This is a genomic window from Mesorhizobium sp. M0518, from assembly GCF_040321125.1.
Classification (GTDB): Bacteria; Pseudomonadota; Alphaproteobacteria; order Rhizobiales; family Rhizobiaceae; genus Mesorhizobium.
The window spans coordinates 280,606-338,276 of record NZ_JAMYQY010000006.1 but is presented as its reverse complement, the minus strand read 5'-3'; the positions used below and the strand labels follow the sequence as shown (position 1 = coordinate 338,276).

The following is a 57,671-nucleotide window of genomic DNA, read 5'->3' as shown; positions in this document are numbered from 1 at the left end:
AATCGTCGACGCCGGCCGCCTTTGCAGCTTCGATGATCTGTTCGTCTGTAGCCTCGGGGCATGCCATCAGGAGGTTTTCCTTGATGGTGCCCGAGAACAGGTCGCCGGCCTGCGCAACGATGCCGACCGCGGCGCGAACCTCGGACGGGTGATACTGGCGAATGTCGATCCCATCCAGCAGCAACTCACCGGAAGTCGGCAGGAAGAGCCGGCCGATCAGCCGCCCCATCGTCGTCTTTCCCGATCCTATGCGGCCGATGATGCCGATCCGCTCCCCTGGCTTCACCGAGAAATTCAGGCCGGTCAGAACCTCGTTCTCCGAGCCGGGATAGACGAACCCGACGTTCCTGAACACCATCGCCCCCTTGCGAATGGGGCGGTTGACGAAACCCACCGTGTCAGGTCGGTCTTCCGGTTGAGCCATGATCGAATTCACCATTCTCAGCGAGAGCATGGCCTGGCGAAACCGGGACAACGTTATGGCGATCTGGCCGAGCGGCGCCACGGCCCTGCTCGCCAGCATCACCGTTCCTATGATTGCTCCTGTCGAAACATGCCCTTCCGAGAAGGCATAGGCGCCGGCCACGACCAGGGCGACGGTCACCAGCTGTTGTATGGACTGGGTGATGTTGCCCGCCGCCGCCGAAAGCTGCTTGATCTTCTCGGACGTGTTGGCGGCGTTCTTGGAGTGCTCCCCCCATTTTCGCAGCAGATACGCCTCGGCGCGCAGCGACTTGATCGTCTCCAGCGTCGAGATGGATTCGACCAGCAGTGCCTGGCGCTGCGATGCTTCGTTCATCGAGGCGGCGACGCGCTTGCCGATGCGGCGCTGGGTGACCAGGCCGACGATGACGGACATCACGAAGGCCAGCGCCGGTATGATCACCAGCCAGCCGCCAATTGCATAGATCACAAGGAGAAAGACGAAGACGAATGCCGTGTCGATGAACACGCTTATGGTGTTGGAGGTGAAGAACTCCCTGACGAATTCATATTGCGTGACCCTGTTTGCGTATTCACCGGTCGAACCGGGGCGCGCCGACAGCGACGAGTTCAGCACTTTCTCGAACAGCAGATAGGATATTCGGAGATCCGCCTTGCGCCCGGCATAGTCGATGAGGGAAGCCCTGGCCGTCTTCAAAAGCAGGTCGAACAGGATGACCGCACCGATGCCGAGAGCCAGCACCCACAGTGTCGATATTGCCTTGTTCGGCAGGATCCTGTCGTAGACGTTCATGGTGAAGATCGGCGAGGCTATGGCCAGCAGATTGATGAACACCGCCGCCAGGACGACTTTCGAATAGGTGCGCCAGAAAGCGCCCATCGTCCCCGTGAGCCAATGTCTCCGCTCGATCCTGGCCGCCGAGCCGACCGACATGGTCTCGGCGGCATTGGCGTAGGTGATCGAGAAGGAAGCGCCGCCGCTGATGTAGCTGGCGGCCAGTTCCGATCGGCCGATCGCGGTGCGGCCGTCTTCCTGGGGCGCGGTGATATACGCATCGTCTTCGCCTAGAGCGAGCAGGGCAACGGGCAATTGGCTGACGCGAAAGACGATTGCGGGCAGATCGATACGCCCCCTGAGAAAATCCCGGTGGTTGAACTCGGTGACTTCCAGGCCGATGCGTTCGGCAAGGTGCCTGATGTCGTCGACCGCAATTCGCGTGTCCGAGAGCGGCACGCCGGCAAACAGCACGGTCTCCGCGCTCGGCCTGCCGAGATATCCGGCAACGGCTGAGAAACAGGCCTTGAACGCCTCCTTGGGGGAGAGGATGTTGGGTTGCTGGTTCACGATCTGCCCGTCAGGACGCTCGCTGGACCTTGCGTCGTCTTATTTCTTCCTCACCGGAGCGAGGATGTCGAAAGGCAGGTCGCTCTTCTGCTCCGACGGCGTCCGCGCATAGGTCTCGGTGTCCGCGGTTTCCGGTGCTGCGAACTCGGTGCGTGCATAGGCTGTCGCCTGCTTTGCCGGCTGAAGGTTCATCGTTTTCAGCAACTGTCCGGTCGCGGCCAGAAGCCGGTACTGGGCAAACAGCGATGCGTAGGACGCGGTATCCGCCAGCGTTGCCGTGTTGAACCGCGTATTCTGCGCGTCGAGCACGTCGAGCAGCGAGCGCTGTCCAACCTTGAACTGCTCGCGATAGGAAGCGACCAGCTTCTCATTGGCGGCGGCTTGCTGCCTCAGGGTCTTCGCCAGATCGGCTTGTCGGAAACGACGATCCCACGACGTGCGAACGGCTTCCTCGATTTCGCGCTGCACCTGATGCAGCGCCAGACGCTGTTCGCTGGTGCGGCGGATCTGCTCCTGCTCGTTGGCCTTGTCGATACCACCGCGGTAGAGATTCCACCGCAGGACCACGCGTGCCTGCAGGTCGCTGGTGTCGCCATCGTCGCCGTCAATGTCAGTTCCCGCCCGGGCGCGACCTTCAGCGATGATGGAGGGGCCGAATTTAGCCCGTGCGGCATCCACGAGGGAAGCCGCCGCGTCGATGTCGCTGTTGGCCATGTGCACGCGCGGATTGCTTTCGCGCGCCAACCCTATTGCCTCGTCAAGCGATCGCGGGAGCGCAGCCGAGACATCGCCCGGCCTCGATGGGCTGGTCAGTGGCTTTCCGACGGTCTTGAAGAAGCGGATCTTGGCCGCTTCCAGTTCCTCGGTCGCCTCCTGCATGCGCGCCTTGGCGGCAAACAGCCGTTCCTCGGCCTGCTGCCGGTCGGCCTCGTTCAGCGCGCCGCCCGAAATGCCTTGCCGGATGTCGCCGAGAATTCCCTGGTGGAAGCCGAGATTTTTCTTCGCTTCGACAACGATCGAAGCCTGCAGCATGTATTCCAGATAGTCCTGGACAACGGACAGCCCGATGAATTCGGACCGTTCCAGCACCCGGAACGAAGCGCCATCGACGCGCGATGCCTGACGGTTCAATTCGGCCCGCCTTGCGCCGCTGTCATAAAGCGTCTGCGAAACGGTAAGATCCGTTTCAGCCGGATAGAGCGCGTCGTCTTCGATGGAAAGGGAGCGCCGGGATGAATTGTCGAGCCGGCGAACGCCGGCCGATGCCTCGACATCGACACTGGGAAGATAAAGGCCCTTGGCCTGCCGCAACTCGAACTCGATTGCTTCGCGATTTTCGATCGCCTGTCCAATCTCGGGATTGGATTCCACCGCGACAGCCATCGCCTCCTTGAGCGTAAGCGCATGAGCACTCCCGCAGGTCAGCATGGTGGCCGCCATCAAAAGACCAAGGCGCCTGCCTATGGTCGACATGTTTGTCGTATTCATCAATCCCACCCTAACGTTTCCCCAGCGTCCTTTTCAGAGCGCTAACCAAGCCAAGGCCTGCCCGTCGGTGGATTATTCACAAATTCACGAAATATGTGAGCGATTATTGATTTAGAGGTCGCTAAATAGCCTTTTTGGGCAACAAGGCTGCGAGATGTAGCAAAAATAGCACATAACGTCGGCTCGCTCCGGTTGTATCCGGACGCCGCACTCTGCGGGATAGCCCGAAAAACGGCAGGTCAGTGGGCCGATATGGCCAGAATCATGCCATGTGGGTATGGCGGCTGTTGATGACCCAACCTGAAGTTGAGCCATTTTCAGGTACGCCCTCTCGGCAGCCGCCCCAAAATACTCCGTCGCGGCGGCCGGCGTGCGCGTCATGTCGCTGATTGCGGCCAAAAGCTGGGTCAGCGCGCACCCTAATTTGCGCTCAACGCCACCATGCGGTCGAGCGCCGCGGTCAGGCCGCGAAGCGAGACCGGGAAGCTCAGCGGGGTCTCGGCGTCCGTCGTCACATTGAGCTTCAGCACCGAGCCTCCCCTCAGCTTTCCAAGCGTCGGCCGATCGACGGTAAAGACCGAGACGCAACCCGTCGGCAGGCAGGTCCTGAAGCGCTGCGGGGACAGTGGCGGCTGATCGTCGATCTGCAGCGTCACGCCCGGGTCGAGCAGGATGCCGAAGGGCAGAAGCAGGGTAGCCGTCGTCGAGCCGTCCGGGCGTGCCGCGATCTCCACGGCAAGAAGCCTCTGCCCGTTCTGCTGGACCTGATCTTGCGCGAGCGAGCACACTCTCGCCTTCTCTCGAACCGAGCAGGTCACACTCCAATCCTGATAGACTTCACGCAGCGATGAGGGTCCATCCGGGACAGCCGCCACCTGTTGCTGGGCAGACACCGGCGACATCAACGAGAATAGAATTGCCCCACATGCGGAGACGGCCTTCGGGCCAGGCTTCATGTGCAGACCCACTCGCGGATCTTGCATTTCTCTCCCGCCGCCTCGCAGGCCTGCAAAGCGAGATCCTCCGCTTCGCGACGGGTCTCGGCCGAGTTCACGCCCCAGGGCGTGAAACGGTTCTCCACCTTGTCTGCCACGGCGAGTGCACCGCAGTGCTTGTAGGGAAAGCCGGTCTCGTCGTCATCATTCCAATGGCGGTGGTTGCGGAAGACGGTGACGACGTTGCAGGCCTTTCCGCCCGCGTTCTCGCAATATTTCTGTGCGATGTCCTTCGCTTCCTGCCGCTTGTCGGCGCCCCAGAAGAAGCCGTATTTGCTATCGGCCTGCGAATAGGCAATGGCCGCCCAGATGCCTTTTTCCTCCTGTTGCGGTTCCGATGGGGCCACAAGGTCGGCCGAGACGACTTGTCCGCTCCACAACAGGGTCAAGCCCAAAACTGCCAAAGCCTGCAATCTCATGGTCGGCATCCTTTCCTTAACCTCAATCGCTTCGCGTCCTACTTCGCCGCCGAAGCGAGGGAGATCACCACACAGCTTTTGCCCGTCGGCAGGAGAAGCGCTTCACCGGCATTGCCGCCGAGCTCGTAGACCTCGACCTGCCCGAGATGGTCGGTAATCTTGCTGCCCTGCGGCAGGATGGATGCGATGTCGGCGCACGGGCTGGCGAATGGCGCCACCCGCACCATCGCCCCTTCGCAACCCGTGGCGGTGGGCGATGCGAAGACGATGCCGGCGGCCGGTCCGCTATAGCGTTCCGACGCATAATCCATGCCGACAAAGGCCTGGATGGCGTGCTTGTCGGCGGCCTGGTCGTTCCACAGGGATTTGACGCTGTATTTCGTGCCGTTCGTCAGAATCTGTCCGAGCGCCGGATAGACGGTCGAGCAGGCCTGCACTCCGGCCTGCTTGACATGCTCGAGGAAGGGCGTGTCCGGAAGCACGGGGGCCGCCGCAGTTTCTGCGGGTGCGGCCGTCGCGCCGCCGACCAGATTGGCGATGGCGGCATAGTTCCCTGCGGCGAAGCCAAGGCCCGCCACGACCAATCCCAGAAGTGAATATCCGGCCACGCGTGGCCAGCGCCGCCTTGGGGACTCGGCCCGCCTCTGCCGATCCGCCTCGACGGTCGCAGTGCGTTTCGCGGACGTGAACTGGTCCTGCTGGCTCATGGTGATGCCCCGGTTATTTGAGTGGTGAAAGGGCCTCTGACAGCCCCTTGAGCGTTGCGGTCACGGTGATCGTCTGACCGTCGACCGTCGAATAGGAGATCGCCGGTGTCGCATTCTGCGAGATCTGTCGGCGCATGACGGGGCCTACCGGCAACATGCCGACGCAGACCATTTCGTTGCAGCCGTTCAGGTGCACGTCGATCGGCTGCTTCTGTCCATCGAACTTCAGTGACACCAGGCCATCGCTCCTGGCGTTCGGAGCGGTGCGCAGGATCATATACGGCTTGCCGTCCTGGGTGGCGGCGAGCGACCAGCTGAAAGCCATCTTGCCTGATGCGTCCTCGATGATCTGCGAGACGTTGCAGACCTTCTTGCGAGCCTTGAGGTTCTCGTCGCAGATCAGCGTCCAGTTATCGAATGGGCGGATGGTGCGCTGATAGTCTCCGAGCTTGACCTCGGGCGGCACCACTACGTCCGATGGCTTGATCCTGTAGGTCGACGCGACCTGCCCGGCGGACGGCACGAGGCCGCCGCAGAGCGCCAGGCAGGTCAGGGCAACAAGTCCTTTCATTCCTGCCTCAGTTCAAGGTGAAGCTGATGCCGGCGCCGACACCGACATGCCCACCCGCGGCCGTGCCCGACAGATTGCCCCGGATGCGGCCGTCTTCACTGGTGTAACCAGCGCCGAAGGCGAACGCGCCTGCGTCCCGCCACAAGCCGCCACCCGCCGCGACGCTCAGCTTTCCGGGCCGGTCGTCATAGCGCAGCGAGGCGGCCGCAAGGCCTATCGCGGCCGCCTGCCGCGCCTCGTCGCGGATGCCGCTGATGTCCGAATTGAGCTGGCTGAGCTTCTGGTCGGTATAGTCGTTGGCCTGCTGCAAGGTCGTGACCGCCACCTTGTCGGTGTAGTCGTTGGACGTATCGATAGCGTAGGCCACGCGGTTGTCCGTATAGCTCTTGCCCGCGGTCAGGCCCTGGTTCATCTGGTCGACGTTGACCGCATCGGTCCCTTTGACGCCGGGGCCGACATTGGAGATGACGACCGGCGCGTTGACGTCGCCACCTTGCAGCGTGATGGTGTTCGTCTTGTTGCCGCCCTGGGTGTCATAGGTCACCGCGTTCTGGGTAAGGTTTCCGACGCCGGCTTTCAGATCCTCGATCGCCGTGTTGGTGGCGTAGAGCTGCGAGCCGTTGATCGCATCGGTGCTGCCGGCATCGACGCGGCCGGCGGCGACATTGGTGATCGTCCGCTCGGCGCCGGCGTCGCCGACGCTGACGGTTCCGGTCGGCGTCGTCCCGGCATAAGTGTAGGTCTTGCCGTTGATGACGGTGCTGGAGGTCCCGACGGCGGTCTGTGTCACCGAACCGGAACCGAGCGCCACATCGTTGGCGTTGTTGGCCTTGGCGCCTTGGCCGAGCGCGACGGCGCCCTGCCCGGTGGCCGTCGAGCCATGTCCCGCAGCCAGGCTGTCGGTGCCGCTCGCCACACTCTCCGGCCCGATCGCCACGGCGTTGGTGCCGCCGGCGATGCTGTCGGCCAGCGTCGAGTTGGCGTGGAAATATTTGATGCCGCCGCCATTGCTGATGCTGGTCAGCGCATTGTCGACGGCCGTGAAGCCGTCATAGACGGTGGAATAATTGTTGCCCTGGATGGTGTAGGTCGGGCCGGTGATGGAGCCGTCGGGATTGACGGTCGTGCCGCCGCCGAACAGGTTGCTGACGTTTTGCGTCACGCCGCGCAATTGCGAGACGTTGACGCCGTCGGTATCGGCCGAGCCCGCCGCGACGTTGGTGAGCTTGCGTTCGGCCCCGGCGGCGCCGATCGACACCTCGCCGACCGAGGTCTGCGAACCGGCGAGCGCAAAGGCCGTGTAGCCGGCCTGCGCGCCGACGCTGGTGATGGACTGCGCGCCGAGCGCAACGCTGTTGATGAAGGTGCTCTGGGCGCCGGCGCCGAGCGCCACCGACTGGATGCCGGACGCCAGCGAATTGGTGCCGAGCGCCAGGCCGTCGGCCAGCATCACGTGGGCGCCTTGGCCGATCGCTGTGCCGCCGGGTGCATCCTGCTCGACAGTGGCGCCATTGCCGATGCCGATGCCGTTGTCGCCGTTGACGACCGTCGTCGGGCCGACCGCGACCGATTCCGCGCCGACCGCCAGCGAGTCGCCCGCCGCCGAATTGGCATGGAAGTATTTCGTCGACGTCACCGAGACGGAGGCGATGGCGCCCTGCAGCTGCCGAAGCGTTACCGCATCCTGAGATTGCGTGCCGTCGGCCACATTGGTGATCTGCCGATACGAGGTAGCGTCGCCGACCGAAACGGCGCCGAGCAGCGTCTTGTCGGTCGTGTTGTACTGGATGAAGTTGGCTGGGCCGGCGGGCAGTTGCCCGGTAAGCGGAGCGATCGCGCGATCGGAGACCGAACCCGAGCCAAGCGCCACGCCGCCGTCGATGCTGACATTGCTGTCGCGGCCGAGCGCCAGTGCGCTGACGCCGGTGGCGGTCGCCTGGTAGCCGACGGCGGTGGAGCCGACGCCTTGTGCGAAGGAATCGGTTTGCGCCAAGCCTGCCTCGTTGGTGCGGGCGTAGCGGATGCCCACACCATTGGCGTCGGTATAGGCGGTCGACGTGTCGCCGGCGATGTTGTTGATCGTGTTGCCGAGATCGGTCACGCCACTGCCGATATTGGCGATATCGGTCGTATTCTGCGTGACCTGCTGGTTGGTGGCGAAGAGCTGCGAACCATTGACCGCATCGGTCGAACCGCCGTTCAACTGCCCGGCCGCGACATTCTGGATCTGGCGTTCGGCGCCCGCCGAGCCGACCGAGAAGGCACCGGCCGGTGTGGCGCCGGCAAAGGTGTAGTTGACGCCGCCGATCGTTGTGCCACCGACGGCGGTCGTTGCGCCCGATGTCGAATTCAGGCCGATCGCCACGTCGCCGTCATTGTTGGCCACGGCGTTCGGGCCGACCGCGACGGAATCCGTTCCGAGAGCCTGTGAATCCGCCAGGGTCGAGTTGGCGTGGAAATACTTGATGCCGCCGCCGACATTGATGTTGCTGAGCGTGACGCCAATGGCGTCGACGGCCTGGTTGGTGGCGAAGAGCTGAGAGCCGTTGATCGCATCGGTCGAGAGCGCGCTGACGCGCCCCGCCGCCAGGTTGGTGAGCGTGCGTTCCGCACCGACCGCGCCGATGCTGACGGTCGAGAGCGGGTTGGTGCCCTGGAAGGCGTAGGTCGTGCCGTTGACCACGCCGCTCGCCGTGCCGACGGCCGTGGTGGTCACCGAGCCGGAGCCGAGCGCCACGTCGCCGGAGCTCGCCGCCGCTGTCGCGCCATTACCCAGCGCGACATTGCCGGCGAGGCCGGCCGCACCCGCGGTCGAGCCGTTGCCCAGTGCCACCGAGCCCTGCCCGATGGCCTTGTTGTTGTTGCCGATGGCGACGGCGCCGTTGGCCGTATTGGCCGCGGTGGCGCTCGCCGTGCCGTCACTGTTGGCGATGTTGTTGGCGCCACCGGTGAAGGCGCCGGTGCCGCTGGCATAGCTCGGATCGCCTATGGCGACCGCGCCGTCGCCATAGGCAACGTTGCCGTAGCCGATCGCGACCGCCTTGCCGCCATCGGCGGTCGCGCCCGTGCCGATGGCGACGGAGTCGGCGGAGATAGCGCCGGCGGCGGTACCGATGGCAATCGCATTGACGTCTTGTGCCACAGCGCCCGCTCCAACTGCTGTCGAGCTCGCCGCTGTCGCGATGGATGTCGTGCCTATGGCAATGGAGTCGTCGCCTCCCGCAGTGGACGAACGGCCACCGGCGAACGCACGGGCACCGGTGGCCTTGGATGTGGAACCGAGCGAAGTGGCGTACACTCCGCTGGCCGTGGCGCCCAATCCCAGCGCACTGGCATTTGCGGCGGTCGCCGCGGCGTTGTTACCCAAAGCCGTGGTGGAGACGTCCGTGGCCTGGGCTCCAGAGCCCGCCGCGACCGAGCCTACTCCGCTCGATACGGCCGAATTGCCCAGGGCCAGCGCGAATTGGCCCGAAGCCGTGGCGACGTTGCCGAACGCTGCCGAGTTTATCGCCGATGCATTTGCCTGGGGACCAACGGCTGCGGCATTGGTGCCGGCGGCCTGGGCCTGGAAGCCCACGGCTGCCGAACTGGCGCCGCCGGCCGACGTACCTATGCCGAGCGCGGTGCTGCCGACTCCGCCGGCGTTGGCACTGACGCCGGCTGCGAGAGAATTGTCTCCTATCGCATTTGCACCCGTCCCGAATGAGGAGGCGTTTATGCCGCTGGCAGCGGACGCGTTGCCGACCGCGGTGCTGGCAGAGCCGCTCGCAATCGAGGTCGCGCCCATCGCTATGGCGGACGTTCCCGTTGCCTTGCTCGCGCGCCCGATCGCGGTGGAGTCAACCTGGGACGCCGTCACATCCGTACCGATGGCGATGGCACTCTGGGCCAGCGCGCCCCCTCCCGCAACAGTTCGGTTGCCAAGATTGACGGCGTTGATCGCGGTCGCGGTCGCCTGGAATCCGATGGCGATGGCATTCTGGTTGGTTGCGGTGGCGCTGTTACCTTGGGCAAGCGAATCCAGCCCGGATGCAGTTGCCCCGAACCCGAGAGCGGTGGCGCGCAGCCCGGTCGCCCGGGTAACATAGCCGATCGCCGTCGAGTTCAATCCGTCGGCACGCGCGTTCAGGCCAAAGGCGGCCGCGCCTGTGGTTGCAACTGAGTTGACGCCAATGGAGCTTGCTCCGTCCCCGTTGGCCTTGGCGTTACCGCCTACAGCGAGCGCGTTGACGCCGGTTGCGCCCGCGAAGACACCTATGCCTATGGCGTTGAGGCCATTGGCACTCATCGTGTAGCCGATAGCGATCGAAGCGTTGCCCGTTGCCGTGGCACCGGTGCCCAGTGCCACGCCGTCGTCGCCATTCACTTTGGCACCATCGCCGACGGCGGTTGAGGCGGACCCGGTGGCGGTGCTGGCACAACCGATGGCAGTGCTTTGTATCCCTGCGGAGGGAGTCGTGCAGTTCGCGACGTTGGTCACAGTCCCGTTGCCAATGGCGAGCTGCGCGAAAGCCGTTTGCGGGATCATGATCCCCATCACGGCAAGCGCCGCCGCCGACATCCCGCCGACGCCCAGCGTTCCCAGCCCCAGGCGCTTGCGCCCCATGCCCAGCACGCAATGAGCCATGCGCAGCACCGCCATTAGGCGGCGGCGCGTCGAGCGTGAGCCATGATCGGCCCCCGCGATCCAGTGCCCGGCGAAATGCGCCGCGCGACGCTGAACAAGAAGCGAGCCGTTCGAAATCTGATTGTCGGTCATGGTTCCCTCTCCGCTGGCCGGCACGAAATGTCTGACAATTCCGCTCCACCGCAGGAAGACATGATTCCTGCCCGCGGTATTTCACGAAATTGCTGCCTTGTGAGAAAAGAGCGCAGCAAACCTACAGAGGTTAACGGCTTGTTACCTTAGCCAATGCTTTAAAACCAAGAAACAAAGCAATGAAATAAGCGTCGCCTCACCTAACCTTGGCGTTAAGCTTTCCCACCCGTGCCTGCAACGGGGTCCGCTGCCGGTATTTCTTCATCACGGTGGTAAAATGGCTCTGACTTGAAAACCCGCTCGAGTGGGCGATGTCGGTGATCGTCATGCGGCTGTCTGCAAGCAGTCTTTCAGCGAAATCCAGCCGCAGGTCGAGGACGTACTGGTGCGGCGGCATTCCGAACGTCCTCGAGAAAGCCCGCACAAAATGATAGGGGGAAAGCCCGCAAACCGCGGCCATATCAGCCAGCGCCAGCTTGCGCGTAAAGTTCTCGTCCAGGAATTGCTGCACGCGGCGCGCGGCGCGGACGGAAAGCCCGCCTTTCGCGTTGAGCGTCGGCTGTCGCGAGTTGGTTCCGGAAACCGGTCCGGGGAAACCATCATCGCCCGGCATTTTTCGGCCTCCCGATACGTCCCAGATGAGGTTCAACCCAAGGCTTCCTTCCATGTTCCCCTGAAAAACAATTCGTGATTGATCGAAGCTGACCGGCATCGCCACTCATCGGATCGTTCCGGCCGGACGGCGAACAATGCGCGGACTGCATGACATTCCAGAGGACTCCTGCGGAGCTTGGGGCAGATTTGCAGCGGGATGTATTTTGAGAAACTCAGCAAGCCTTGTAGAAAATTCCGGTCTTGCGTCGCGGGTGAGCAGGCGTTGCCATTTTGCCATGGCCGGGCCCTCAGTTCTTGAGGGAAGCAGGCGCGGCCCCGGTCGGCGTTCTCGCAGGCAGATGGCTCCGATCCGAAGAACCGGCGAGACAGGCGACTTCGGCAATCGGCAACTCACCGCAATGCGGCGGCACGCCGAACGTTGCTATGATATGGTTGGATGAAACCCCTGCGAAGGATGCCAATTCGGCGATGACTTTTCGCACGACGTTTTCGTCGAGATATTCCCGCACGCGTGGCGCGCCGTATTCCGTGATCCTGTCGCTGCCGAGCGAGGCTCTCATTCCGCGTGCGGGCCTCAGCACAATTCCGGTGGAATGCTTCTTGGCCAGGAATTTCTGCGGGACGGGATCGCGGACGGAGTATATGACACTCCTCCGCGTGGTGGCCCTCCTGGGACCTGCGCTTTCAGGAATTATGTCCAGGACATACCGAGCTGTCCGTTCTCGATTGACGCCCCGGGAATCGCCGCTGTCCCGAGCATCGTCCGTATTTTTCATGCCTGGCCTCTGCCGCTTTGTCCGCTGCCTGAAATCCCCCTTAGCCCGACCCGGACCCAGCGTAACGCACATGCCGCGGATAGTGAATAACATCCGTACGCAAAGAAAAAATTTTGTTCGGGATAAGAGGAACCAGTCACAAGGGAGGGACTGGAACATTTTTCGGCACCTTCGCCGGCGCATTGGCTGACGGAGCATCAACGAAAAACCCGCCTGCGCGGCGGGTCACTGGCGCAAATCAGCACCATGGGCGAATATGTACTATAGCTGAGGTCACCGGGTCAAGAAAAAATTCCTATCGTGAAAAGCTGCGTGCGCAAAAGTTGCCAACTGCCGCGAGGCCTCTGGTTGACCTGAATTCGGAGCCCTGCTTCAGGGGACAATTTGGCCATTTCGGCGGCCATTCAACAATGCAGAGCTACCGGATTTGCCGCCGGTCATTGCAGATCGTCGCGACGATTCTCATACAAATCCCATGTAAGTTCCACAAAACCCAGAAGAACGTCTTCCTCGCTCCACCCGGCAGCGACGGCTGCCTGAACGATCTCACGGACGAGAGGCAGCAATTGGCGTTGGCATTCTGCCGACGTGTCGGCAGCTGCGTCATCGCCGGGAGGTCCATCGAAGTTGAATTTCATCATTCGGCGCCCCCCTCGCCGTCAATCAAAGTGTTTATATCACTAAAATCATTCCTCCTGATATACAATAGAGGTGGTACCAAAGCATAAGAGGCTTCGGAGGGCCCGGGCAGAACAGGACGATGCCAGGCTCTATGCTTCCCTTGGGTCAGGTTTGTCCTTCTGAACAGGATCTATCGGGGTGCTTCAACCCATCGATCTCTGCGGCTGGTCGAACTCTTCAGCCAGGGCCGCATGCCACCATCCGGCGAATGCGCGGCACGAGCGGCTGCATTGCCTTCTGCAACCGCTCGCTGGATAGTCTCGGCATGTTGGAGACCCTGGCGACTCACTGGCCGCAAATTCTGGCGATCATCTCCGTGGTGATGGCGACGGTCGGCATCGTCCATGCCGTCATGACCAAGGAAGATGTCCGCGCCGCCACCGGCTGGGTCGGCGTGATGGTGCTGTCCCCCATCCTTGGCGTGCTGATCTATGCCATCGCCGGCATCAACCGCATCCGCCGCGCCACGATCACCGCCCAGCGCCCGTTTGCCGACGGCGCGGTGTCCGCCAAGCACGAGCGCAACGTCGCTGTCGAAGAGGCCCTGATCGTCGAGCGCTACGGGCAACGGTTCACGGGCTTGCGGACACTGGGCGACAGGGTGGCGCGGCGCACGCTCAATCCTGGAAATGCAATCGATGTGCTGGAGACCGGCGACGAGGCCTATGCCGCCATGTGCGCGGCGATCGATGGCGCCGAGCGCAGCGTCCTGCTCGAGACCTATATTTTCGACAATGACGCCGTCGGCCTGCTCTTCGTCGAGGCGCTGGCCGGCGCCGTCCGGCGCGGCGTCACCGTCCGCGTGCTGATCGATGCCGTCGGCGCCCGCTACTCGGTGCCGAGCATCCTGGGGCATTTGCGCGAGGCCAACATCCCCGCCGATGTCTTCAACGGCAACATCGTCATGGGCCTGCGCCTGCCCTACGCCAATCTGAGGACCCACCGGAAGATCCTGGTGGTCGACGGCATCGCCGCCTTCACCGGGGGCATGAACATCCGAAAAGGCTTCTCAGCCGAATTCGCCGGTTCCAACAGCGCCAGGGATACACATTTCCGGGTGACCGGTCCGATCGTCGCCGACCTCTTTTCGGTCGCCGCCGAGGACTGGCGCTTCGCCACCAACGAGGCGCTGAAGGGCGACGCCTGGCGCATCGCCCCGCTGTCGCCACCGCCAGGCGCACCGATGATGGTGCGGGCAGTCGCGTCCGGCCCCGATGCCAGCAACGAGACCAACCACAAGCTGCTGATCGGTGCATTCTCGGTCGCCCGCAAGTCCATACGCGTGATGTCGCCCTATTTCCTGCCGGATCGGGAACTGATCAGCGCGCTGATCACCGCCGGCAGGCGCGGGGTCGAAATCGACATCGTGGTGCCGGCGGTGAACAATCTTTTCCTCGTCGACCGCGCGATGATGGCGCAGTTCGATCAGGTGCTCAAACACTATTGCCGTGTCTGGCGAACCGAGGGACCGTTCGACCATTCGAAGCTGCTTTCGATCGACGGCGTGTGGGCCTATGTCGGATCTTCCAATCTTGATGCCCGATCGCTGCGGCTGAATTTCGAGATCGACCTGGAGGTGCTCGATGCCGGCTTTGCCAGCGAGATCGAGGCGCGGATCGGATCGGCGATTGCCTCCGCCGTGCCGGTGACGCTGGAAGCCTTGCGAGCCCGGCCGCTTCTTATCCGGCTGTTCGACCGGGTATTGTGGCTCGGTTCACCCTATCTCTAAGGCGGAGGGCCGCTTGAGGAACTCGTCTGTCATGGAACATACGCCGAAATCGCCTATTTTGACTGTATCCGGCTTCTGAATTGAAACCAGCGAGGACGAGCAGCACAGAGATGCACAGAATTGGACGCAGCCTCCCGGCAAGCATGCTTCTGTCCCTTCGTGACCGCCGGATGCAGAAGGCTAACGCCGCCGCACTCAAGACGACAGCCACCACCGGCACGCTGGTTGCCTCCTACAATGTCCACAAATGCATCGGCGTCGACAGGAAATTCGACCCGGAGCGGATCATCCGCGTCATCCGCGAAATCGATCCGGATGTCATTGCGCTGCAGGAAGCCGACAATCGCTTCGGCGACCGTGATGGTCTTCTCGACCTGCCCCGGCTCGAACGGGAAACCGGCCTGGTTCCGGTGCCGATTTCGGCCACCGGCAAGGGCCATGGCTGGCATGGCAACGTCCTGCTGTTCAAGAAGGGCGTCGTTCGCGACGTGCACCAGATCAAGCTTCCGGGACTGGAGCCGCGCGGCGCGGTGGTGGCGGAGATCGATCTCGATGGAAGCCAGACGCTGCGCATCATCGCCGCCCATCTTGGCCTACTGCGCCGCTCGCGCTCCCAGCAGGCGCGCGTCGTGCTCGACCTGATGAACAGCCCGGACGAAAGACCGACCTTGCTGCTCGGCGACCTCAACGAATGGCGGCTCGGCAACCGCTCCGCTCTCAACACGCTGCATGCGACGTTCGGCCCGCAGCCGCCGGCGGTCCCCACCTTCCCGTCGAACCTGCCGCTGCTGGCGCTCGACCGGATCATGGCCAACAGGCACGGCATGATTGCCGCCATCAACGCGCATGACACGCCGCTTTCGCGCGTTGCCTCCGACCACCTGCCGCTGACGGCCTTCGTTCGCCTGGAGCGGGTGGACGATAACGCCTTGATGTCTTCCGCGTCGCAAAGCGTGTAAAATTAAGCGGAACGCCCGGTTCTTCCGCGAGTTAACATGTCTTGAACACGCAGGAGGACGAGATGAAAAAGCTGATTCTGGCTTCCCTGTTGGCATTGGCCGCGACAGCGGCGATCACTGCGCCGACGCAAGCGGCAAGCGTGACCATCCAGTCCGACGACGGCGACCGATATTTGCCGGATGACGATTCCGATAGTGGGATCGTTATTCGCCGTCATCACCGCGATCGCTATTATGACGATCAGTATGATGGCGACCAGAACGTTCAGTATGACAATGGCGAATACCGGTACGGCGAATATCGCCGCCATCACAGGCATCATCGCTGCCATATCGAACTGGTCAAGCATTGGCGCCACCACCACAGGGTGATCGAAGAGGTCCGCGTCTGCGGCTGATCCCGATCGGAGCAACCGGCCGGCTTTCGCCGGCCGGTTTCATCGTGCATGATCGGCTGACGAAGTAGCGCTGATGTGAGAGGTGATAATTGACCGCGTCAAATCGTGGTCGCCCGCACGCTCACCGGACCGTGGCAAAGGCGGCAAGGACGGCCGGGTCCCAGGCGGCCATGGCATTAGGTCATAGGTGATATCGCCGTTCGGATTGGCGGCGTTGGTGATGCCGCCCTGGGCGATGGGATAGCTGCCCGACAGTCTCGCCGGCAACGCGGTCAAGGCGTCCCCATTTTCTACCGGACCGAGGCAACGCTGCAGACGGAAGCTGCGTCCGTCACGCCCTGGCAGAAGGCGGGACCGTCAAGCCGCGGGTCTTCGACCAGCGTTTGCGCATCGCCATCCACCGGCTGCCCGGTGAAGAAAACCCGAGCCGGCCCGCCGGCAGCATGGGCATCGGCGTTGTACGCGACCGTGCTGGCCGCATCCGGTGCCGGCATGGTGTTGGGCGGCGAGACCACCAGATCGGCACCGACATAGGTCAGCTCATAGTTGGCCGAGAGGGTCAGGCTCCCCTGTTCGATGGCATAGTTGCCAGCAGGGCTAGCGGGTGTCGCCTCAGTCGAGAGCGCGCCAAGGAATGTATCCCCGTTGACCAACCCCAGACCGCCGATCGAATAGGTGAGTGGCGGATTGGGCATGCCTTGCGGCCGGCTCTGCGCATCCGCCACCACAGTGATCGCCCGCTTGCCGATGCTGAAGTCGGCACCGGCATAGCTGATCTCGTAGTTCGCATTGGCGTTGTCGGTGAGCGTGCCCTGGCCGATCGCGTAGGCTCCGGCGTTCTCTCCCAAGGCGCGATCGAGAGCGCCGACCAACGCCACACCACTGCCGAGATCGGTGCTGGTGTAGCCATAGGAGGAGGGGTCGGCATCGCCGTAAATCTTGCCCTGGCCCGAATTGGCCGTGACTGTCACGGCACGCCTGCCAATGCTGAAATCGGCGCCGACATAGCTGATGTCGTAGTTCGAGTTGGCCGCGTTGGCGAGTGTGCCCTGCCCGATCTGATAGGCGCCGACATCTTCGCCGGTCGTGCGGTCGAGAGCGCCAACCAGCGCCGCGCCATTGCCGAGATCGGTGAAGGTGTAGCCATAGGACGACGGATCGGCATTGCCGTAGGTCTTGCCCTGACCCGAGCTGGCAGTGACGGTCACGGATCGCTTGCCGATGCTGAAACCGGCACCGACATAGGTGATGTCGTAATTGCCGTTGGCAGCATCGCTGAGGGTGCCGCGGCCAATGTCATAGGTCCCGACATTCTCGCCCTCGGCGCGATCAAGCGTGCCGACCAGCGCCGTCCCGCCGCCAAGACCGGAAACCGCATAGCCGTAGGACAGCGGATCACTGTCCCCATAGATCTTGCTCTGGCCCGCATCGGCCGTGACCGTGATGGCGCGCTGTGTCACCGAAAGGTCCGCGCCGATATAGCTGATGGCGTAATTGCCGTTGGCAAGCGTGCCTTGCGTGATGCTGTAGCCGCCGACATCGGATGATGCCGTGGCGGTCGTTGCCAGCGCACCGCTCAGACTGTCGCCATTGGCGAAATCGCCCGAGGTCAGCTGATAGGTCAGCGTTGGATTGTCATCGCCATAGACACGGCTCTTGGCATCGGCCGTCACCGTAATCGCGCGCTGTGCCACTGACAGGTTTCCGCCGACATAGCTGATCGCGTAGTTGCTGTTGGCGAGTGTGCCCTGCGTGATGCCGTAGCTGCCGACACCGGATGCTGTCGTTGCCGAAGTCGCCAGCGCACCGTTCAGGCTGTCGCCATTGACGAAATTGCCTGATGTCAGCTGATAGGTCAGCGCCGGGTTGGCATCGCCATAAATGCGGCTCTTGGCATCGGCCGTCACCGTGATCGCGCGCGGGGTCAACGCGAGATTGCCGCCGACATAGCTGATCGCATAATTGCTGTTGGCGAGTGTGCCTTGCGTGATGCCGTAGCTGCCGACACCGGATGCTGTCGTGGCCGTTGTAGCGAGCGCACCGGCGAGACTGTCGCCATTGACGAAATTGCCCGAGGTCAGCTGATAGGTCAGCGCCGGATTGGCGTCGCCATAGATGCGGCTCTTGGCATCGGCCGTCACCGTGATCGCCCGTTTCGTCACCGACAGATTGGCGCCGGCATAGCTGATCGCATAGTTGCTGTTGGCGAGTGTGCCTTGCGTGATGCCGTAACTGCCGACACCGGATGCTGTCGTGGCCGACGTCGCCAGCGCGCCGCTCAGGCTGTCGCCATTGACGAAATTGCCCGTGGTCAGCTGATAGGTCAGCGTTGGAATGGCATCGCCATAGATGCGGCTCTTGGCATCGGCTGTCACCGTGATGGCGCGCTTCGCCACCGACAGATTGGCGCCGACATAGCTGATCGTATAGTTGCCGTTGGCGAGTGTGCCCTGCGTGATGCCGTAGCTGCCGACACCGGATGCCGTCGTCGCCGTTGTTGCCAGTGCGCCGCTCAGGCTGTCGCCATTGACGAAATTGCCTGATGTCAGCTGATAGGTCAGCGCCGGATTGGCGTCGCCATAGGCACGGCTCTTGGCATTCGCCGTCACCGTGATCGCGCGCGACGTAACCGACAGATTGGCGCCGACATAGCTGATCGCATAGTTGTTGTTGTTGAGCGTCCCCTGCGTGATGCCATAGCTGCCGACACCGGATGCCGTCGTCGCCGATGTCGTCAGCGAACCGCCCAAGCTGTCGCCACTGACGAGGCTGCCTGTTGTGAGTTGACAGGTCAGCGTCGGATTGGAGTTGCCATAGGTACGGCTCTTGGCATCGGCCGTTACCGTGATCGCGCGCTTGGCGATGGTGAAATTGGCGTCGACATAGGTGATGTCGTAGTTCGAATTGCTGGTGTTGGTGATGCTGCCCTGGTTGATGGCATAAGTCCCGGCGCTGTTCCCTGCCGTGCGGCTAAGGCTACCGACCAGAGCCGTGCCGGCGCCGAGATCCGAAACGGTGTATGCATAGGATGATGGATTGGCATCGCCATAGATCTTGCCCTGGCCCGGCGTCACCGTCACCGTCACCGCGCGCTTGCCGATGGTAAGCAGGCCCGCGCTGTTGTAGGCGAAGCCATAGCCGCTCAACGCCGCGAGATTGCCGGCGCCGACGGTGATTGCATAGGATCCTGCTCCGACCTGTGTATTGCCCGGCGGGTTGACGGACGTGACGCTTGGGCCACCGCTGAAGGTCGTGGCGGCGGTGTCGCCGAGATAGGCGCCGATCACGCCCGCCTGGTAGCCCGCCACTGAATAGGTCAGTGCCGGCAGGGCGGTATCGCCATAGATTTTGGTCGCATTGCTAGACTTGAAGGTCAGTGTCGGCTGATAGGCAAAGACATAGCGGTTGCCTGTCGCACTCACCGGACCACCCGCCGACGTGTTCCAGACGGCCGTGTTGCCACTGTCCAGATTGCCGAATGTATTGCCGGTGGGATTTGCCGCATAGATCAGCCAGCGTCCGCTAGTGGCGGCGACGGCGTCACTGCCCCGGTTGTTGACGAACAGGCCAGCGGCCGAGAGCACTGGATCCGTTCCGCTGATTGTCGCATTTGCCGCAATGGTCAAATCGCCCGTCGTCTGAAGCTTCACCGAACCGGTGGTGTTCACCCCGGTCGCCATAACCCCACGGGCGCTGGAAGCACTGGCGATCGTCAGGCTTGCACCATCGCGCAGATCGACGGAACCGGCGCTGCCGGCGACGTTGCCGACCTGGTTGCCGGCGTTGGTCAGGGTGAAGCTACCCGTGCCACCGAGAACCAGCGACGCCGCCGTCAGGCCACTAGTCTGCGTCACCACGCCGTTCGACGACAGCGCCAGCGTGCCGGTGCCGACCGACAGCGCCTGGTTGAGGGCGAAGGTGGCTGCTGCGGTTTCAATCTGGCGATTGGCGAAGGACAGGCTGCCGACAGAGGTTGACCCAATCGCCGCGCTATAGGCGCTGCTCAGCGCCGACAGCGAGGCGATCGAGCCATCCGCCTCGTCGAGCCGCCAGTCGCCATAGACGTTGAGGTTCGAGACATTGCTGCCGGACAGGCCGGTCCGGAAGGTCACGCCATTCTTGGCGCCCGAGTCCGCTTCGGCAACGGTGTAAGCGAGCACCGAGTTCGAGACCGCGCCGGCCGGCAGAGCGAGATAATAGTAGCCGTTGACGCCGGTCGAGACTGTGCCGAGGTTCACGCCGCCGGAGACGACGGACACCAGCCCGGGATTCTTTGTGTAATAGGGTTGGCCGGTACCGGAAATCAGCGGCGTGTTGCCGGCATCCTTGTAAGCAATTCCGGAGATCGCCTGGACGCCATTGGGGTAGAAGCTCTTCAGATAGGGATAGAGGCCGCCAGTCCCGCCGCCAAAGGCGGCACTCAGTCCATTGGCGCCGCCATTCTGGAAGCTGGAGGTCGACAGGCCGACGACATTGACATTGGGGCCGGTGGTGCCACCGCCGATCGCAGGCTTGGCGCTGGATGTGGTGTTGTAGGGGCCGGATGTCGACGTGTCGTACGCGCCCGTGATCACGCCATCGTAAAGGTTGTTGCCGATGAACGCGCCGACATTCCATCCGCCGCTGACCGCGCCGGTCGAATAGCTGTCGGTTATCCTGCCGCCCTCGCCGACAAACGAATAGCCATAATTCGATCCGACGAGGCCGCCGACGGCCGCGCCGCCGCTGCCGATATCGACAGCGCCCATGGCATAGACGCGATCGATGGTGCCGAAATTGTTGAAGCCCACCGCGCCGCCCGCGGCATTTGTGTCGCGTGCGTTGATGACCACTGTCGAGAAGCTGTCGGAGAGTGCGCCATCGTTCTCGCCGATCAGACCGCCTGAGGTGGACCCGTATTGCGTGGTGAACAGCTGACCAGTCGAATAACTCTGGGCCACCGTGCCGGCATTGAACCCGGCGATCCCGCCAAGGGTCCTAAACCCCCGGACCGTCACATTGGTGACGCCGACATTCTGGACCAGGCCGCCCGCGCCGATATAGCCGAATAGGCCGACATACTGGGCAGCGGACTGCGTCACCGACAGGCTGTCGACGGTGTGGCCGAGCCCGTCGAACGAGCCGGTGAAGCCGTTGCCGCCATTCTGGATGTTGCTGTTGCCGTCGGTGCCCAGCGATATGAAGCCGAGACCGCTATTCCAGCTGGACGTGGAGCTGGCATCGATATTCTTGGCCAGCGCGTAGCTGCCGGTGAGCCCGCTGTTGATCGCCTGCAGGCCGTTGACATCATAGATCAGCGTGTAGCTCTGGCCGTTGACCGACAGCGCCTGCGCACCGGGCGTGCCGGTGAAGGTTGCCGATGCGCCCAAGGCATAGGAGATCGTGCCGCCGGTGCCGCCATTGTTGGTGATGAGCGCCAGTCCGCCGACGCCGCCGATCGTGGCGTTCGCATTGAAGACGATCGAATGAGAGGCGCTGAGCGTCAGCGTGTTGGTGTTCCAGGCGATCGGTGCTGCAATGGTGATGTCGCCAGCCTGCGAACCGCCACTGCCGGTCGAGATGGTGACGTTTGCCGTTGCAAGAAGGTTCTGCAGCGTGGTGACGTTGATGACGCTGTCATTGGTGTTGGCGGACATACTGCCGCCGGTGTTGCCGGCAGCGTTCGATATAGTGACGTTGTAGGGATCGAGCAAAAGGTCACCGGTGTCGCCGAAGCGGGCGCGCAGATCGACCTCACCGGTGAAGTCGAGGCGCTGCTTGCCGGACACTTCCGCAAAGCCGCCATTGCCGCCGTCATCACCGCCGCGTGCGGAAATCTTGCCGGCGAACTTTGTTTGCTCGTCCGACCAGACGATGACCGTGCCGCCGGTGCCGTTGCCGGTCGCATCGGCACTGATTGTCGTCTTCGCATCGATCTCGGTTGTGACCGCGCGTTGCAAGGTGCCCTTGCCCTGCTTGTCACCGCCGATCCTGACGCTGCCGCCGCCATCCTTGCCCGAGGCATCGACCTTGGCGGCTTTGAGCTTCAGTTTGCGGCCGGTGACCGTGACCTTGCCGCCCTTGCCGCCGGCCTTGGCCGAAGCGTCGAGCATGCCGGTGATTTCGACCGAGCCTTCATCGCCGCCGAGTACGATGGCGCCGGATTGACCTGACACCGTGCGTGCCTCGATGACACCGGACATGTTGACGGCCTGGCGTGCTGCATTACGCACGGCTGCCGCCTTGAGTTCGACCAGCCCGCCATCGGCACTGATACGTCCGGAATTGCTGACCAGCGCATTGCTGCCGTCAGCCTTGGTCGGCACGGAGACCTGCAGGAAGCCGTCGCCGGACAAATCAAGCGCCGCCTTCTCACCCGATCCGAGCCCGACCTTTCCAAGCGGCACGGTGATCGAGCCGGCATTGTCGACGCTGCCACCGATCAATGCGGCATAGCCGCCACGCCCGATGCTGATCGCACCCTGGTTGGAGACGGCAGCGGAAGCTCCATTGCCTTCGAACTCCAGCTTTCCGGCCTCAAAATCCTCGTCGCTGATGCCCAGCGAGGACGCGACGAAGCCGGCGGCACTAACCTTGCCGGTCTTGGAGATGGCAATGCCGTTGGGATTGACCAGGAACACCTGGCCATTGGCATTGAGCTGGCCTGCAATGGTCGATTTGGTACCGCCGGTGACGCGGTTCAGCATCGTTGCCGAGGATGATGGCTGGTCGATAGTGACTGTCGCGCCGGCACCGATCGAAAAACTCTGCCAGTTGACGATCGCCGAACTGGTCGACTGCCTGATGTTCAGTTGCGACGACGATGGGTTGGCGATGGTGACGCCGCCGGATGCTACGCTGCCGCCGGTCGGCAGTTCCTGTGCCCGCGCCGACGTGAAGCCGACAAGCGCCGTCGACGTCAAAAGCAGCGCCATCAACGGCGCGCCGGTGCGGTTCAGGTGCCGCCGTGGGAGGTGGGCTTTGCGCTGCATGGTCATCTCTCTAGAATTGGACGGCGCCGCTGAGCGAAAAGCGATCGCTTGTCGGCAGATGGTTGTCACGATGCTGGCGGCCCCATTCCAGCGTCAGGCTGGCGTTGGTCGCGTCGCCCGCCAGCGCGGTGCCGACCTTCAGGCCAAGCCCGTATGACGCGCCGACGATGTTGGCCGTCTCGAGCGCGGTCGGCATTTCGAGATGGACCTGGCCGACAGCGCCGAACACGTAGGGCGACAACAAAACGATGCCGCCAGTGAACGGCACGTACCAGGGTGAGGACAGCTCGCCGCGCAGCACATAGCCGGCATCGCCCTGCAGCGCGCCCGCGTCGAAGCTCGACAGACCGTTCGCGCCGACCAGCCCGATCTGTTCGGACTGCAGCAGCGGCTTGCCAAACGAGGTCTGCGCGCGGGCGTAGAGATCGAGGCCGAGATGGGTGGCCAGCGGCTGGCTGTAGCTGGCCGAGACCTCCAGCTTCTGGAAATCGGCGTCGGCGCCTTGACGCGACAGTGGCAGCAGCGGCGTCGCATCGGCGGCTGAACGCGCGCCGAGCCCATCGATACCGAAGGACGCAACGACGTTGCCGATGAAGACGCCGCCAAGCGGTGTGAACCAGATGCCGTCGAGACCGAGCCGGGCAATGCGCAGCCGGTCCTCGGCGATCGGCAGCGAAATCGGCGTCACCGCGTCGAGCGTGTCGTTCTGCACGTCGAAGGACAGTTCGGTGCTGATCGTAAGCGCACGGCTGCGGATCCAGGGATATCGAAGCCGCGCCGAATAACGCTCGAAGGCGCTGCCGAAGCCGAGCGTGCCGGGCTCGGCTGTCGGATTGGCCTGCGTGCGGCTGGCTTCCAGGTTGAGCGTCAGCCCGTCATAGCCGATCGGCACGACGATGCCCGCGGCATAGTTGCGATTGCGTGGGCCATCCGTGAACAGGCCACTCTCGCCGCCATCGGGGTAGCCGCCTGCCCTGACATAGACGAGTTCGCCGAGGCCGAGCAATGAGTTGAAATCGACGCCGACGCCCGTAGACCAGCGCTGCAACGACGGCGATAGCGAGTTGTCCCCGGTCGCCTGGCCGCCGATCGGGCGATATTTGCCATCGATGACCAGCACGCTGGCGCCTTTGGCTGTTCCGGCCTGCAAGGTTGAGCGCAGCCGGGCCCCGGGCGTATCGCCAGCCAGCAGCAGCTTGCGTTTGATCGCCGACAGCTTGATGCTCTTTTGTCCAACGAGCGGCGCCAGCGTTGCCTCGACCCGCCCGCGTATGCGCTCGGGCAGATTGCTGGTGTCGATCCGTTCGAGAAAGCCGTCGACGACGACCAGCCGGAGCCCTGCGCCGTCGTTGAGCTTCTGCGCCGGCAGCACCACCCGCGCCAGCGCATAGCCGGCCCGTCCATATTCGGTTTCGAGTTTTCGCGCCGCGGCAAAGATTTCCGCCGCCGTCACCGTGCGGTGCGCAAGGCCGGCAACGATCTTGCGTGTTGCGTCAGCCATGTCGGGCAAGCCGCCTTCGACCCTGACATCCCCGAGCTTGACCCTGAGCTTCCCGGCGCCCGCCGGCGCCTCGAGGCCCTCACCTTCGGGAATGGAAACACCTGCCGTGTTGGCTGCCGGCGGCGGCCGAAAGCTGGGCGGCGTGATCTGGCTGGCTGTCTGCGCAAACGCGCCGGCTTGAAGCCACAGGCACGCCGAGACGGCAAACAGGATCAACCATCCCTTACGGGCTGCCAGCTCACCGAAAACTGGGTGACAGTCGTTATCCCTGCCAACCGCGATCTTGCTTGTATACTTCACTCAATCACTCGTCCTTCGAGGTAGAGTTCGGCAAAACTTCGCCACCGCGCGAGATTTCATCGCTCGTTAATTGGCTTCTGCTTTCGAACTCACTTCCGGGAAGGCGTGCCCCCGCCGCTCGGATGTCGCGGAAACTATGCCGGGCTCTGGTGAACGTCAATTCAACGGGCGGCCCTCCGGCTGACTATTATTGGGAGGGGTTTTCCAAGCCATAGCAATCGGTTAGCGGATCCCATGAACCGATCGTGGCCGGCCCCATGTTCGGGTTGGGCTTGCTCTTCGCATTTGGTGCCTCTGGACACAGCTATCGAAGGCTGGAAAATGTAGACGCGACTCCGCTGTTGGAGTTAACTCGGAACATGAGGAGGATGGCGCTGAATCTGGAAGACATTGCCGGCCATCCGGCCCTGCATCGCTGTGTCCAGGCACAGTCGTTGGCGCTGATCAACATCTATGAAACGAGCCCGCGACTGGCTTCCATTTTCGCCACGCAGCAGCGTTGGCTGATGGGTCATGTCGGCCTTGCCATGCATTTCAGGCGCGATCCGCACGACCGCCGCAAGGAGCTGACGGTATCGCGTTTCATCGAGTTCGTACACCAGCACGCGGTGGCCAGCCGCAACACGGCGGACGCTTTCATCAAGGAGATGCTGCACTATCATGTCGCCGAGTATGTTTCGGGTGGCGACGGGCGCACGCACCCTTTGCAGCCAACGGCGGCAACCGTGCAGACTTTCACCGGCTGGGTTCTTGCCCATCTGCAGACGCTGGATCATCTCGACGGTGGCAACCGGCTGGCCAGGTTCCTGGAGCGGCCCGACATGGTTGTCAGGCTGCAGCCTCTGGTGGCGGACGGCCTGCTTGCCTCCAAGCCGGTGCGCGAGCCCAACCAGACTTTTTCCCTGTTCATCTGGCTCAACAATGGCGGCATCGTCATGGACTGGCTGATGTCGGGCATCGACCCCGATCATGCCGGCCTGGACCGGATTCCGACCAGCGTGGTTTCGATCGGAGATTTCGCCAGATGGCTCAAGCTGTCGCGGACCCACCTCGCCCGCAAGCTGCGCGCTGCCGAGGAACTCGGCAGCATCGGCTGGCTCGGCCAGCGCGGCCATTCGGTGATGTGGTTATCGAACACTTTCTACCAGGAGTACATGACCGTCCAGGCCGCCAAGCTGGCCATTGTCGATGCGGCCTTCGACGCCTGTTTTCCAGCTCCGGAAGACCGCTGAAGGATCGGCGCGATCGATATCTGCCCGGGCCGTGAACATTGTCTACTGGCGATCATAACCTGTTATAGAGCGGGCGCGTCTGGACACGGGCCTTGAAGGCTGAAATGTGATCTGCGTCTTCGCGTTGGGGGGCTTGACGCACGGGGGGAGAATGGCGCTGACCTTGGACCATATTGCCGGTCACCCGGCATTGCATCGCTGTGTCCGTGCCCAGGCGCAGGCGCTTATCCAGACCTACGAGACGAACCCGAGGCTTGCCTCGATATTTGCCACCCAGCAGCGTTGGCTGATGGCGCATATCGGCCTTGCCCTGCATTTCAGACGGGAGCCCGATGACTACCGCAAGCAGTTGACGGCGGCGCGTTTCATCGACGTCATCCGGGAGAATTCCGTCGCCAGCCGCAACACCGCCGACGCCTTCCTCAAGGAGATGCTGCACTACAATTTCATCGAGCACCTCTCGGCAGCTCAGGATGGCCGCATCCGCCCCATACAGCCTACAGTGAACACGCTGGACACGCTCGCCGGCTGGATGATGGCTCATCTGCACACACTGGACAGTCTCGACGGCGCGAACCGTCTGGCAACGTTTCTGGAGCGGCCCTATGCGCTCGCCAGGGTGCAACCGCTGGTGGCTGACGGGCTGATCTCCTCCAGTCCCGTGCGCGAGCCCAAGCAGACCTTTTCGCTGTTCACCTGGCTTAACAATGGCGGCGTCGTCATGGACTGGCTGATATCGGGCGTCGATCCCGACCATGCCGGCCTCGCTGCAATACCGACTGGCGTCGTCTCGATCGGCGATTTCGCCAAATGGCTCAAGCTGTCGCGAACCCACCTGGCACGCAAACTGCGGGATGCCGAAGACCTCGGCAGCGTTGGCTGGCTTGGCCAGCGCGGCAATTCGGTGATGTGGGTGTCGGGCGATTTCTACCGGGAGTACATGACCGCCCAGGCCGTCAAGCTGGCTATCATCGATGCCGCGTTCGTCAAGGCCTTTGACTCGCCAGCAGGCAGCTGACCGGTGGGCATCCCCCGTGCGGGATGCCCAAGCCGGCGAGCCCTTCAGTCGATGTCGAACGACACGCCCTGGGCGAGCGGCAGCGCCTTGGAATAGTTCACCGTGTTGGTGGCGCGCCGCATATAGGCCTTCCATGCGTCGGAGCCGCTCTCGCGGCCGCCCCCGGTTTCCTTTTCGCCGCCAAAGGCACCGCCGATCTCGGCGCCCGAGGTGCCGATGTTGACATTGGCAATGCCGCAATCCGATCCGTCGACACCCAGGAAACGCTCGGATTCCTGCAGGTCTCGGGTGAAGATGGACGACGACAGGCCGGCGCCCACCGCATTGTGCTCGTGGAGCACGGCGTCGAAATCCGAATATTTCATCACATAGAGGATCGGCGCGAAGGTCTCTTCCGTCACCGGGGATACCTGGCTTGGCATTTCGACCAGCGCCGGGTGCACGTAGTAGGCATCGGGGTGGCCGTTCTCGACCCGCGTGCCGCCGGTCACCTTGCCGTCATGGGCGGCGGCTTCCTTCAGCGCCTTCTGCATGGCATCGAAGGCCGCCTTGTCGATCAGCGGCCCGACCAGCGAGGAGGTCTCCAGCGGATTGCCGACAGACACACTCTCGTAGGCCTTTTTGAGGCGCGGAACCAAGGCGTCGTAGACGCTGTCATGCACGAACAGGCGCCGCAGCGTCGTGCAGCGCTGGCCGGCCGTGCCCATCGCTCCAAACGCAATCGCGCGCAGCGCCATGTCGAGATCGGCGGTCGGGCAGACGATGCCTGCATTGTTCCCGCCGAGTTCCAGCACAGCGCGCGCAAAGCGCTTGGCCAGCCGCGGGCCGACGTCGCGGCCCATGCGGGTCGAGCCGGTCGCCGAAACCAGCGGCACTTTAGGGTGATCGACCAGTATCTCGCCGACGGCGCGATCGCCGATCAGCACCGGCGCCAGGCCATCAGGTGCGTCCGCGCCGAAGCGCTTGACCGCACGTTTGAAGATGGCTTCGCAAGCAAGTGCGGTCAGCGGCGTCTTTTCCGACGGCTTCCACACCACTGCGTCGCCGCAGACCAGTGCCAGGGCGGCATTCCACGACCACACAGCCACCGGGAAGTTGAAGGCGGAAATGACGCCGACGACGCCGAGCGGATGCCAGGTTTCCATCATTCGATGGCCTGGGCGCTCGGTGGCGATGGTCAGGCCGTACAATTGCCGGGAGAGGCCTACGGCGAAATCACAGATGTCGATCATCTCCTGCACTTCGCCGAGCCCCTCGGACGGGATCTTGCCGACCTCGATCGAGACCAGCCGGCCAAGCTCGGCCTTGTGCGTACGCAGCTCCTCGCCGAGCAGCCGCACCAGTTCGCCACGCCGCGGGCCTGGCACCATGCGCCAGGCCTGGAAGGCCTTGTGCGCGGCATCGATCACCTTGGCCGCGTCAGCCGGTGAGATCGTCTTCAGCGCCGCGATCTGCTCGCCCGTCACCGGGCTGCGCACGATCAGGTCGCCGCCGACCAGCGTCTCCTTGGCCACACCCAGTTTCGCCAGCAGTTCGGTCGTTTCCTTGCCTATCGTCATTCTTGTCCCTTTCAGATCCAGTCGCTCATAATGCATGTCGCCCAAAAGTGCCCAGCGGTTTTGGGACAACGACATGCACAAAAGGCACGCCGGTCAAAGCCTGGCGCCATGCTGCCCGCGTGCACAAAGGCACCTCAGGCACGATCATCGCGTGGCATTACTCGGTTCAAGGGAAAATCACCACCCCGGCATGGTCTAAGCCCAAACTGCACGATTGAGCCAGATGGCGCTCAGTTTGCCTTCTTGGCCGCTGGGCGTACCGCACCGTCCTTGACCAGCCGGTCGATATGCATGCGGATATGGGCAGCTTCCGCCGCCGTGTTCGCAAGCGCTATGGCGCGGTCGAAGGCGACGCGCGCCTCGTCGCCCCGGTCGAGTTGCATCAAAAGGCCGCCCTTGAGACCGAAAAAATGGAAATAGCCGGAAAGCCGTTCTTCCAGCGGCTCGATCATGGCGAGCGCCTCTGCCGGTCCACGCACCTTCGAGACCGCGACGGCCCGGTTGAGCGTGACCACCGGCGACGGCTGCATCTGCTCGAGCAAGCGATAGAGCAGATCGATCTCGTTCCAGTCGGTGTCCTCGGCCTTTTCGGCCCGCGCATGCAGCGCGGCAATCGCCGCTTGCACCTGGTAGGGGCCGGGCTTGCGATGGCGCAGCGCCTTGTCGACCAGCGCCAGCCCCTCATCGATCATCTTGCGGCTCCACAGGCTGCGATCCTGGTCTTCGAGCAGCACGATCTCGCCGCTCTCGTCGAAACGGGCCGGTGCGCGCGCATGCTGCAGAAGCAACAGCGCCGTCAGCCCCATGATCTCCGGCTCGGTCTGAAACAGCCGCAGCAACAGCCGTGCCAGCCGGATTGCCTCCTCGCACAGCGGTGCGCGGGCCGGCGCCTCGCCGCTGTTGGTCGAATAGCCCTCGTTGAAGACCAAGTAGACCATGGCGGCGACGGCGGCGAGCCGTTCCGACCGCTCGACCGCGCCCGGCGTCTCGAACGGCACGCCGGCGTCCGCAATGCGCGCCTTGGCGCGAGTGATGCGCTGCTCCATGGCACTTTCGCCAACCAGGAAGGCGCGCGCGATCTGCTTGACCGTAAGACCGGAGACGATGCGCAGCGCCACCGCGATCTGCTGCGTTGCCGGCAGATCAGGATGGCAGCAGATGAACAGCAGCCGCAATATGTCGTCGCGGTAGTGCGCCCCGTCCAGCCGCTCGGCGATATCGCTCTCGGCGTCTTCCAGATCGGAAACCTGGTCTTCCTCCGGCATCGGCGCCTGCTTGGCGCGCTTGCGCACCGCATCGATGCCGCTGTTGCGACCGACGAAGATCAACCAGGCCGCCGGGTCGCGCGGCGGCCCGTTCTGCGGCCAGTTCTTCAGCGCCCTGAGGCACGCGTCCTGGAAAGCTTCCTCCGCCGTATCGAGATCGCGGAAATAACGCAGCAGCGCACCCATGGCCTGCGGGCGGGCGGCGCTGATCGCGGAGCTTATCCAGGCCATTTCGGTCATGCGGAAACCCTTGTTGGGTTAAAGACCGAAACCGGCCGGATTTCATACGACCCACCGCTCGGGTTGATCTCGGAAAGCTCGCGGGCGAACTCCACCGCCTCGTCGAGATCAGCGCATTCGAGCGTGTAGAAGCCGAGAAACTGTTCCTTGGTCTCGGCGAACGGCCCATCGATGACGACCGATTCACCCTTGACCTTTCTCAGGGTCGTCGCGGCGGTCGTCGGCAGAAGCCGTGCCACCGGGCCAAGCCGGCCGGCCTTGGCATATTTTTCCTGAACGCCGAGGATATTGGCCATGACCTCGTCGTCCTGTGCCTTGCTCCAGGAGCAGACGACATCTTCGGAAGCATAGCAGAGGATTGCGTAGAGCATGGCTGGTCCTTTTCTCTGTCAAAGGACGAAACAGTAAGACCGATCCCGACACCACGTCGATAAAAAAATCCAGATGTGGCGGATTTGGCCACGGCCGGCCGCGCTGGTCAGCTTTCTCGCGGTTTCAGCCATCGCAGCACGAGAGCTTCCTCGTCATCGAGACCATCGATTGAGCGTTTGCGTTTGTTGGCTTGCGCCATTTCATTCAGCAACCGCCCCTGCGACCACGCTTCGAAGACCCGCGGGTGGATATAGCATTTGCGGCAGACGGCACGCGTATTGCCCAGCCGCTCGGCAACCTTGTCGATAACGCTGTTCATCGCCCTGTTTCGCTGCGCCTGGCTTTGCGGCAGTTCCGTTTGGGCAAACAGCGACGCGGCGTGAATGGTGCCGCCCCAGGTGCGGAAATGCTTCGAACTGAAGGCGTCACCGACCGCCTCACGGATATAGCGGTTGACGTCCTCGGAGCGGACCGGCCGCCTGTTGCCGTCCTCATCGAGATACTGGAACAGCTTCTGGCCTGGCAGGTCCTGCGCGCCGCGCACAATCCTGGCGATGCGGCGGTCGACCAGCTTCAGCTTCCACTCCTTGCCCGACTTGCCCTTGAAGGCAAAGCGCAGGCTTGAACCGACAATATCCACATGCCGGTCGCGCAACGTGGTCAACCCGAAACTCTTGTTGTCACGGGCGTAGGCGGCATTGCCGACGCGGATCATCGTGTTGTCGAGCAGCCAGACGACCGCGGCGACGACACGCTCGAACGGCAGGCCACGACGGCGCAGATCGCTGTCGATCCTGTGCCGCAGGTCCGGCAGGCTCTCGGCGAAAGCAACCAGGCTCGAATATTTGGCACCATCGCGCTCTTCGGCCCATTGCGGATGATAGCGGTATTGCTTGCGCCCGCGCTGGTCCCTGCCGGTTGCCTGGATATGGCCGTCCGCGTCCGGCGAAATCCACACATCCGTCCAGGCCGGCGGAATGACGATCGCCTCGATGCGGGCCCTGGTAGTGTCCGAAACTGTCCCTCCGTCCGGTCCCTGGTAGGAAAACCCCTTGCCTGTTTTCAGCCGCCGGATACCGGGCTCAGCATCACTGACATAGCTAAGCGACGCATGGTCGGCCGAGCTTTGTGCCCCGTTTTTGGGCGCGCCATCTGGCGACACAGCATCCTGGCCAGCCGGTCGGCTGGGCGACAATCCGGATTTTTGCAACATGTCGGCTCCACGCGAATTCCGTAGATAAGCCACTGGCCGACCGCTGGTTCCACGCGCCGTCCGAAAAGCGTCTCGCGCCGATATCGTGTTGGCTGGCGCCTACAGAGCGCCTTCCAGCTTGATCGGCGGCGCGGACAAACGCCGCCGCGCCGCGAGCTTGAACCTGTAGCGCAGGCAGCGCCAAGCTTCTGAGCGCCGCTTTGGCGCGGCCGCGGCTACCGCCAGGAAGCGCGCCGCGGTGCCCAGATCGCCGCGCGCATAGTGGACCCGGGCGATCTTGAGGGCGACAAGGCCTTCCCTGGCCTTGAGGGCCGACAACGGGATGTTGCAGTCGGTGAGTGTGCGCAGTTCCCGGCGCCAGTCCAGGAAGCGCCGCACCGGATTGAGGGCAAAGCGGTCATCGGAACGTACCGGCGAAACCTCGTAGACCATGACAGGTTGCGAAACCATGGCGAGCGATGCCTTGCTCATCAGCCGTGCCCAGAACAGCGTGTCCTCGTCATAGGCCATTCCGATCGGGAACCGCGTCTCGCCGATCAGCGTCCGGGATGCCAGAACGCTGCCCACGGCGACCGAACGTATGTCGCCTTTGACATAGGCCGAAGCATTTGCCAGGCACGCAGCCTGGTAGCCGTTCGGCATCTTGATCTGCCGGTCCTGGCCGTTCACCCGTCGCCGGTAGGCACCGACGATCATGTCGGCCTCCGGCTGCTCCCGGGCCTTGCGGAGCAGTGCGCGCAACCCGCCCCGCAGATGCAGGTCGTCGGCATCGATCAGGTAGACCCAGGAATAGACCGCTTCGGCCAGCGCCAAATTGCGGGCACCGCCTGCATCGCGGCATTTGGCCGACAGCACGCGCAGCGGCAACGACAGTTGTGCCGCGGCCTCCCGCGCGATAGTTGCCGTCCCATCGGTCGACGCGTCGTCGACCAGCAAGATCTCGCCGATGATCTCGGCCTCGCTGCGTAGCGACGCCAGCGTTGCAGCGATGGTCGCCGCCGCGTTACAGGCAGGAATGACGACGCTGATTGCTCTCAATTACAAACCCTCGCGCCATGCGCTTGAGGATACAACTACCGTCACCCCGAAACGAATACAGACTAGCGGCCGCATCGGTATTTGAGAAGCAGTCTTGTCCATCCCGAATTGCGGCGCAAATACCGCTGCGTGTACGACCTGCTTCAGGCTCTTTCGAGCACGACGGGAATGACGTCGACAGCTTGCTCGCCAACCTGTCCCCCCGTGGTCTTGAGCACGCCGACGATCGGCGCCACGTCCGAATAGTCGCGGCCGTGGCCGACGGTGATATGGTCGTTGCTGGCCCGCATGCCGTTGGTCGGGTCGAATTCCTGCCAGCCTGCATCGCGCCCGCACCAGACCTTGACCCAGGCATGCATGGCATCGGCGCCTTCCAGCCGGGGCTTGCCCTTCGGCGGGATGGTGCGCAAGAATCCGCTGACATAGCCGGCCGGAATACCGAGCCCGCGCAGGCCGGCGATCATGATGTGCGAAAAGTCCTGGCAAACGCCGCGCTTCAACTTGAAGGCATCACTGGCCCGGGTCCGCACCGTTGTCGCTTCGCCGTCATAGGTGAAATCGCGATGGATGCGATTGCACAGGCTCATGACCGTGCCGGCGGCAGAGCCGGCGATGCTGTCGCGTGCGTAAGCGGTGATCGCATCGTCGATGCCGGCATGGGTGCTGGCCGTCAGGAAATGGTGCGGTGCATCAGGTGCCAGAGACCGCACCGCGGCGAGCTCCTGCCTCAGCCGGGCGATATCGGGCGACACGTCGAGCCCGGGCTCGGGCCGAGACACCGACACGCGGGCGCTCATCCTGATGTCGAGCGCGTCATGCGCGTCGCGAAAGGCGATCGAGGTGACGTTGTTGCCGAAGAAATCGGAAAAGTCGGAACGCTCGTTGGGTGCCGGCGCAAAGGACAGGGATGCGGCGATGACACGCTGCACGCCTGATATCGTCGACGGCAGTACGCGCACCTGATGACGACCGCCGCCGGCCGCCGCAGCGTAATCGTAATGCAGATGAAGCCTGATGTCGTAGAGCATGCTTTATCCGAAATAGGCTTTGGCGAGGCTGTTGTAGAGGCCGCCGATTTCATAGGCGAGGTCGTCCAGCGCCTTTGCGGTCATGTCCGAAGGCTCCTTGATGGCGATCTGGGTGTTGAGCTGCAGGATTTCCTTCGCCGCCGGCGACATTTGCCCCTCCCCGCCGAGCGACGGCAACAGGCCGATTTCGGCCTTCAGCCTTTCAAGTTGGAACAGGATGGAGCGCGGGTTAAGCGGATCGAGCGCCAGCAGGTCGATCACCGTGCGCCGACCGGCCTGCACCGGATATTGGCGGCGATGGGTCATCACGCTGTCGCCGATTTCCAGCATCATGTCGAGCGCGCCGTCCGGCGCCTTGGCGCTGGTCAGCCGCGACAGCGTGCGGGAGATCTGGATACCGCGCTCCAGCCGGCGGCCAATCTCGAGGAAGCGCCAACCGGCGAAGCGGTACATGTTCTCGTGCAGCAGGCCGGAAAAGCCGGCGAGCTTACGCAGGATGACTGTCATCGCCCGGGTCGCGTCGTCGCCGGGCGCGACCGTCGTTGCGAACTGATGGATGGTTTTCGACAGGTCCTTCAGCGCCAGCCAGCCATCGGGCGAGAAGCGGTCGCGGATCTGCCCGGCACTGTAGACCGCGCTATCCAGCGTGCCGATCAGCCCTGACGGGATCGCTGTCTCCACATCGATGCCGAAAGGTTCGAGATAATCCCTGATGTCGGCGAGCAGCGGCATATCCGGGTCGGAGGTTTCGGCCAGCCGCACATGGTAGGCGCGCAGGATGCGCACCGTGTCTTCCGAGCGCTCGATATAGCGGCCGAGCCAGGTCAGGTTCTCCGCCGCGCGACTGGGCAGGCTGCCGGGCCTGGTGCGGCTGAAACTGTCGCCTTCTTGCGGCAGCAGCGTCTCGCGCTCCACCGGTTTGTCGCTGACAACCCAGACATCCGCCGCCTGGCCGCCACGCTGCATGGCGATCGCCGTCGGGTCGAGCGACAGGCCGATACGGGCAAAACCGCCCGGCATCACCGTCCAGCCCTCCGGCGTTCGCGCCAGGTAGACGCGCAGGCTCGCTGGCCGCGGCTCCAGCCAGCCGCCGACATAGACGGGCGTCGTCGAAAGCGTCACCGCTTCCTGGCCGACGAAATCGCCGCCATCACGTTCAATGCGCGCCACCAGTTCCGCCCGCTCCCCGGCCGACAGAGCCGAGCCTAGCTTCGTTGAATCGTCGTCCTCGAAGGCAAGCCTCGTCGACAGCGCCGGCCCGATCACCATGCGATCGATATTGGCCAGCACATGCGCGCGCTCGGTAGCTTGCCCGCACCACCATGTCGCGACACTTGGCAGCAGCAATTCCTCGCCACGCAAGGCCCGTGAAATCTTGGGCAGGAAGGCAAGCAGCGCGCGCGTCTCCATCAGGCCGGAGCCCAGCGCATTGACGGTAGCAACCGCGCCCTGGCGGATCGCCTCGACCAGGCCCGGCGTTCCGATCTGCGAATCCGGGCGCAGTTCGAGCGGGTCGGCGAAAGCGGCGTCGAGCCGCCGCCACAACACGCTGATCGGCATCAGGCCGGAAACCGTGCGCACCATCAGCCGGCTGCCGGAGACGGTCAAATCCTCGCCTTCGAGCAGCATGATGCCGAGGTAGCGGGCGATGTAGGCGTGTTCGTAATAGGTTTCGTTGAGCGGCCCCGGCGTCAGGATGGCGACGCGGCCGTCGGTCTCCTTGGCCATGCCGATCAACGCATCGCGAAAACGGCGGAAAAAGCCGGCAAGGCGGTGCACATGCATCTCGCCATAGATGTCGGACAGCGCGCGTGTGGTGGCGACGCGGTTTTCCAGTGCGAAACCGGCGCCGGACGGCGCCTGCGTGCGATCGCCCAGCACCCACCACTGGCCGTCAGGTCCACGGCCGAGCTCGAAGGCGCAGAAATGCAGGAAGTGGCCGCCGGCCGGCCTGGTGCCGACGACAGGCCGCAAATATTCGGGGCTGGCGGCGATCAATCCCGCCGGCAGGATACCTTTCTCGACCAGCCGGTTCGGCCCGTAGATATCGGCGATGGTTTCCTCGAACAGTTCGGCGCGCTGCACGAGGCCGGCGCTGATCGCCGCCCACTCGCTCTCCTCGATGAGAACCGGGACATGCGCCAGCGGCCATTCGCGCTCATTGGCACCGGCCTTGTCATAGACGCGGTAATAAACGCCGGCATCGCGCAGATACTGGTCGGCGCGGGCAAAGCGCTGGCCGAGCTTTTCAGCGCCAAGTTCCTCGAGCGCCTCGACAAAATGCTTCCAGGCCGGGCGAGGATTGCCTGACGCATCGACCATCTCGTCGACGACGCCGTCGATCGGCTGGTAGTGCTCCAGCAGGCTGTGGGTCCGCGGCTTGCCGTGTCCTCTCTTGTGATTCCCCTTTGCCATCGCTGATCAGAGTCTTGCCGGCCGCCGAAGGTCAAGGGTCATCGGGAAATCTTCCGCCGGTTGTTCTTCACGGATCACATAGGCGGATGGCGTATGGCCGCGCGGTTCGAAGCGGGCGAGCCGCCGAGCTTCCGCCTCGTTGCCATTGACCGGAAAGGTGTCGTAATTGCGCCCGCCGGGATGGGCGACATGGTAGACGCAGCCGCCGACCGCACGCCCCGACCAGCGGTCATAGATGTCGAAGACCAGTGGCGTGTTGACCGGCAGCGCCGGATGCAGGCCCGATGCCGGCTGCCAGGCCTTGAAGCGGACACCCGCCACCGCCACTTCGCGATTATCAGTGACCTTCATCGGCACGATGCGGCCGTTGCAGACGACTGCGTGGCGCTCCGGGTTCAGCCCTTCGGTCTTGACCTGCAGCCGTTCGACCGAGGAATCGACGAAGCGCACGGTGCCGCCGATCGCGCCTTGCTCGCCCATCACATGCCACGGCTCCAGCGCCTGGCGCAGCTCCAGCTTGATGCCGGCATGCTGAACCTCGCCGCAGAACGGGAAGCGGAATTCGAGCTGGGCGTCGAACCATTCGGGCCTGAATTCGAAGCCGTTGAGCTTGAGGTCGTCGAGCACGTCGAGGAAATCGGCCCAGACATGATGCGGCAGCATGAAGCGGTCATGCAGCGATGTGCCCCAGCGCACGAAACGGCCGTCGAGCGGGCTTTTCCACGCGCGGGCAATGATCGCCCTGACAAGCAGTTGCTGCGCGAGGCTCATGCGTGCATTGGGCGGCATCTCGAAGCCGCGGAATTCGACCAGCCCCAGCCGACCGGTCGGTCCGTCCGGCGAAAACAGCTTGTCGATGCAGATTTCCGAACGATGCGTATTGCCGGTGACGTCGGTCAACAAATTGCGGAACAGCCGGTCGACCAGCCATGGCAAGGGTGCGTTGCCCTGGTCCGGATGCGGCACCTGCGCCATCGCGATCTCAAGCTCGTAGAGCGAGTCGTGACGGGCTTCGTCGAAGCGTGGCGCCTGGCTGGTCGGCCCGATGAACAGGCCGGAGAACAGATAGGACAGCGACGGATGGCGCTGCCATTGCAGCACCAGGCTCTTCAACAGGTCCGGCCTTCGCAGGAACGGGCTGTCATTGGGTGTCGCACCGCCGACCACGACATGGTTGCCGCCGCCGGTGCCGGTGTGGCGCCCATCGATCATGAACTTGTCGGCGCCAAGCCGTGTCTGCCGCGCTTCCTCATAGATCGCCGTCGTCGTCGCCACGCAATCCTGCCAGTTGGAAGCAGGATGGATGTTGACCTCGATGACGCCGGGATCAGGCGCAACGCGGATGACGTTGAGGCGCGGATCGTGAGGCGGGCCGTAGCCCTCGATATGCACGGGAAGGCCGATCGCCTTTGCCGCGTTCTCGGCCGCCGCGACCAGTTCGAGATAGTCTTCCAGCGCCTCGACAGGCGGCATGAACACGCACAGCCGCCCGTCGCGCGGTTCGACCGAAAGCGCGGTGCGCACAGCGCCGCCAATCTCGGTGATCTCCTGCTCGACCCGCTCCTGCTGGCCGGTCGCAGCGGTGAACGATGCCGCCTGCTGGCGGCGCGCCATCTCGTCGGCGCCTTCGAGTTCGGCTGGAGCCGGTCCGGCCAGTATGGCTTCACGCGCGGGCAGCGGGCCGCGCGGCAGTGACGGATCGACCGGCACGATATAGGGGAATTGCTCGGGCGGCACATAGGGCAACGTGCCGAGCGGCAGCCGGTAGCCGACCGGTGAATCGCCTGGCACCAGGAACAGCCGGCCGCGCCGCGTCTTCCATTTTTCCGAGCGCCAGCGCGGATCCGATGCCTGGCTGTTCCAGCGCTGGACGGGCAGCACATAGCCGGACGGTTTGGTCAGCCCGCGTTCGAACACTTTCGCCATGCGGCTGCGTTCTTCCGGATCCTCCAGCCTGGAGTTGGACGGATCGACATTGTCGGGCAGCTTGCCTTCCTTGAGCAGCCATTCGGCCGGATCCTCATAGGCTTCGCTGACCATGGCCTTGTCGATGCCGAGTTCGCCGGCAATCGCGGTGAGCAGGCTTTCGGCCTGCTTCGGGCCGATATCGGCCTCGCTCTTTTCGCGTGCGATCAGCGACGGATCGCTCCACACCGGCTGGCCGTCGGCACGCCAGTAGAGCGAAAAGGTCCAGCGCGGCAGGCTTTCGCCCGGATACCATTTGCCCTGGCCGTAATGGAGAAAGCCGCCGGGCGCGAAGCGCTCGCGCAGTTTACGGATCAGTTCGTCCGCCTTTTCACGCTTGGTGGGACCGACGGCGGCGGTGTTCCACTCGGCCGACTCGAAATCGTCGATCGACACGAAAGTCGGCTCGCCGCCCATCGTCAGCCGCACGTCGCCGGCAGCAAGCGCTGCATCGACCTTGTTGCCCAACGCGTCGAGCGCCTGCCAGCTTTCGTCCGAAAACGGCTTGGTGATGCGCGGATGCTCGGCGATGCGGTCGACCCGCATCTCGAAGCCGAATTCGACATTGGCGAAGCTCGCCATGCCGGAAATCGGGGCCGCGTTGCGGAAATGCGGCGTGGCGGCCAGCGGCACATGGCTTTCGCCGGTGAGCAGGCCCGAGGTCGGATCGAAGCCGATCCAGCCGGCGCCGGGAAGATAGACCTCGCACCACGCATGCAGATCGGTGAAGTCTGTCGCCGTTCCCGGCGGACCGTCCAGCGCCACCAGATCGGGCTTCAACTGGACCAGATAGCCGGAAACGAAGCGTGCCGCGATACCGAGATTGCGTAGGATCTGCACCAGCAGCCAGCTCGAATCCCGGCAAGACCCCTTTTTCGCGGCCAAGGTCTCTTCCGGCGAGAACACCCCGGTTTCCATGCGCACGATATAGGCGATCTCGCGCTGCAGCCGCGCATTGAGGTCGACCAGGAAATTGACGGTGTTGGCTGCGCTGCGATCGATGGTCTTCAGCAGCGCCGACAGCAGCGGTCCCGCCGGTTCCGGGGTGCGATAGATGGCGAGATCGTCGCGGATTTCTTCCGGATACTCGAACGGAAACGCCTCGGCCGACGGCTCGACGAAGAAATCAAACGGGTTGTAGACCGTCATGTCGGCGACGAGGTCGACCTCGATCTTCAACTCCGTCACCGGCTCCGGAAAGACGAAGCGGGCGAGGAAATTGCCGTAAGGATCCTGCTGCAGATTGACGAAATGGTTCGCCGGCTCGACCTTGAGCGAATGACTGAGCACCTTGGTGCGGGAATGCGGCGCCGGCTGCAGCCTGATGATCTGGGGCCCGAGAACCACCGGCCGGTCATATTTGTAATGGGTCAGGTGATAGACGGCTGCCAGAATTGCCATGAAGCCCCGGAATTCAGCGTTTCAACGATTTCGCCGAACCCTGACACATCAGGCCGCCATTCTCCAAGCAGAGATGTTGCGGTGCACCTAATTTAAGCAACGGTTGCCGGCTCAGAAAAACGCCTGTATCCCCGTCTGCGCCCTTCCCAGGATCAGCGCATGCACGTCATGCGTGCCTTCATAGGTGTTGACCGTCTCCAAGTTCTGCGCGTGGCGCATGACGTGGTAGCCGATCTGGATGCCGTTGCCGCCATGCATGTCGCGGGCCTGGCGGGCGATGTCGAGCGCCTTGCCGCAATTGTTGCGCTTGACGATCGAGATCATTTCCGGCGCCATCTTGCCTTCATCCAGCAACCGCCCGACACGCAAGGATGCCTGCAATCCCAGCGCGATCTCGGTCTGCATGTCGGCGAGCTTCTTCTGGTAAAGCTGCGTGCCGGCCAACGGCTTGCCGAACTGCTTGCGGTCGAGACCGTATTGGCGGGCGCGGTGCCAGCAATCCTCGGCGGCGCCCATCGAGCCCCAGGAAATGCCGAAGCGAGCCCGGTTGAGGCATCCGAACGGTCCGCCAAGGCCCTTTGCGTTGGGCAGCAGCGCGTCCTCGCCGACCTCCACGCCTTCCATCACCACTTCGCCGGTGATCGACGCCCGCAGCGACAGCTTGCCGCCGATCTTCGGCGCCGAAAGCCCCTCCATGCCCTTTTCCAGCACGAAGCCACGGATCTCGTCCTTGCCGTTCTCGCCCTTCAGCTTCGCCCAGACGACGAACACGTCGGCGACCGGCGCGTTGGAAATCCACATCTTCGAACCGGACAGCTTGTAGCCGTTGGCTGTCCTCTCGGCGCGTGTCTTCATGCCGCCCGGATCGGAGCCGGCATCCGGCTCGGTCAGGCCGAAACAGCCGATCCACTCGCCGCTGGCAAGCTTGGGCAGGTACTTCTTGCGCTGCTCGTCCGAGCCATAGGCGTAGATCGGATACATCACCAGCGACGACTGCACTGACATCATGGAGCGATAACCCGAGTCAACACGTTCGACTTCCCGCGCGACCAGCCCGTAGGTCACATAGTTCGCGCCAAGCCCGCCGAATTCCTCGGGGATGTTGATGCCGAGCAGGCCGGCCTCGCCCATTTCACGGAAGATCGCGGTGTCGAATGTCTCGTTGAGGTAGGCATCCTCGATTCGCGGCGCCAGTCTGTCGGCGGCGAAGGCGGCCGCACCGTCGCGCACCATGCGCTCGTCTTCCGAAAGCTGGCCCTCGATCAGGAACGGATCTTCCCAGACGAATGCGTTCTTGTCGGCGGCCATCGCGTTTCTCCCAAACAATGCATGTCGCTCAAAATGACGGCATGCATGAAGCAAAATCTTGGCCCGTTCTATCGGCTTGCGCCTCGAAAAAATCAAACGAAATTGATTCACCGATCAATGAGCGTTAGGAATGGATCATGAGTGTCCAGCGCCGCCTTTTGCCCAACATAAGCGCCCTTGCCGCCTTCGAGGCTGTGGCCCGGCTAGGCAGTTTCACCGCTGCCGCCCAGGAGCTCGATCTGACCCAGGGCGCGGTCAGCCGGCAGATCAGGTTGCTGGAAGATCAGTTCGGCCGCCGGCTATTCGAGCGCGACAGCCGCAATGTCAGGCTGTCGACATCGGGCGAAATCTACGCCGAGGCGGTGCGTTCAGCACTTGGCCAGTTGCGTGACGCAGCCCTTGGATTGATGAGCAATCGGCATAGCGGCATCCTGAACCTTGCCATATTGCCGACCTTCGGCACGCGCTGGCTGATGCCGATGATCCCCGATTTCGTCGAAAACAATCCCGATATCACCATCAATTTCGTCACCCGCGTCGGTCGCTTCGACTTCGCCAGGGAGAGGCTGGATGCCGCCATCCACTATGGCCTGCCGGACTGGCCTGAGGCCGACTCCACACTGCTGGTGCGCGAAACGGTGGCGCCGGTGGTATCGCCCGAATTCCTCGCCGGCCGCGCCATCGCCACACCGGCCGATATCGGCCGCCTGCCGCTGCTGCATATGGCGACGCGCCCTGGCGCGTGGACGGAATGGTTCGAGCATCAGGGCCTGAGCGCGCCGACCGGGCCCGGCATGCAGTTCGAGCAGTTCGGCACCGCCGCCCAGGCCAGCATGGCGGGGCTCGGCGTGGCGCTGCTGCCGCTGATCCTCATTGCAGGCGAATTGCAGCGCGGCCAGCTGGTGCCGGCGCCAGGCCAGCCCATGCAAAGCCGCAGCGCCTACTATCTCGTCGTCCCACACGACAAGCGCGGCCATCCGCCAGTCGCCAGTTTTCGCGACTGGCTGCTGGGCCAGGTCGAGAAGGAGCCGGCCGTTCTGGCGTGGTAACTACTTCCGCTTCAGCGCATCCGCCAGCGCAGCGCCGAACGCGCCTTGCTGCGCCGGCCTTTCCGGCTGGCGCTGCGGCGTCGGCGAACGCGGTGCCAGCCTGCCCCCTCCGGTATCGCGCGGCCCACCTTTCGACGCGCCGCCTTCGCCACCATCCTTGCGCATGGATAGCGCGATGCGCTTGCGCTTGATGTCGACATCAACGACGCGCACCTTCACCACATCGCCGGCCTTCACGACCTCGTGCGCGTCCTTGATGAACCGGTCGGCCAGTTGCGAGACATGCACCAGCCCGTCCTGATGGACTCCGATATCGATAAAGGCGCCGAAGGCGGCCACATTGGTGACCGTGCCTTCAAGCAGCATGCCGGGCTTCAGATCCTTGATGTCGTCGATGCCGTCGGCGAAGGTCGCCGTCTTGAAGCCTGGGCGCGGGTCGCGGCCGGGCTTTTCCAGCTCCGCCAGGATGTCGCGCACAGTCGGCAAGCCGAAACGCTCGTCGACGAAGACGCGCGGATCGAGCGCCTTGAGTGCTGCACTGTCGCCCATCAACGACCGCACATCGCGCCCGCAGGCGGCGACGATCTTCTTGGCCACGCCATAGGCCTCCGGATGCACCGACGAGGCATCGAGCGGCTCGCTGCCATTGGCAATGCGCAGGAAGCCGGCGGATTGTTCGAATGCGCGAGGTCCGAGCCGCGGCACCTTGAGCAGGTCTTTGCGGCTGGCGAAGGGGCCGGTCGCATCGCGATGCGCGACGATCGCATCGGCCAGAGACGCGCCGAGACCTGAAACGCGCGCCAGCAGCGGCGCCGAGGCGGTGTTGAGATCGACGCCGACGGCGTTGACCGCGTCTTCCACCACCGCTTCCAGCGAGCGGCCGAGACGGTACTGGTCGACATCATGCTGGTACTGGCCGACGCCGATCGATTTGGGCTCGATCTTGACCAGTTCGGCCAGCGGATCCTGCAGCCGCCGGGCAATCGAGACGGCACCGCGCAACGACACGTCGAGGCCAGGGAATTCCGCCGCCGCCGTCGCCGATGCCGAATAGACCGAGGCGCCGGCCTCGCTGACGATCACCTTCAGCGGCTTCGGACCACCATCCGCCGGCATGTCGGACAGCATCTCGGCGACCAGCTTTTCCGTCTCGCGGCTGCCGGTGCCGTTGCCGATCGAGATCAGCTCGACCTTGTGCAGGCGGATGAGCTTGGCGAGTTCGGCCTGGGTGCCGCGCACATCGTTCCTCGGCGGAAACGGATAGACCGTCGTCGTTGTCAGCACCTTGCCGGTGCCGTCGACCACCGCCACCTTGACACCTGTGCGGATGCCGGGGTCGAGCCCCATCGTCGCGCGCGAGCCGGCGGGCGCCGCCAGCAGCAAATCCTTGAGGTTTCGGGCAAAGACGTGGATCGCTTCCTCTTCTGCCCGCTCGCGCAGGTCGCGCATCAAATCGAGCGTCAGGTGCAGCGACAGTTTTATGCGCCAGGTCCAGCCCGCCACCTCCATCAGCCATCTGTCACCCGGCAAATTGCCGCCTATAGCATAGGCGTTGGCGATCATCCGCTCGACCGGCTTCACCGGCGACGTATCATCGGCATCGACCTCGATGTCGAGCGACAGCACTTCCTCGTTGCGGCCGCGCAGCATCGCCAGCGCGCGATGGCTCGGCACATTTGCCCAGCGCTCGACATGGTCGAAATAATCGGAGAACTTCGCGCCGGCCTCCTGCTTGCCGTCGACCACCCCGGCGCGCATGAAGGCGCGCTCCTTCATGTAGCTGCGCAATTTTCCGACCAGATCGGCATTCTCGGCGAATTGTTCCGACAGGATGTCGCGCGCCCCTTCGAGCGCCGCCTTGGTATCGGCCACCTCTTCGCTGACATAGGCCAGCGCCAGTTCGGCAGGCACCAATGAGCGGTTCGCCAAGATGGCTTCGGCCAGCGGCCCCAGCCCGCGCTCCCTGGCGATCTCGGCCTTGGTCCGGCGCTTGGGCTTGTAGGGCAGGTAGATGTCCTCAAGTTCCGCCTTGGTGCTGGCGGCGACGATCTTGCCTGCAAGCTCCTCGGTCAGCTTGCCCTGTTCGCGGATCGAGCCAAGGATGGTGTCGCGGCGAGCGTCGAGCTCGCGCAGATAGGCAAGCCGTTCGGCAAGGTCACGCAATTGCGTGTCGTCCAGCCCGCCGGTGACTTCCTTGCGGTAGCGCGCCACGAACGGCACTGTCGCGCCCTCGTCCAGCAGCCCGATCGCCGCGGCCGCCTGTTCTGGCCGCGCGTTGATCTCGGCCGCGATGATGGCTGCGATGCGCTTGATGTCGGATGCCATGTCGTTCCTGCTCTCATCGAAAAGAGCGGCGACCATAGGCGCAGACGTCCGGCCCGCCAACCGCCGCGCTTTGATCAGCCCGGCGGGTCCACAGGAAAGCGTGCGCTAATGTGGCGGCTCGGGCCCAGTCTAGACCATGCGGCTCAGCGCCTCGAAGAAGGCGACGATCTCGACATCGAGCGGATCGTCGACCGGCTCCGGCTGCGACGACATCTTGGCGATCACCACTTCGGTCCTGGGATCGACATACAGCCACTGACCATGGATGCCGATGCCACAATAGGCGCCGTTCTCGTGTCCAGTCTGGTACCATTTGTTCCGGTAACGACCTTTGGGAAACAGTGGCAGCATCGCACCGCGCTGCCAGGCGTCCGCACTGCCGCCGGTGCTGGTCGTGTCGCGCACCCACACCTCGGGCACGATGCGGCGGCCATTGGCCACCCCGCCTTGCCGCATCATCTCGCCGACACGCGCCAGGTCGCGCGGCGTCACCGAAATGCCGCCGGCCGTGCGCGCCGTGCCCTCCATGTCGACGCCGATCGAGGCTTCGCTGACAGCGCCGAGCGGCAGCCACAGCTTCTCGCGCATCAGGTCGGCAAAACGCTGGCCCGACGCACGCTCGAGCAGCAGGCCGAGCAGGTCGGAATTCGGCGAGCGGTAGCGGAAGGTCTGGCCATGCGGCTCTGCAAGGCGTTGCAAGGTCAAAATGAATTCGCGCAGGCTCTCCGTGCCGCCGCCCGGATTCCACAGCGTGGCGCGACGATAGCGGGCGAAAGCGCTCTCCGGATCGAGATAGGCCTCCTCGAAATCGAGGCTGACGCTCATGTCGAGCACATGCCGCACGCTCGCATCGCCATAGGCAGAGCCGGCGGCTTCAGGGATGTAGGCCGTCACAGGCGCTTCCGGGTCGAACATCCCCTCGCCTTGCAATATGCCGGCGATGATGGCTGTCACCGACTTGCTGATCGAGAAGATGATGTGGCGGGCGCCGAAATCCATATGCGGGGCGAACCAGTCGCCGACGATCTTGCCGCCTTTCATCACCGTCAGTGCGTCGGTGCTCGAACGTGCGAGAAATTCAGCCACCGTCTCCGGTGTGCCGGCGATCACGACCTTCTCGCCGAGTAGGCCGCCCATATCGCGCACGGGGGTTTCGACAACCCCCGACGTCGCCGCCACGCGGGCGGTCGGCACCAGTTCGCCGAGATTCTGGAACGACCACCGGTTGAACGGGTTCTCGCGCCAGTTGGCGAGCACCACCTGGTTGCGCCGGAAGCCATAGCGGGTCTCGAACACGGTCTTGCCGGTCATGGCGTTTCCTTCCGGGTCGTTTCTTCTTTGTGGGGCTTAGCGAAGTGCCGTGGCGATAGCGTGCACGGCCTTCAGCGTTGCTATGGAATAGGCACCATTGGCGAAATCCGGCCAGGTCGAAAGCTTCACCACGACCATTCCGGTGTTCCAGTTGATATGGATCATCTGACCGAACACGCCGCGGCACATCAGTGCGCGCGAGCGCGGGTCCTCGATCCAGAACTGGTTGCGATAGCTGCCCTCCGGCAGGCTGGGGCTGAAGTCCGGCCCATGCCTGCCGTTGCGCGTCGCCTCGACCCAGCCGGCCGGCACGACGCCGCCACCATTGTCGAGGATCAGCTGGCCGAAGCGGCCATAGTCGCGCAGCGTCGCGTTGAAGCCGCCGTCGGCCACCGCATAGCCGGCGCTGTCGACCGTGAAGCAGGCGCTTTCATCAGCGCCGAGCTTTTGCCAGAGTTCTTCCGAAACCAGCTGCGGAAGCCGTTTGCCCGTCACCCGTTCCATGATGAAGGCAAGCACGTCGGTCTCGATCGAGCGGTATTCGAATTGGGCACCATGCGGCCGGATCGTTTCCTTCAAGCCCAGGATCAGCTCGAACATGTGCGATGGCCAGCGAAAGGCCGGATCGCTGCCCGGCGGCACCGGCTTCCAGCCGGTGGCGACATCGACCTGCCCAATGTCCGAATAGCGGTCGGTGTATTCCTCGGAGAAGCGGACGCCGCTGGTCATGTCCAGCACATGCTGCACACTGGCGCCGGCCCAGCCGGTAACGCCGAGCTCCGGCAGGTAGTCCGTTACCGGTCTGGCCGGATCGATCAGGCCGCGCCCAACCAGTATGCCGAACACCGAACCGGTAAGGGACTTCGCCATCGACTGCGACAGGTGCAGCGTGCGCTCATCCATGCCGTTGAAGTAGCGCTCATAGGCGACCTTGCCGTCCTTGAGCACCAGGAAGCCGTCCGTATAGGTCTCGTCGAGCAGCCCGGCGAGCGTCGTCGGCGCGCCTGTGCTGTCCTCGACCGTCAGCCCGTCGAGATCGGCCTCGGCGCGTTCGAAGCGGTGGCGATGGCCATTGCCGCGCCAGACTTCGGCGGTCGGCAGAATTTCACGGATGTTCTGGAACGCCCAGCGGTTCCACGGCGGCCGGTCCCAGTCGAGCTTCGGCGGTACCATGGCGGGCGGCGAGCCCTGCATGATCGGCGGCCGCGGATCGGAATTGCGATAGGAGTCCATGACGGCCGAGTCCTTTGAACATGAAAACGGACCCGGCGGCGTGTGCCGCCGGGTCCGTCGAACCCAGTTTATTTCTGCAACTCGGTCCAGATCTTGGTGTAAATTTCCTGGGTCTCCGGCGAGCACATCTGCTGCAGCTCGCCGCGTGGCTTGTCCGCGGCCGGAATGATGACTTCGGGCGCGTCCTTCATGTCGGCCGGCATGTACTTGTCCGAGCCGGTGATGGCATTGGCGTAGCGATGGAAGGCCGAGAGACCTGCCGCGTTTTCCGGATCCATGATGAAGTTCTGGAAAAGCTTGGCGTTCTCGACGTTCTTGGCTTCCTTCAGAACGACGACGTTGTCGCTCCACAGGCCGAAGCCTTCTTTCGGATAGTTGTAGTGGATGGCCGGGTTGGCCAGCCGCTGGCGCAGCGCCGAGCCGTTCCAGTCGCTGGTCGCCTTGAAGTCGCCGGCGCCCATCTTCTCGATGGTGTTGTATTCCATCGCGATCCAGTTCGGCTTGGCCGCCACCAGCAGGTCGCGCACCTTCTTCAGCACCGCCTTGTCGTCGGTGCATTGCTGGCCGCCGACATACTTGATCGCGGCGAACATCACATCGCCCATCTCCGGAACGACATTGACCTTCCCCTTGAGCTCGTCAGGCGTGTTGAAGATGATACCCCAGCTATCGGCCGGCCCCTTGTAGGCATCGGTGTTGACGACCACGCCGATCGTGCCCCACGCCCATGGAACACTGTATTTGCGACCCGGATCGAAATCGGGATTGGCCCATTCCGGCGCCACGTTCTTGAAGTTTTCCATCTTGCCAGGATCGGTCTCCTGGATGAGGCCTTCCTTGATCCAGATCGGCACGTAGGTCTGCGACGGCACCGCAATGTCGAAGCCGGTGCCTCCCTGGCGAACCTTGGCCAGCGCGGTGTCGTTGGAATCGTAGTCGGTGATGGTCACTTTGACGTTGTATTTGGCCTCGAACTTCTTGATCACGTCGGGGCTGGTGTAGTTGCCCCAATTGTAGATGTTGAGCACGCCGTCGGCGCGGGCCAGGCCCGTCGAGGCGAGCCACGCCAACCCCATGGCGGTTGCTGTTGTCTTCCAGTTCATGGTTTTAACTCCCATTTTTCGGTTCAGTCTCGTTTCCTGCTGACGAAGAAAAACAACGTGACGATCGCGACCGAAAGCAGCAGGAAGGCGGTCGATATCGCGTTGATCTCGGGTGTGATGCCGCGGCGGATCTGGCCGAGCATGTAGGTGGGCAGCGTGTCCTGGCCGCCTGATTTGACGAACTCGGTGATGACGACGTCGTCGAGCGAGATGACGAAGGCCAGCATCAGCCCGGCCAGGATGCCGGGCCACAGAAGCGGCAGCGTGATGCGCCGGAAAGCCTTCCAGGGCGTCGCGTAGAGGTCGGCTGCGGCACGCTCCAGCGTCAGGTCCATATTCTCAAGCCGCGCCCGGATCGGCAAATAGGCAAAGGGAATGCAGAACGCCGTGTGCGCGGCGACCAGATAGCCGATGCCGGAATAGCCGGTGAAGATCTTGATGCGCGAGAAGAAGATCAGCAGCGCCACGCCGGTGACGATCTCGGGCACCATCAGCGGCTGGTTGATCGCCGCATATTTGAAGGTGAGGCCGGGATAGGGCGCGGTGCGGGTGGTGGCGAGCGCCGCCATGGTGGCAAAGATCGTGGAGAGCACCGCCGCGATGGAGCCAATCTGGAAGGAACGCAGCGTGGCATCGACGACCTGCGTGTTCTGCCATGCCGACTGGAACCATTTCAGCGAAAAGCCGCCCCATTCGGAGGTCGAGCTCGCCGCGTTGAAGGCATAGATGACCAGCACGATGATCGGCAGATACAGCACGATAAAGCAGGTCGCGGCGATCGCGGTGAATCCTGGCTGGTGCTTGATGGAAAAGTTCTTAGCCATGACGTACCCCCGACTTGCCGGCATTGCGCACATAGGCAAGCAGCGCCACCATGACGATGATCATGACGGCGATCGACAGCGCCGAGCCGAGTGGCCAGTTGCGGCCCTGCCCGAACTGCAATTCGATCAGGTTGGACAGCATCATGTTCTTGCCGCCGCCAAGAACGCTCGGTGTCACATAGGCGCCAAGCGCTGGAATGAAGACCAGTATGGAGCCGGCGATGACGCCCGGCTTGACCAGCGGAAAGATGATCCGCCGCAGCACCTGGAAGCGCGACGCGTAAAGGTCGTACCCCGCCTCGACCAACCGGAAATCGAGCTTTTCCATGCTGGCATAGATCGGCAGCACCATCAGTGGCAGGTAGACATAGGCCATGCCGATCAGGATCGCCGTGTCGGTGTAGAGTATCTGGATGGGCGCCGAGATGATGCCGAGCTTGAGCAGGATCGTGTTGACGATGCCTTCGTTGCGGATGATCTGCAGCACCGCGAAGGTGCGGATCAAAAGGTTGGTCCAGAACGGAATGGTAATCAGGAACAGCCAGAGATCGCGGGTCTTTTCGCTGCGCGTCGCCATGAAATAGGCGGTCGGGAAACCAAGCACCAAAGTGGCGATCGTCGTCACCACCGAGAGCTTGATCGAGCGCAGGAAGATGGTGACGTGGGCGGCGGCGATCGAAAGCGTGTCGTCGAAGATATCGCGTTCCAGAAACACCGATGTCCAGGCTTCCGGCGAGAACTGCCACTTCACGTCGCCATAGGAGCCTGGCGTCAGGAACGAGTAGACGAGCACGATCAGCAAGGGGCCGGTCGCGGCGAGGAAAATGACCAGCAGCGCTGGCGCTGACAAAAGCCAGCGGTCACGGACATCGCGCCGCTCCGCTGCCTTGGCGACTTCTTCCGCGGTCGCCATCGTCAGTCCTTCAGGACCTGAGCGGCATCGCTGCCGATGAGGATGCCGACTGCGTCGCCCTTCTCGAAACCGCAGCCCGCGCTGCGCGTGTTCTGCTGGCGTACGGTGAAGAGTTCGCCACTGTCGAGATGAACATGGATGTGGGTGTCGGTGCCGAAATAGACGATGTTTTCGACCGTCCCCGACAGTTCGCCCTTGGCCTTGGTCAGCTTGGCGTGTTCGGGCCGAACCACCACCGTGGCGTTGGATTTGGGCTGGAAACCCTGGGCCACGGTCGCCTCGATGGTCGCACCGGATTTGAGCGTGGCGCGCGCCTTGCCGTTGGCCATCTCGCTGATGGCGGCGGTGAGGAAGTTGGTTTCACCGATGAAGTCGGCGACGAAGCGCTCCGCCGGCTTGTCGTAGATATCCCAGGGCGAACCGACCTGCAGGATCTTGCCCGATGACATCACCGCGATGCGGTCTGACATGGTCAGCGCTTCTTCCTGGTCGTGGGTGACGAAGATGAAGGTGATACCGGTCTCGTGCTGCAGCCGTTTCAACTCGATCTGCATCTCCTTGCGCAGCTTGTAGTCAAGCGCCGACAGCGGCTCATCGAGCAAAAGCACCTTCGGCTGCGGCGCCAAAGCGCGGGCCAAAGCCACGCGCTGCTGCTGGCCGCCGGAGATCTGGCTGGTGCGACGACCAGCGAGTGCCTCCATCTTGACCAGCTTCAGCATCTCGGCGACGCGCGCCTTGATCTCCGCCTTCGGCTTGCCCAGCATTTCCAGGCCAAAGCCGATATTGTCGGCGACCGTCATGTGCGGGAACAGCGCATAGGACTGGAAAACGGTGTTAACCGGCCGCTTGAAGGGCGGCAGCGGCGCGATGTCCTGGCCGTAGAGCAGGATTTCACCGGCGGTTGGAAAGTCGAAGCCGGCGATCAGCCTGAGCAACGTCGTCTTGCCGCAGCCGGATGGCCCCAGCAACGTGAAGAATTCGTTCTCCCGGATAGATACCGAGACCGTGTCGAGGGCAGCTACCTGCCCCTCACCTGATCCGAAAATTTTGCTGACGTTTACTACTTCAATCGCATTCCGATCCGGTTTGTCCGGCACGATTACGCCTCACTGTTGACCCCGCTCTTGCTGGCGGAGCTCTTCCCCTGTTCGATGTGACCACATGGCCGGTGGGTTGGCAAGCCCGGCATTGGGTCACAGTTCAATCAGTCATTGAGGCCTGCAAGCCCCATGCCATAGTCAGGCCTGATAGGTGACCTTGCCGCCGCAAATCGTCGTCACCGGCCGCACCTTGTGCAGGTCGGCCGGGGCGGTGTTCTCGATATCCATCGACAAAACCACCAGATCGGCCATGTAGCCTGATTTCAGCGTGCCCTTGCGGTGCTCGGCGAATTCGGCGTAGGCGCCCTCGATCGTGTAACCGGCGATCGCTTCATGCAGTGAGAAACTCTGGTCCGGGTCGCTTTCTGCCCACGGTTTGCGCAACACTGCCGCCTGAATGCCCAGGATCGGATCGATCGGCGACACCGGCCAATCGGATGCGAAGACGACATGCGCGCCGGCATCCTTCAAGGTCCGCCAGGCATAGCTCAGCGGCCAGCGCGCCGGCCCGATGCGAGACACTGTCGGCTCCAACGGAAAATCCATGGCGCCGGGCGGATGCGGCGGTTGCATGGAGGCAATGACGCCGAGTTCGGCGAAACGCGGCACATCAGCCGTGGTGGTGACCTCGATGTGCTCGACACGGTGACGGCTGTCGCGCTTGCCGTTCGCCTTCTGCGCCGCCTCATAACCGTCGAGCACCGCGCGCACCGCGCCGTCGCCGATCGAGTGCACGGCGATCTGCAACCCGCGTCTGTCGACCGCGACGGCCAGATCGATGAATTGTTGCGGCGTGAACAGCGGCTCGCCAACCCAGTCCGGGCGGTCGGCATAGGGCTCGACCATTACAGCTGTCCAGGAATCGAGAACGCCGTCGTAGAACACCTTGACCATGCCCGACGACAGCCATTCGCTGTTGTAGCGTTCGGCCATATCGGACGCCTTGTCGAGCATGTCGAGCGTCATGAAATTCTTGTAGTGGAACGGGATCTTGACGCGGCAGGGCAAACCTTCCTCGGCGTCGATCTCGGCCAGCAGCTCAAGTTGATAGAGATTGCCGTCCATGTTCTGGATCGAGGTGATGCCGTGGCGGGCGCACCAGGCGAGCCCGCGCCGCATGATGTCGCGGTCGGCGTCCCGCTCGGCCGTCGTCGGCATCGGGTCCGGCTCGCCGCCGGTCGACAGCCCCAGCCGCACCCGGCCTTCGCCGGCAAGGTCGAGCACCGGGCCAAAGGCCTCGCCTTCGCGCAATTCACCCGCGGCCAGTCCGTCGTCGCCCATGACGATCTCATTGCCCGGCCCAAGCGTGCGCCCCTGCAGGACGCCGGCCATTTCCAGCGCCTTGGTGTTGGCCCACATGGTGTGATGGTCAGGCGCGGCCATGCAGAACGGGCGATCGGGCAAAATGGCGTCGAGGTGGTGGCGCGTCACCCGCTCGCTGCCGAGCACGGTGTAGTCGACGCCCTGGCCGACCAGCATCTTGGCGTCGGGCCGGGTCGGCGCATAGTCGCGGATCGCCTTCTGCAGCGCCTCGAAGCCATGAATACCGGTGAGTTGAAGGTGGGCAAGTTCAGCCCCGCCCGAAAACAAATGCATATGGGCTTCGATGAACCCCGGGACCACCGAACCCCCCTTGGCGTCGATCACCTTGGTGGTCGGTCCCTTGAACTCTTCGATGGAGGCGCGGCTGCCGATGGCGATGATGGCGCCGTCCTTGACGGCGACGGCTTCGGCGGCGGGATTGTCGTCGTCCATGGTCCGTACACGACCGTTGATGACGATCAGATCCGCATTGTGACCCGCACCTGTGACAGACATCGCGACTCCGCGCTTTTGACGACTGACTGGGACCGACAACCCCTCATGTCCAACGACCTGCCACTCCACCGGAGCGGCGCCATGGGACGAAAAAGAATGCCAGCGCGCTGTCTTGGAAATTCCCCTTGTCATCCCAAGAGGCAGCGTGGATAAAGAATGCGACTGATTATTCGCGTTTGTCAACATACCGAATCTGGAATGTATTGTGGACAGCAAGCTCCCACCATGTTGAGACCAGGCGGGGAACGAGGACATCGGACGGTGAAGCGCAGTCTCGACCGCAAAACCAGGATAGCGCTCGAACCGCGCAAACAGCCGCGGCAACAACGCTCCAGCAAGGTAGTCGACCGGATTCTCGACGCAGCGCTGGTCTTGACGCGCGAGCAAGGAACCAAGACGCCGACGACGCTCGCCATTGCGCAGCGCGCAGGCTTGTCGGTTGGTTCGATCTACCAATACTTTCCCAACAAGGAAGCCATTCTTCTGGACCTCGCCCGGCGCTGGCTGTCATCCTTTCCCGAGGTGATCGCCAAGCGTATCAAGGTCGCCCCGCCCACCAACCGTGAAGAGTTTCGGCGCGAAGTGCGCAGGCTCTTCACCGACACGTCCAGGCTCTACCTGGAAAACGCCAGCCTGATGCCGGTGATCGAGGCCATTTCAGGCAACGCCGACCTCAGGCCGATCCAGAACGAATATGACGACCAGATCATCGCCCTCTACGCCGCATGGCTGCAGCATGTGAACCCGGCACTTGAAGACAAGATCGCCAGCCGGCTCGGTGTGCTGATGATGGAGGTCGGACACGTTTGCCGGCTTGTGGGGCTGAAAAAGGATCGCAGGACGTTCGACCTCATCGAGGACGATGTGGAAACCATGTGGCTCGCTCTGGTGAGCCCTTATCTCAATCTTGAATCTTGACTGATTTCACACTTCGAGAGGAATTTATGAAGACTGTTTTCTCCCCCCTGCACGCCGGCCATGCCGGCCAAATGGAACTGGTCACATCGGCCATCGTGCCGGGCTTCGAAAAGCCATCGAGGGCCGAATTCATCAAGGCACGGGTCGAAAGCGAGAAACTGGGTCCCATCATCGCGCCGCACGAACATGACCTCGCCGCCGCCAAGCGCATCCACAAATCAGACTATATCGACTTTCTCCCGACGGTCTGGCCGCAATGGCTGGAAGCAGGCCTCACGGGCACGGCGATGCCCTTCACCTGGCCGACGCGCGGCCTGCGCGGCGACGTGCCGCCAAAGCGCGTCGACGCGCTGCTGGGCTATTATTCCTTCGATGCCGGCGCCACCTTCGTCGAAGGTACCTGGGCGGCGATCAAGTCTTCCTACGATGTGGCGCTGTCCGCCGCCGGCCTGGTCAAAGGCGGCGAGGCTTCCGCCTTCGCGCTCTGCCGTCCGCCCGGCCACCATGCCGGGGCCGGCTTCATGGGCGGCTATTGCTACATCAACAACGCCGCCGTCGCCGCGCAATGGTTCCGCGACCAGGGCGCCAAACGCATCTCGATCCTCGATGTCGATTATCACCACGGCAACGGCACGCAGGAGATCTTCTACGACCGTGCCGACGTCCAGGTGCTCAATCTGCATGGCGATCCGATGGTCGAGTACCCGTTCTTCCTCGGCCATGCCGACGAACGCGGAGAAGGCGAAGGCGAAGGCTTCAACATCAACTATCCAATGCCCTTCGGCACCGACTGGGATGCATGGAACGCCTCGCTCGAGGATGCCTGCGCCAGGCTCACCGCTTATGCACCGGATGTCGTCATCGTCTCTCTGGGTGTCGATACGTTCGAGAAGGACCCGATCAGCCAATTCAAGCTGAAGACATCGGATTATCCCAAGATCGGCCGCCGCATCGCCAGGCTCGGCCTGCCGACGCTGTTCGTCATGGAAGGCGGCTATGCCGTCGAGGAGATCGGCATCAACGCGGTCGGCGTGCTGACCGGGTTCGAGGATCGGTAAATGCCTATCGTCCAGGAGCATCTAGCGATTTTGGGACAACGACAGGCATAAGCAAAGGACCACCGGGACCGGGCGGCAACATCGCCCGGCTCCCACTATCGGGCCAAGGCACCAGCCTTCGGCACAGCAACCGGCGCGCCCGTCTGTCAATGCTCCCGAGCCCGGCGAAATCGACCTGCCGCCGAGATGGCCGGCGAAGATTTTCGCGTCCCGGTCTTCTGTCCGAGGCGCGAAAACCGAGCTCTGAGTCGCACCTGAGTCCACCGGATTCGATTTTGTCAAATCGCGTTTGATGTCAGATTCAACTGCGGGTAGATTAGACCCGAATCAGCCGGTCCTTGGGGGGCGCGGCGACCACCCAAAGTCTCTTGTTCCGGAGCTTTTCCGGCACCAGACGCGGACGGCTTCGCGTTCCCTGAATGGATTCGGATCTGGTTGGTGCAGCCCTGCGCCACGCGTGTGTCTTCGTCAAAGTAATGCGTATTCGGGTTCGGCGGCTGGCTTCCAGCATCCGGACAGCAGAAACGATTCCGGCCAAAAGCAACAAGAATGAGCAGTCCCGCCGCACTTCTTCAATCCGACACATTGGGCTCGCGCCTGACGTCGCGCGGCGATCTCACCAGTTTTTTCATGCAACTGACCGCCGAGATCGGCGCCGACAGCTACATGTTGGTCGCCATCGTCCACGACCAGGACCGCAACGATGCGCGCATCGTCTCCTCCAACTGGATTTTCGATGCCATCGAGCTGATCGGCAAGCGGCTGATCGCCGGGCTCGCGCAAGGCGCGCTCACCGTCGCGCCAGGTATCCGTCCACAGCCGCTGGTGGCATCCCGGGCACCAGAAACAGACGGATTGATCACCGGCGAGGAAGCCCGCCTTCTCGACGTGCTCGGCCATGCCGAAATCTATTCGCTGCGCCTCAATGTCGGTCGCCAGCGCCTGTTCGCCCTGTTCTCTGCGGCGACCGCCGGCAGCATCGACCAGCCGGCGCTGATGCGGGCGCAGCTGAAATGCTGCTACGCGCTCTCGCACATCCCGCAACTGATTGCCGCTGCCGCCATGCAGGATCCGTTGTCGGATCGCGAGCGCGAATGCCTGTTCTGGGTTTCCGAAGGCAAGACCACCGACGAGGTCGCCGTCATCCTTGGCGTCTCCTCCAACACCGTCAACAGCTACATCACCCACGCCATCCAGAAATTCGCGGCCAGCAACCGCGCGATGGCCATCGCCACGGCGATCAGGAGCGGCATCATTTGAAACACGCCGATATCAAGGAAACGGCCGAAGCCCTTTTCAACGAGCAGCGCAACCCGTTCGGAGCCTTCACCCTTGGCTCCGAAACCCATCACGCGGTCACCATTCCCGATGCCGTGCGCCGCTGCCGCTGGATCGCCGTTGACATGAATGCCTCGGCTTTCGGCCTCTTCTTCGTAAGCCCCTCGCCCGAGCGGGCGCGGCTAGTCCCATGCTTTGATTCCGACTATCCCGGCATTGCCGTGGCGACCAAGTTCATCTCAGGCGCCAACGGCGAGGAGATCGTGCGCCACACCCGCATCTCGACCGAACCGCGCTGGTGGACGGATGACGGCGTCCCTGCCATGGCGGAGCTGTTTGGCGATCTCGCCTGGACCGAGCAGATGGCGGCGCTGGTGCCCGGAACCAGCGGCATCGCTTTTCCTGTTCACGCCGACCGCGGCCAATGCGGTCTTGTCGTGTTCCTGGGCTCGGAGATGACCTTGCAGCAGGATGCGCTCTACGAAATACACGCCCGCTGCTTTTCGCTGTTCGCCGCCGTCGCCCGCATCCGTCCGGGCGATACCGGCCGCATGCGCGCAATCTCCAAGCGCGAACTCGAATGCCTGAAGCTGACCGCCAACGGCAACACCAGCGAAGAGATCGCGCGGCTCCTGAAGCTATCGGTGCACACCGCCAACCAGTATCTGACCCAATCGACCCAGAAGCTCAACGCCGTCAATCGCAACCAGGCCGTTGCCAAGGCGCTGCGGCTGGGCTTGATCGAATAGGGGAATTCGACAGCGCTTCGAAAGGCGACCGACGGTCAGCGATAGGCGAGCGGCTCGACCTTGCGGATACGCGCCTCTTCGATCACCGCCTCGAGCAGCGCCGTATTGTGCTCCGGGTCTTCGCCCGGCTTCTCGAACGACACGTAGTTGACCGCCACCGATGCGCCGAGCTCGCTCAGCGTCAGCTGGAAATAGACGGTGACGCCGGGCGGCCTCAGTTCCAGATCGAGCACGATGCGCGGGCTGCCGCTCCAGTCGACATGCGCCTCGCCGCCATGGCCGAGCCGCAGAGTGCCCGGCATGAAGAACAACTCGACCGCTGAATCGACGAGGTCCGACAGGCACGCGAAATGCTCCAGCCGGATAAAGGCGATGTAGTCGGCGACATCGATCAGCCTGAGTTCCCCCACCACCTGCTCGATGGCGCTGGCGACGATGATCTCGCGGGATTTTGCGTGCGGTTGCCGGTTCATGAAATCTGTCTGCGCTCAGCCTTTTTCGAGTAGACGATCCGCACCAGTTCGGCGACGGCCTGGTAGAATTGTGATGGGATTACACTATCGACCGAAACTTGCTTGTACATGGAGCGGGCGAGCGCCACGTCCTCGAAGACCGGGATGTTGTGTTCCCGCGCGATCTCTCGGATTTTCAGCGCCACCAGATCCTGGCCCTTGGCCAGCACCATGGGTGCCGAGTCCTCGTCGCGCACATATTTCAGCGCGATCGAGAAGTGCGTTGGGTTGGCGATGATCAGCGTCGCGCGCGGCACCGCCGTCATCATCCGCTTGCGCGCCCGGTCGCGCGCCAGCGAGCGCAGCCGCGACTTGACGATCGGGTCGCCCTCGGACTGTTTGAACTCGTCCTTGACCTCCTGCTTGCTCATGCGCAGATCCTGCTTCCAGTGGAAGCGCGACCAGACGATGTCGATTGCCGCGATCAGCCCCATGACGAAGACGATCGCCACCAGGATGTCGACGGCGATGCCGCGGATGACGAGACCGAAGGCGACCGGATTGGTGATCATCCCGGCGAGCAGCTTTCGGTGGTCTTCCGACAGCGTGAAGCTCAGCACGACGATGGCAAACCCGACCTTGCCGAGTGACTTCAGGAACTCGACCCAACCCTGGATTCCGAACAGCCTGTTCCACCCCTTGGCGATCGAAATGCGCGAGAGTTGCGGCCGGACCCGCTCGCCTACGAATTGCGGCATGTTCTGGAACACCGAGGCGCCGACGCCGGCGACGGTCAGCAGCACCATCAGGCTCAGGACGGCGCGGCCA

The 57,671-nt window shown here is 63.4% G+C and carries 41 protein-coding genes (2 of these 41 only partly in view); 10 read left to right on the top strand and 31 right to left on the bottom strand.

The genetic code is table 11. The features are described 5' to 3' along the window. From NKI66_RS11825 to NKI66_RS11780, 10 genes are all read right to left on the bottom strand, one after another. Positions 1–1,789, bottom strand: partial view of a type I secretion system permease/ATPase gene (locus tag NKI66_RS11825; RefSeq protein ID WP_023809953.1) — the 5' portion only. The gene continues 344 nt to the left of window position 1, outside the view; only the first 1,789 of its 2,133 coding nucleotides appear in the window; the start codon lies at positions 1,787–1,789; the stop codon falls past the left edge of the window. Positions 1,790–1,828: 39 nt separating this feature from the next. Beyond that, complete coding sequence (locus tag NKI66_RS11820) at positions 1,829–3,277, bottom strand: TolC family protein (protein WP_128304949.1); 1,449 nt, start codon at positions 3,275–3,277, stop codon at positions 1,829–1,831. Between the two features lie 419 nt (positions 3,278–3,696). Then, entirely contained in the window at positions 3,697–4,260 is a 564-nt protein-coding gene (locus NKI66_RS11815) for an invasion associated locus B family protein (protein WP_196815310.1), read from the bottom strand. Continuing rightward, positions 4,230–4,691, bottom strand: a complete 462-nt coding sequence (locus tag NKI66_RS11810; protein WP_023809956.1) for a DUF4189 domain-containing protein — start codon at positions 4,689–4,691, stop codon at positions 4,230–4,232. Before NKI66_RS11810 ends, NKI66_RS11815 begins: the two co-directional genes overlap by 31 nt. Before the next feature lie 38 nt (positions 4,692–4,729). Beyond that, the gene (locus tag NKI66_RS11805; RefSeq protein WP_023809957.1) at positions 4,730–5,398 is read right to left on the bottom strand and encodes a hypothetical protein; all 669 of its coding nucleotides are present in this window, start codon (positions 5,396–5,398) and stop codon (positions 4,730–4,732) included. A gap of 13 nt (positions 5,399–5,411) precedes the next feature. Beyond that, on the bottom strand, positions 5,412–5,969 hold the full coding sequence (locus NKI66_RS11800) for an invasion associated locus B family protein (protein ID WP_023809958.1): 558 nt from the start codon (positions 5,967–5,969) through the stop codon (positions 5,412–5,414). Positions 5,970–5,976: 7 nt separating this feature from the next. Next, positions 5,977–10,656 carry a YadA-like family protein gene (locus NKI66_RS11795; protein WP_502900937.1) on the bottom strand — a complete coding sequence of 1,560 codons (4,680 nt, stop codon included), beginning with the start codon at positions 10,654–10,656 and terminating at the stop codon, positions 5,977–5,979. A 268-nt stretch (positions 10,657–10,924) separates the two neighbouring features. Continuing rightward, the gene (locus tag NKI66_RS11790; RefSeq protein WP_352441928.1) at positions 10,925–11,440 is read right to left on the bottom strand and encodes a helix-turn-helix transcriptional regulator; all 516 of its coding nucleotides are present in this window, start codon (positions 11,438–11,440) and stop codon (positions 10,925–10,927) included. A 190-nt stretch (positions 11,441–11,630) separates the two neighbouring features. Further along, positions 11,631–12,119, bottom strand: coding sequence for a hypothetical protein (locus NKI66_RS11785; protein ID WP_352751687.1), 489 nt, complete (start codon positions 12,117–12,119; stop codon positions 11,631–11,633). Between the two features lie 437 nt (positions 12,120–12,556). Beyond that, the gene (locus NKI66_RS11780; protein WP_164779989.1) at positions 12,557–12,760 is read right to left on the bottom strand and encodes a hypothetical protein; all 204 of its coding nucleotides are present in this window, start codon (positions 12,758–12,760) and stop codon (positions 12,557–12,559) included. A 305-nt stretch (positions 12,761–13,065) separates the two neighbouring features. Here NKI66_RS11780 and NKI66_RS11775 point away from each other — a divergent pair, with 305 nt between their 5' ends. The 3 genes from NKI66_RS11775 (at position 13,066) to NKI66_RS11765 (ending at position 15,886) form a co-directional block, all read left to right on the top strand. Further along, positions 13,066–14,529 carry a phospholipase D-like domain-containing protein gene (locus tag NKI66_RS11775; RefSeq protein ID WP_352751686.1) on the top strand — a complete coding sequence of 488 codons (1,464 nt, stop codon included), beginning with the start codon at positions 13,066–13,068 and terminating at the stop codon, positions 14,527–14,529. A gap of 110 nt (positions 14,530–14,639) precedes the next feature. Next, a complete protein-coding gene (locus NKI66_RS11770) occupies positions 14,640–15,488 on the top strand; it encodes an endonuclease/exonuclease/phosphatase family protein (protein ID WP_352751684.1) in 849 nt (282 codons plus the stop codon). A gap of 62 nt (positions 15,489–15,550) precedes the next feature. Next, positions 15,551–15,886 carry a hypothetical protein gene (locus tag NKI66_RS11765; RefSeq protein ID WP_128304944.1) on the top strand — a complete coding sequence of 112 codons (336 nt, stop codon included), beginning with the start codon at positions 15,551–15,553 and terminating at the stop codon, positions 15,884–15,886. A gap of 290 nt (positions 15,887–16,176) precedes the next feature. On the opposite strand, the gene NKI66_RS11760 is transcribed toward NKI66_RS11765, so the two are convergent. Both NKI66_RS11760 and NKI66_RS11755 read right to left on the bottom strand, forming a co-directional pair. Continuing rightward, positions 16,177–22,857 carry an MBG domain-containing protein gene (locus tag NKI66_RS11760; RefSeq protein ID WP_352751682.1) on the bottom strand — a complete coding sequence of 2,227 codons (6,681 nt, stop codon included), beginning with the start codon at positions 22,855–22,857 and terminating at the stop codon, positions 16,177–16,179. A gap of 10 nt (positions 22,858–22,867) precedes the next feature. Further along, entirely contained in the window at positions 22,868–24,658 is a 1,791-nt protein-coding gene (locus tag NKI66_RS11755) for a ShlB/FhaC/HecB family hemolysin secretion/activation protein (RefSeq protein ID WP_352751680.1), read from the bottom strand. Between the two features lie 368 nt (positions 24,659–25,026). On the opposite strand from NKI66_RS11755, the gene NKI66_RS11750 reads away from it, so the two are divergent. Together NKI66_RS11750 and NKI66_RS11745 are read left to right on the top strand one after the other, a co-directional pair. Then, complete coding sequence (locus NKI66_RS11750) at positions 25,027–25,890, top strand: hypothetical protein (RefSeq protein ID WP_352441922.1); 864 nt, start codon at positions 25,027–25,029, stop codon at positions 25,888–25,890. A gap of 151 nt (positions 25,891–26,041) precedes the next feature. Further along, positions 26,042–26,908 carry a hypothetical protein gene (locus NKI66_RS11745; protein ID WP_352441921.1) on the top strand — a complete coding sequence of 289 codons (867 nt, stop codon included), beginning with the start codon at positions 26,042–26,044 and terminating at the stop codon, positions 26,906–26,908. Positions 26,909–26,952: 44 nt separating this feature from the next. On the opposite strand, the gene amaB is transcribed toward NKI66_RS11745, so the two are convergent. From amaB to NKI66_RS11700, 9 genes are all read right to left on the bottom strand, one after another. Next, positions 26,953–28,467 carry an L-piperidine-6-carboxylate dehydrogenase gene (gene amaB, locus NKI66_RS11740; protein ID WP_502895292.1) on the bottom strand — a complete coding sequence of 505 codons (1,515 nt, stop codon included), beginning with the start codon at positions 28,465–28,467 and terminating at the stop codon, positions 26,953–26,955. Positions 28,468–28,697: 230 nt separating this feature from the next. Further along, a complete protein-coding gene (locus NKI66_RS11735) occupies positions 28,698–29,972 on the bottom strand; it encodes an RNA polymerase sigma factor (RefSeq protein WP_352751678.1) in 1,275 nt (424 codons plus the stop codon). Continuing rightward, positions 29,969–30,343 (bottom strand): YciI family protein, encoded by a 375-nt coding sequence (locus NKI66_RS11730; RefSeq protein ID WP_352751676.1) that lies wholly within the window; start codon positions 30,341–30,343, stop codon positions 29,969–29,971. Before NKI66_RS11730 ends, NKI66_RS11735 begins: the two co-directional genes overlap by 4 nt. Before the next feature lie 107 nt (positions 30,344–30,450). Next, positions 30,451–31,557: a DNA topoisomerase IB gene (locus tag NKI66_RS11725; protein WP_352751674.1), complete on the bottom strand. Its 1,107-nt coding sequence runs from the start codon at positions 31,555–31,557 to the stop codon at positions 30,451–30,453. Between the two features lie 99 nt (positions 31,558–31,656). Further along, positions 31,657–32,595, bottom strand: coding sequence for a glycosyltransferase family 2 protein (locus NKI66_RS11720; protein ID WP_352751672.1), 939 nt, complete (start codon positions 32,593–32,595; stop codon positions 31,657–31,659). A gap of 143 nt (positions 32,596–32,738) precedes the next feature. Continuing rightward, entirely contained in the window at positions 32,739–33,623 is an 885-nt protein-coding gene (locus NKI66_RS11715) for a transglutaminase family protein (protein ID WP_127290352.1), read from the bottom strand. Between the two features lie 3 nt (positions 33,624–33,626). Continuing rightward, positions 33,627–36,038 (bottom strand): circularly permuted type 2 ATP-grasp protein, encoded by a 2,412-nt coding sequence (locus tag NKI66_RS11710; protein ID WP_352736226.1) that lies wholly within the window; start codon positions 36,036–36,038, stop codon positions 33,627–33,629. Positions 36,039–36,044: 6 nt separating this feature from the next. Further along, positions 36,045–39,404: a transglutaminase family protein gene (locus tag NKI66_RS11705; protein ID WP_352613209.1), complete on the bottom strand. Its 3,360-nt coding sequence runs from the start codon at positions 39,402–39,404 to the stop codon at positions 36,045–36,047. 111 nt (positions 39,405–39,515) lie between these two features. Continuing rightward, on the bottom strand, positions 39,516–40,712 hold the full coding sequence (locus tag NKI66_RS11700) for an acyl-CoA dehydrogenase (RefSeq protein WP_023809977.1): 1,197 nt from the start codon (positions 40,710–40,712) through the stop codon (positions 39,516–39,518). A gap of 137 nt (positions 40,713–40,849) precedes the next feature. Here NKI66_RS11700 and NKI66_RS11695 point away from each other — a divergent pair, with 137 nt between their 5' ends. Then, positions 40,850–41,761: a LysR family transcriptional regulator gene (locus NKI66_RS11695; RefSeq protein ID WP_352751670.1), complete on the top strand. Its 912-nt coding sequence runs from the start codon at positions 40,850–40,852 to the stop codon at positions 41,759–41,761. On the opposite strand, the gene NKI66_RS11690 is transcribed toward NKI66_RS11695, so the two are convergent. The 8 genes from NKI66_RS11690 to NKI66_RS11655 form a co-directional block, all read right to left on the bottom strand. After that, positions 41,762–44,086, bottom strand: a complete 2,325-nt coding sequence (locus NKI66_RS11690; protein ID WP_352751668.1) for a Tex family protein — start codon at positions 44,084–44,086, stop codon at positions 41,762–41,764. A 129-nt stretch (positions 44,087–44,215) separates the two neighbouring features. After that, the gene (locus NKI66_RS11685) at positions 44,216–45,397 is read right to left on the bottom strand and encodes a serine hydrolase domain-containing protein (protein WP_128304934.1); all 1,182 of its coding nucleotides are present in this window, start codon (positions 45,395–45,397) and stop codon (positions 44,216–44,218) included. 36 nt (positions 45,398–45,433) lie between these two features. Then, positions 45,434–46,630 (bottom strand): serine hydrolase domain-containing protein, encoded by a 1,197-nt coding sequence (locus tag NKI66_RS11680; protein ID WP_128304933.1) that lies wholly within the window; start codon positions 46,628–46,630, stop codon positions 45,434–45,436. Positions 46,631–46,698: 68 nt separating this feature from the next. Beyond that, the gene (locus NKI66_RS11675) at positions 46,699–47,733 is read right to left on the bottom strand and encodes an ABC transporter substrate-binding protein (protein ID WP_352751666.1); all 1,035 of its coding nucleotides are present in this window, start codon (positions 47,731–47,733) and stop codon (positions 46,699–46,701) included. Positions 47,734–47,756: 23 nt separating this feature from the next. Beyond that, positions 47,757–48,557 (bottom strand): ABC transporter permease, encoded by an 801-nt coding sequence (locus tag NKI66_RS11670; RefSeq protein WP_023809983.1) that lies wholly within the window; start codon positions 48,555–48,557, stop codon positions 47,757–47,759. Continuing rightward, a complete protein-coding gene (locus tag NKI66_RS11665) occupies positions 48,550–49,470 on the bottom strand; it encodes an ABC transporter permease (protein WP_352441910.1) in 921 nt (306 codons plus the stop codon). Before NKI66_RS11665 ends, NKI66_RS11670 begins: the two co-directional genes overlap by 8 nt. Positions 49,471–49,472: 2 nt before the next feature. Next, entirely contained in the window at positions 49,473–50,567 is a 1,095-nt protein-coding gene (locus NKI66_RS11660; protein ID WP_352441909.1) for an ABC transporter ATP-binding protein, read from the bottom strand. Positions 50,568–50,708: 141 nt separating this feature from the next. After that, positions 50,709–52,388, bottom strand: a complete 1,680-nt coding sequence (locus NKI66_RS11655) for an amidohydrolase (RefSeq protein WP_352677092.1) — start codon at positions 52,386–52,388, stop codon at positions 50,709–50,711. A gap of 156 nt (positions 52,389–52,544) precedes the next feature. Here NKI66_RS11655 and NKI66_RS11650 point away from each other — a divergent pair, with 156 nt between their 5' ends. The 4 genes from NKI66_RS11650 to NKI66_RS11635 all read left to right on the top strand — a co-directional run bounded on the left by NKI66_RS11650 (position 52,545) and on the right by NKI66_RS11635 (position 56,391). Then, complete coding sequence (locus NKI66_RS11650) at positions 52,545–53,306, top strand: TetR/AcrR family transcriptional regulator (RefSeq protein ID WP_352677091.1); 762 nt, start codon at positions 52,545–52,547, stop codon at positions 53,304–53,306. Between the two features lie 26 nt (positions 53,307–53,332). Then, the gene (locus NKI66_RS11645; protein WP_352751664.1) at positions 53,333–54,364 is read left to right on the top strand and encodes a histone deacetylase family protein; all 1,032 of its coding nucleotides are present in this window, start codon (positions 53,333–53,335) and stop codon (positions 54,362–54,364) included. Positions 54,365–54,913: 549 nt separating this feature from the next. Then, positions 54,914–55,624 carry a helix-turn-helix transcriptional regulator gene (locus NKI66_RS11640; protein WP_128304928.1) on the top strand — a complete coding sequence of 237 codons (711 nt, stop codon included), beginning with the start codon at positions 54,914–54,916 and terminating at the stop codon, positions 55,622–55,624. Next, a complete protein-coding gene (locus NKI66_RS11635; RefSeq protein WP_023809990.1) occupies positions 55,621–56,391 on the top strand; it encodes a response regulator transcription factor in 771 nt (256 codons plus the stop codon). Before NKI66_RS11640 ends, NKI66_RS11635 begins: the two co-directional genes overlap by 4 nt. Before the next feature lie 35 nt (positions 56,392–56,426). Here the strand turns inward: NKI66_RS11635 and NKI66_RS11630 are convergent, their stop codons facing one another. Together NKI66_RS11630 and flhB are read right to left on the bottom strand one after the other, a co-directional pair. Continuing rightward, entirely contained in the window at positions 56,427–56,864 is a 438-nt protein-coding gene (locus NKI66_RS11630) for a BspJ family T4SS effector nucleomodulin (protein ID WP_023809991.1), read from the bottom strand. Then, positions 56,861–57,671 carry the 3' portion of a flagellar biosynthesis protein FlhB gene (gene flhB / locus NKI66_RS11625; protein ID WP_023809992.1) on the bottom strand. It continues 272 nt past the right edge of the window, so 811 of the gene's 1,083 nt are visible here — the last part of the coding sequence; the start codon falls outside the window, past its right edge; the stop codon is at positions 56,861–56,863. The genes NKI66_RS11630 and flhB overlap by 4 nt, the downstream gene beginning before the upstream one ends.

Bases quoted from the DNA above. Each gene is read 5' to 3' on its own strand.
- NKI66_RS11810 (WP_023809956.1), bottom strand. From the start codon at position 4,691: ATGAGATTGCAGGCTTTGGCAGTTTTGGGCTTGACCCTGTTGTGGAGC.
- NKI66_RS11770 (WP_352751684.1), top strand. From the start codon at position 14,640: ATGCACAGAATTGGACGCAGCCTCCCGGCAAGCATGCTTCTGTCCCTT.
- NKI66_RS11765 (WP_128304944.1), top strand. From the start codon at position 15,551: ATGAAAAAGCTGATTCTGGCTTCCCTGTTGGCATTGGCCGCGACAGCG.
- NKI66_RS11690 (WP_352751668.1), bottom strand. From the start codon at position 44,086: ATGGCATCCGACATCAAGCGCATCGCAGCCATCATCGCGGCCGAGATC.
- NKI66_RS11790 (WP_352441928.1), bottom strand. From the start codon at position 11,440: ATGCCGGTCAGCTTCGATCAATCACGAATTGTTTTTCAGGGGAACATG.
- NKI66_RS11805 (WP_023809957.1), bottom strand. From the start codon at position 5,398: ATGAGCCAGCAGGACCAGTTCACGTCCGCGAAACGCACTGCGACCGTC.
- NKI66_RS11665 (WP_352441910.1), bottom strand. From the start codon at position 49,470: ATGGCGACCGCGGAAGAAGTCGCCAAGGCAGCGGAGCGGCGCGATGTC.
- NKI66_RS11730 (WP_352751676.1), bottom strand. From the start codon at position 30,343: ATGCTCTACGCAATCCTCTGCTATGCTTCCGAAGATGTCGTCTGCTCC.
- NKI66_RS11700 (WP_023809977.1), bottom strand. From the start codon at position 40,712: ATGGCCGCCGACAAGAACGCATTCGTCTGGGAAGATCCGTTCCTGATC.
- NKI66_RS11745 (WP_352441921.1), top strand. From the start codon at position 26,042: ATGGCGCTGACCTTGGACCATATTGCCGGTCACCCGGCATTGCATCGC.
- NKI66_RS11675 (WP_352751666.1), bottom strand. From the start codon at position 47,733: ATGAACTGGAAGACAACAGCAACCGCCATGGGGTTGGCGTGGCTCGCC.
- NKI66_RS11775 (WP_352751686.1), top strand. From the start codon at position 13,066: ATGTTGGAGACCCTGGCGACTCACTGGCCGCAAATTCTGGCGATCATC.
- NKI66_RS11820 (WP_128304949.1), bottom strand. From the start codon at position 3,277: ATGAATACGACAAACATGTCGACCATAGGCAGGCGCCTTGGTCTTTTG.
- NKI66_RS11630 (WP_023809991.1), bottom strand. From the start codon at position 56,864: ATGAACCGGCAACCGCACGCAAAATCCCGCGAGATCATCGTCGCCAGC.
- NKI66_RS11725 (WP_352751674.1), bottom strand. From the start codon at position 31,557: ATGTTGCAAAAATCCGGATTGTCGCCCAGCCGACCGGCTGGCCAGGAT.
- NKI66_RS11815 (WP_196815310.1), bottom strand. From the start codon at position 4,260: ATGCAAGATCCGCGAGTGGGTCTGCACATGAAGCCTGGCCCGAAGGCC.
- NKI66_RS11705 (WP_352613209.1), bottom strand. From the start codon at position 39,404: ATGGCAATTCTGGCAGCCGTCTATCACCTGACCCATTACAAATATGAC.
- NKI66_RS11750 (WP_352441922.1), top strand. From the start codon at position 25,027: ATGGCGCTGAATCTGGAAGACATTGCCGGCCATCCGGCCCTGCATCGC.
- NKI66_RS11670 (WP_023809983.1), bottom strand. From the start codon at position 48,557: ATGGCTAAGAACTTTTCCATCAAGCACCAGCCAGGATTCACCGCGATC.
- NKI66_RS11710 (WP_352736226.1), bottom strand. From the start codon at position 36,038: ATGGCAAAGGGGAATCACAAGAGAGGACACGGCAAGCCGCGGACCCAC.
- NKI66_RS11680 (WP_128304933.1), bottom strand. From the start codon at position 46,630: ATGGACTCCTATCGCAATTCCGATCCGCGGCCGCCGATCATGCAGGGC.
- NKI66_RS11800 (WP_023809958.1), bottom strand. From the start codon at position 5,969: ATGAAAGGACTTGTTGCCCTGACCTGCCTGGCGCTCTGCGGCGGCCTC.
- NKI66_RS11685 (WP_128304934.1), bottom strand. From the start codon at position 45,397: ATGACCGGCAAGACCGTGTTCGAGACCCGCTATGGCTTCCGGCGCAAC.
- NKI66_RS11640 (WP_128304928.1), top strand. From the start codon at position 54,914: ATGAGCAGTCCCGCCGCACTTCTTCAATCCGACACATTGGGCTCGCGC.
- NKI66_RS11715 (WP_127290352.1), bottom strand. From the start codon at position 33,623: ATGCTCTACGACATCAGGCTTCATCTGCATTACGATTACGCTGCGGCG.
- NKI66_RS11655 (WP_352677092.1), bottom strand. From the start codon at position 52,388: ATGTCTGTCACAGGTGCGGGTCACAATGCGGATCTGATCGTCATCAAC.
- NKI66_RS11735 (WP_352751678.1), bottom strand. From the start codon at position 29,972: ATGACCGAAATGGCCTGGATAAGCTCCGCGATCAGCGCCGCCCGCCCG.
- NKI66_RS11780 (WP_164779989.1), bottom strand. From the start codon at position 12,760: ATGATGAAATTCAACTTCGATGGACCTCCCGGCGATGACGCAGCTGCC.
- NKI66_RS11650 (WP_352677091.1), top strand. From the start codon at position 52,545: ATGCGACTGATTATTCGCGTTTGTCAACATACCGAATCTGGAATGTAT.
- NKI66_RS11785 (WP_352751687.1), bottom strand. From the start codon at position 12,119: ATGAAAAATACGGACGATGCTCGGGACAGCGGCGATTCCCGGGGCGTC.
- NKI66_RS11695 (WP_352751670.1), top strand. From the start codon at position 40,850: ATGAGTGTCCAGCGCCGCCTTTTGCCCAACATAAGCGCCCTTGCCGCC.
- NKI66_RS11645 (WP_352751664.1), top strand. From the start codon at position 53,333: ATGAAGACTGTTTTCTCCCCCCTGCACGCCGGCCATGCCGGCCAAATG.
- NKI66_RS11760 (WP_352751682.1), bottom strand. From the start codon at position 22,857: ATGCAGCGCAAAGCCCACCTCCCACGGCGGCACCTGAACCGCACCGGC.
- amaB (WP_502895292.1), bottom strand. From the start codon at position 28,467: ATGACGATAGGCAAGGAAACGACCGAACTGCTGGCGAAACTGGGTGTG.